The organism is Ruthenibacterium intestinale (assembly GCF_040096265.1).
Lineage (GTDB): Bacteria > Bacillota > Clostridia > Oscillospirales > Ruminococcaceae > Ruthenibacterium > Ruthenibacterium komagatae.
In genome coordinates this window covers 1-41176 of the sequence record NZ_JBBMFA010000047.1, presented here as the reverse complement: position 1 = coordinate 41176, position 41176 = coordinate 1, and the positions used below count along the sequence as shown (strand labels likewise).

Annotated in this window: 36 protein-coding genes and 2 pseudogenes; 31 read left to right on the top strand and 7 right to left on the bottom strand. The window is 47.6% G+C overall.

What is annotated here, in order from left to right; translation table 11 throughout:
* The first annotated feature begins 444 nt into the window (after positions 1 to 444).
* The 4 genes and pseudogenes from WMO24_RS02475 (at position 445) to WMO24_RS02460 (ending at position 5220) form a co-directional block, all read left to right on the top strand.
* Positions 445 to 4086 carry a helicase-related protein gene (locus WMO24_RS02475; protein WP_349214679.1) on the top strand — a complete coding sequence of 1214 codons (3642 nt, stop codon included), beginning with the start codon at positions 445 to 447 and terminating at the stop codon, positions 4084 to 4086.
* 4 nt (positions 4087 to 4090) lie between these two features.
* Positions 4091 to 4240: pseudogene (locus WMO24_RS02470) on the top strand (DUF4391 domain-containing protein); the annotation flags it as partial.
* Positions 4241 to 4341: 101 nt separating this feature from the next.
* Positions 4342 to 4692 (top strand): restriction endonuclease, encoded by a 351-nt coding sequence (locus WMO24_RS02465; protein ID WP_349214677.1) that lies wholly within the window; start codon positions 4342 to 4344, stop codon positions 4690 to 4692.
* 21 nt (positions 4693 to 4713) lie between these two features.
* A complete protein-coding gene (locus WMO24_RS02460; RefSeq protein ID WP_349214675.1) occupies positions 4714 to 5220 on the top strand; it encodes a hypothetical protein in 507 nt (168 codons plus the stop codon).
* Between the two features lie 268 nt (positions 5221 to 5488).
* Here the strand turns inward: WMO24_RS02460 and WMO24_RS15785 are convergent, their stop codons facing one another.
* Entirely contained in the window at positions 5489 to 5767 is a 279-nt protein-coding gene (locus WMO24_RS15785) for a helix-turn-helix domain-containing protein (protein ID WP_353963947.1), read from the bottom strand.
* A 264-nt stretch (positions 5768 to 6031) separates the two neighbouring features.
* On the opposite strand from WMO24_RS15785, the gene WMO24_RS02455 reads away from it, so the two are divergent.
* The 8 genes from WMO24_RS02455 to WMO24_RS02420 all read left to right on the top strand — a co-directional run bounded on the left by WMO24_RS02455 (position 6032) and on the right by WMO24_RS02420 (position 20728).
* On the top strand, positions 6032 to 9631 hold the full coding sequence (locus WMO24_RS02455; RefSeq protein ID WP_349214673.1) for a hypothetical protein: 3600 nt from the start codon (positions 6032 to 6034) through the stop codon (positions 9629 to 9631).
* The gene (locus WMO24_RS02450; protein WP_349214671.1) at positions 9622 to 14916 is read left to right on the top strand and encodes a DEAD/DEAH box helicase; all 5295 of its coding nucleotides are present in this window, start codon (positions 9622 to 9624) and stop codon (positions 14914 to 14916) included. Before WMO24_RS02455 ends, WMO24_RS02450 begins: the two co-directional genes overlap by 10 nt.
* The gene (locus WMO24_RS02445; protein ID WP_349214670.1) at positions 14916 to 16748 is read left to right on the top strand and encodes a nuclease-related domain-containing DEAD/DEAH box helicase; all 1833 of its coding nucleotides are present in this window, start codon (positions 14916 to 14918) and stop codon (positions 16746 to 16748) included. The genes WMO24_RS02450 and WMO24_RS02445 overlap by 1 nt, the downstream gene beginning before the upstream one ends.
* 264 nt (positions 16749 to 17012) lie before the next feature.
* The gene (locus WMO24_RS02440; RefSeq protein ID WP_349214668.1) at positions 17013 to 17615 is read left to right on the top strand and encodes a leucine-rich repeat domain-containing protein; all 603 of its coding nucleotides are present in this window, start codon (positions 17013 to 17015) and stop codon (positions 17613 to 17615) included.
* 14 nt (positions 17616 to 17629) lie between these two features.
* A complete protein-coding gene (locus WMO24_RS02435) occupies positions 17630 to 19507 on the top strand; it encodes a leucine-rich repeat domain-containing protein (RefSeq protein ID WP_349214666.1) in 1878 nt (625 codons plus the stop codon).
* Between the two features lie 272 nt (positions 19508 to 19779).
* Complete coding sequence (locus WMO24_RS02430) at positions 19780 to 20022, top strand: DUF3791 domain-containing protein (protein ID WP_349214664.1); 243 nt, start codon at positions 19780 to 19782, stop codon at positions 20020 to 20022.
* Positions 20019 to 20492 (top strand): DUF3990 domain-containing protein, encoded by a 474-nt coding sequence (locus tag WMO24_RS02425; protein WP_349214662.1) that lies wholly within the window; start codon positions 20019 to 20021, stop codon positions 20490 to 20492. Before WMO24_RS02430 ends, WMO24_RS02425 begins: the two co-directional genes overlap by 4 nt.
* Positions 20489 to 20728: a DUF3791 domain-containing protein gene (locus WMO24_RS02420; RefSeq protein WP_349214660.1), complete on the top strand. Its 240-nt coding sequence runs from the start codon at positions 20489 to 20491 to the stop codon at positions 20726 to 20728. Before WMO24_RS02425 ends, WMO24_RS02420 begins: the two co-directional genes overlap by 4 nt.
* A 1272-nt stretch (positions 20729 to 22000) precedes the next feature.
* On the opposite strand, the gene WMO24_RS02415 is transcribed toward WMO24_RS02420, so the two are convergent.
* Positions 22001 to 22744 (bottom strand): DnaJ domain-containing protein, encoded by a 744-nt coding sequence (locus WMO24_RS02415; protein WP_349214659.1) that lies wholly within the window; start codon positions 22742 to 22744, stop codon positions 22001 to 22003.
* A 16-nt stretch (positions 22745 to 22760) separates the two neighbouring features.
* The gene (locus WMO24_RS02410) at positions 22761 to 23135 is read right to left on the bottom strand and encodes a hypothetical protein (protein WP_349214658.1); all 375 of its coding nucleotides are present in this window, start codon (positions 23133 to 23135) and stop codon (positions 22761 to 22763) included.
* A 198-nt stretch (positions 23136 to 23333) separates the two neighbouring features.
* Here WMO24_RS02410 and WMO24_RS02405 point away from each other — a divergent pair.
* The 4 genes and pseudogenes from WMO24_RS02405 to WMO24_RS02390 all read left to right on the top strand — a co-directional run bounded on the left by WMO24_RS02405 (position 23334) and on the right by WMO24_RS02390 (position 26584).
* A pseudogene (locus WMO24_RS02405) lies at positions 23334 to 24007 on the top strand (response regulator transcription factor).
* Entirely contained in the window at positions 24004 to 25029 is a 1026-nt protein-coding gene (locus WMO24_RS02400; RefSeq protein ID WP_349214657.1) for a HAMP domain-containing sensor histidine kinase, read from the top strand. The pseudogene WMO24_RS02405 and the gene WMO24_RS02400 overlap by 4 nt, the downstream one beginning before the upstream one ends.
* Before the next feature lie 214 nt (positions 25030 to 25243).
* A complete protein-coding gene (locus WMO24_RS02395; protein WP_349214655.1) occupies positions 25244 to 25696 on the top strand; it encodes a hypothetical protein in 453 nt (150 codons plus the stop codon).
* Entirely contained in the window at positions 25697 to 26584 is an 888-nt protein-coding gene (locus WMO24_RS02390) for a DHHW family protein (protein ID WP_349214653.1), read from the top strand.
* A gap of 175 nt (positions 26585 to 26759) precedes the next feature.
* On the opposite strand, the gene WMO24_RS02385 is transcribed toward WMO24_RS02390, so the two are convergent.
* On the bottom strand, positions 26760 to 27365 hold the full coding sequence (locus tag WMO24_RS02385) for a hypothetical protein (protein ID WP_349214651.1): 606 nt from the start codon (positions 27363 to 27365) through the stop codon (positions 26760 to 26762).
* Positions 27366 to 27396: 31 nt separating this feature from the next.
* Between WMO24_RS02385 and WMO24_RS02380 the strand changes: the two genes are divergently transcribed.
* From WMO24_RS02380 to yaaA, 4 genes are all read left to right on the top strand, one after another.
* The gene (locus tag WMO24_RS02380; protein WP_435413778.1) at positions 27397 to 28890 is read left to right on the top strand and encodes a glycogen synthase; all 1494 of its coding nucleotides are present in this window, start codon (positions 27397 to 27399) and stop codon (positions 28888 to 28890) included.
* A gap of 169 nt (positions 28891 to 29059) precedes the next feature.
* The gene (bcp, locus tag WMO24_RS02375; protein ID WP_349214681.1) at positions 29060 to 29530 is read left to right on the top strand and encodes a thioredoxin-dependent thiol peroxidase; all 471 of its coding nucleotides are present in this window, start codon (positions 29060 to 29062) and stop codon (positions 29528 to 29530) included.
* The gene (locus WMO24_RS02370) at positions 29527 to 29886 is read left to right on the top strand and encodes a rhodanese-like domain-containing protein (RefSeq protein WP_349214649.1); all 360 of its coding nucleotides are present in this window, start codon (positions 29527 to 29529) and stop codon (positions 29884 to 29886) included. The genes bcp and WMO24_RS02370 overlap by 4 nt, the downstream gene beginning before the upstream one ends.
* Before the next feature lie 6 nt (positions 29887 to 29892).
* A complete protein-coding gene (yaaA, locus tag WMO24_RS02365) occupies positions 29893 to 30651 on the top strand; it encodes a peroxide stress protein YaaA (protein ID WP_349214647.1) in 759 nt (252 codons plus the stop codon).
* An 88-nt stretch (positions 30652 to 30739) separates the two neighbouring features.
* Here yaaA and WMO24_RS02360 read toward each other — a convergent pair whose 3' ends face one another.
* Positions 30740 to 31876, bottom strand: a complete 1137-nt coding sequence (locus WMO24_RS02360) for an anaerobic sulfatase maturase (protein ID WP_349214646.1) — start codon at positions 31874 to 31876, stop codon at positions 30740 to 30742.
* A gap of 75 nt (positions 31877 to 31951) precedes the next feature.
* Complete coding sequence (asnB, locus tag WMO24_RS02355) at positions 31952 to 33484, bottom strand: asparagine synthase B (RefSeq protein WP_349214644.1); 1533 nt, start codon at positions 33482 to 33484, stop codon at positions 31952 to 31954.
* Positions 33485 to 33569: 85 nt separating this feature from the next.
* On the opposite strand from asnB, the gene WMO24_RS02350 reads away from it, so the two are divergent.
* The 9 genes from WMO24_RS02350 to WMO24_RS02310 all read left to right on the top strand — a co-directional run bounded on the left by WMO24_RS02350 (position 33570) and on the right by WMO24_RS02310 (position 38410).
* Positions 33570 to 33806: a DUF4315 family protein gene (locus WMO24_RS02350; protein ID WP_435413775.1), complete on the top strand. Its 237-nt coding sequence runs from the start codon at positions 33570 to 33572 to the stop codon at positions 33804 to 33806.
* A 2-nt stretch (positions 33807 to 33808) separates the two neighbouring features.
* Positions 33809 to 34600, top strand: a complete 792-nt coding sequence (locus tag WMO24_RS02345; protein ID WP_132084176.1) for a DUF4366 domain-containing protein — start codon at positions 33809 to 33811, stop codon at positions 34598 to 34600.
* On the top strand, positions 34597 to 34773 hold the full coding sequence (locus tag WMO24_RS02340; protein WP_349214641.1) for a hypothetical protein: 177 nt from the start codon (positions 34597 to 34599) through the stop codon (positions 34771 to 34773). The genes WMO24_RS02345 and WMO24_RS02340 overlap by 4 nt, the downstream gene beginning before the upstream one ends.
* Positions 34774 to 34777: 4 nt before the next feature.
* Positions 34778 to 35146 carry a cysteine-rich VLP domain-containing protein gene (locus WMO24_RS02335; protein ID WP_087385717.1) on the top strand — a complete coding sequence of 123 codons (369 nt, stop codon included), beginning with the start codon at positions 34778 to 34780 and terminating at the stop codon, positions 35144 to 35146.
* 214 nt (positions 35147 to 35360) lie between these two features.
* The gene (locus WMO24_RS02330; RefSeq protein ID WP_349214685.1) at positions 35361 to 35483 is read left to right on the top strand and encodes a hypothetical protein; all 123 of its coding nucleotides are present in this window, start codon (positions 35361 to 35363) and stop codon (positions 35481 to 35483) included.
* Entirely contained in the window at positions 35480 to 35827 is a 348-nt protein-coding gene (locus WMO24_RS02325; protein WP_132084177.1) for a plasmid mobilization protein, read from the top strand. Before WMO24_RS02330 ends, WMO24_RS02325 begins: the two co-directional genes overlap by 4 nt.
* 161 nt (positions 35828 to 35988) lie before the next feature.
* Complete coding sequence (locus WMO24_RS02320) at positions 35989 to 36282, top strand: CD1845 family protein (RefSeq protein WP_132084178.1); 294 nt, start codon at positions 35989 to 35991, stop codon at positions 36280 to 36282.
* Positions 36283 to 36427: 145 nt separating this feature from the next.
* Positions 36428 to 36907 carry an MGMT family protein gene (locus tag WMO24_RS02315; protein ID WP_132084179.1) on the top strand — a complete coding sequence of 160 codons (480 nt, stop codon included), beginning with the start codon at positions 36428 to 36430 and terminating at the stop codon, positions 36905 to 36907.
* Positions 36908 to 37063: 156 nt separating this feature from the next.
* Positions 37064 to 38410, top strand: a complete 1347-nt coding sequence (locus tag WMO24_RS02310; RefSeq protein ID WP_349214639.1) for a relaxase/mobilization nuclease domain-containing protein — start codon at positions 37064 to 37066, stop codon at positions 38408 to 38410.
* A gap of 612 nt (positions 38411 to 39022) precedes the next feature.
* Here WMO24_RS02310 and WMO24_RS02305 read toward each other — a convergent pair.
* Entirely contained in the window at positions 39023 to 39382 is a 360-nt protein-coding gene (locus WMO24_RS02305) for a helix-turn-helix transcriptional regulator (protein ID WP_087347884.1), read from the bottom strand.
* Positions 39383 to 39567: 185 nt separating this feature from the next.
* On the opposite strand from WMO24_RS02305, the gene WMO24_RS02300 reads away from it, so the two are divergent.
* The gene (locus tag WMO24_RS02300; RefSeq protein ID WP_165873113.1) at positions 39568 to 40158 is read left to right on the top strand and encodes a TetR/AcrR family transcriptional regulator; all 591 of its coding nucleotides are present in this window, start codon (positions 39568 to 39570) and stop codon (positions 40156 to 40158) included.
* Between the two features lie 70 nt (positions 40159 to 40228).
* Positions 40229 to 40828: a nitroreductase family protein gene (locus WMO24_RS02295; RefSeq protein ID WP_349214636.1), complete on the top strand. Its 600-nt coding sequence runs from the start codon at positions 40229 to 40231 to the stop codon at positions 40826 to 40828.
* The last annotated feature ends 348 nt before the right edge of the window (positions 40829 to 41176 follow it).

Below are 41176 nucleotides of genomic sequence, written 5' to 3'. Positions count from 1 at the left end.
ATACCTTTTTTGAGCCATCTCTTTTTCACCACCACCATTCATTTTCGGGGTTGACTTTTAATAGTTAATCTTTCTGTCTTAAGTGTATACAAATTGATGGATGAAAAAGGGGCCATTTTATGCCCCGAGAAGAAAGGAAATAAAAAAGGCGACAGTTCGTATTTCTGCCCGTTGTATTTTTAGACTTTACCCATACGAGACAAGTAAATAAAATAAAAAAGAGTGCCAATAGACTCACTTTTCAGCATTGGGACGTCCCAATGTGGAAGCGGGAGCCTATTGGCACTCTTTTATAAATTATTTTTTAAAATATAAAGCTGTGTTGTACAGTCGAAAGGTGTGTTATACTAAAGAAAACCCAATAAAAATGGCGGCGGATAGGGATTTTCACAAGGGAAATGGCATTTGCTTTTGGACGAAGGCAGTGAGGAGTCGATACATAAGATGGAACTCATCAACAACACTACAAAAACTCTGCGGGATGACCTTACGATTGAAATCAAAAAAGGAAGCCGGTTGTCGATTGCTGCGGCCTGTTTCTCCATCTATGCGTTTCAAGAACTGAAAGCGGAACTGCAGAATATCGAAGAGCTTCGTTTCATTTTTACGTCGCCCACCTTTACAACCGAAAAGGCGAAAAAAGAAAAGAGGGAATTCTATATTCCTCGTCTTAACCGTGAGCGCAGTCTTTACGGCACGGAATTTGAAATCCGGCTGCGCAATGAATTGTCGCAGAAATCCATTGCAAAAGAGTGTGCGGATTGGATTCGTCAGAAAGTCACATTCAAATCCAATGTCACCAACGAGAATATGCCGGGTTTTATCAATCTGGACGATAAGAACTATATGCCGGTCAACGGATTTACGACAGTAGACCTTGGCTGCGAACGCGGCAATTACGCTTATAATATCGTGCAGAAAACAGAGGCTCCGTTTGCAAATCTCTATATGGAGCTGTTCGACAGCCTCTGGAATGATGAGAAGAAACTTCAGGATGTTACCGATGAAGTGATCGAGAACATTTCTGCAGCCTATGCAGAGAATGCTCCGGACTTCATCTACTTTGTGACGCTGTATAATATCTTTAATGAGTTTCTGGAGGACATTTCAGAAGATGTTCTCCCCAATGAGGCCACCGGCTTCAAGCAAAGTAAAATTTGGAGTATGCTCTATAACTTCCAGCGCGACGCTGTTCTGGCCATTATCAATAAGCTGGAAAAATATAATGGCTGTATCTTGGCCGACAGCGTAGGTTTGGGCAAAACTTTCACGGCTTTGGCCGTGATAAAATACTATGAGAACCGCAACAAATCGGTTTTGGTGCTCTGCCCTAAAAAACTAACCAACAACTGGAATACCTATAAGGACAATTATGTCAACAACCCCATTGCGTCAGACCGTCTGCGGTATGACGTGCTTTATCATACAGATTTGAACCGCGACTATGGCAAATCAAACGGCCTTGATTTGGACCGCCTAAACTGGGGCAACTATGACCTCGTTGTAATCGATGAGTCTCACAATTTCCGAAATGGTGGAAAGCTGTCCGGTGAAGAAGGCGAAAAAGAAAACCGCTATTTGCGTCTTTTGAATAAAGTGATCCGTACAGGCGTCAAGACGAAAGTCTTGATGCTGTCTGCCACGCCGGTCAATAACCGTTTCAACGATTTGAAAAATCAGTTAGCGCTTGCCTATGAAGGCAATACCGAACTGATTGATGAAAAGCTGAATACAACCCGCAGCATTGACGATATCTTCAAAAATGCACAGCAGGCTTTCAATACATGGAGCAAATGGCCGCCAGAAGAACGCACCACCGAAAACTTGCTCAAAATGCTGGACTTTGACTTCTTTGAGGTACTGGATGCCGTTACCATTGCACGTTCGCGAAAACATATCCAGAAATATTACGACACCAGCGCCATCGGTACATTCCCGACTCGCCTGAAGCCGGTTTCCTTGCGCCCCAAACTGACGAATCTGAAAGAAGCCATCAACTACAATCAGATTTTTGAGCAGTTGATGCAGTTGGATTTAACAATATATACTCCAACGCATTTTATACTGGGCAGCAAAATAGAAAAGTATGCGGAGCTCTATCAGGATAATAAAGTGAATGTCGGTTTCACACAGGCAAACCGTGAACAGGGCATCCGTCGCCTGACCGCTATTAACTTGATGAAGCGGATGGAAAGCTCTGTCTATTCGTTCAATTTGACCCTGAAGCGGATTCTTGCCCTGATTGACGATACGATTCAACGCATTGATGCCTATGATAAAAACGCAGGTGATACGTTGAGCCTGACCGACATCAGCAACATGGAAGACCAGTTTGATGCGGACGATCAGGGCGAAAGCGAACTGTTTACCTTTGGCCGGAAGGTCAAAATCGAAATTGGCGACATGGACTATGTGTCGTGGCGAAGAAGTCTGGTGAAAGACCGGGATGTTCTGGAATTGCTCACGTTGATGGTGGGTGATATTACGCCTCAGTATGATAGCAAGCTGCAAAAGCTGCTGCAGGTTCTGAAAAATAAAATAGAGAATCCGATCAATCCTGGCAACCGTAAGGTCATCATCTTCACTGCTTTTGCCGACACCGCTGAATACCTGTATGAGAATGTAAGCCCCTATATGCTGGAAACCTTTGGCCTACATACGGCCATGGTGTCCGGCAATGTAGAGGGCCGTACCACCGTGCCCAAATTGCGCAGTGATTTGAATACGGTTTTGACCTGTTTCTCGCCCATCTCAAAGGACAAGCATCTGCTGATGCCCGGCGATAGCCGCAGTATCGATATTCTGATTGCTACCGACTGTATTTCCGAGGGCCAAAACCTGCAGGACTGCGATTATCTGATCAATTACGACATCCACTGGAACCCCGTACGTATCATTCAGCGTTTTGGCCGGATTGACCGTATCGGCAGTAAAAACGCCTGCATTCAGCTTGTGAATTTCTGGCCGGATGTGACGCTGGACGAATACATCGACCTGAAAGCCAAAGTGGAAACCCGTATGAAAATTGTGGATATGACTGCTACAGGCGATGACAACATCCTGAGCGAGGAAGAAAAAACCGATTTGGAGTATCGCAAAGCGCAGCTGCGCAGGTTGCAGGAAGAAGTGGTGGACATTGAGGAAATGTCCAGTGGGATTTCCATCATGGACTTGGGTCTCAATGAGTTTCGACTGGATTTGCTGGACTACATGAAAGAGCATCCTGATATTGAGCACGCGCCCTTTGGACTTCATGCGGTAACTGCCGCAACACAGGATATGCCTGCTGGTGTGATTTTTGTTTTAAAGAATCGTTCCGGCACAGTCAACATCGACCATCAAAACCGATTGCATCCATTTTATATGGTTTATATCAGCAAAGCGGGAGAAATTGTCTGCGACCATCTTTCCCCGAAGCAGATGCTGGATAAGATGCGGTATCTCTGCAAGGGGAAAACGCAGCCCATTCCGGAGCTGTACCGCGTTTTCAACAAGGAAACGCATGACGGAAAAAACATGGAAGGCTTTTCCCGTTTGCTAGGGGATGCCATTGCTTCCATCATTGAAGTGAAAGCCGAAAGCGACATCAATAGCTTTTTGGGCGGCGAGCAAATCAGTTTTCTGGCCAATAAGATGAAAGGTCTGGATGATTTTGAATTGGTTTGTTTCTTGGTAGTCCGTGATGTTCCCGAAAAAAACAGCCGCAAGGATGCGTTCCGCCTTGTGATTGCCGGCAGCAGAGAGTTTGCGGATTATTCCGCGCTGACCAGTGCGGTGGACGCATATTTGCAGAAACTTGCGCCGAAAAAGTCCGTAGTGATTGTCAGCGGAACGGCCAGAGGCGCCGACCGTCTGGGGGAACAGTACGCCCGGAAAAAAGGATATCAATTGGAAGAGCACCCTGCAAATTGGCATTATTACGGAAAGGCGGCCGCTGTAAAACGCAATACGGAAATGGCACAGATTGCGGATGCTGCTATTGTATTTTGGGATGGAGCGTCCGCCGGAGCAAAGAACATGATCGAGTGTGCCGAAAAAGCGAACATTCCTTGTGAAGTAGTTCGCTTTGAATCGTTCGGGAGGTGAGCGGATGCTGGGATTGCCGAAGTCTACGGAATTGAATCAGCCGCTGCCTAAAACAGCCATTTATGCCAAGTTTCAAATGAATACGGCGGAAAAGGCGAAAATTGATGCGGACATTTCCCGCATCGTGATCGTCAATGAAGTGTCAGCTGCAAAGCTGAATCTTGCATCGGGTACGACAGCGCTATTTTCACTGCTGAAAAAAGTGCCCATGATTTTGATAAGGCGTTCCGCGCCACAAAAGCAATTCAGGATTATGTGTTTACGGATGGCATTGCGGAGCAGAGCATCGAACGCCGATTTGCGCAGGATTTGGATGCTGCTGAAGAGGTGTGCGTGTATGCCAAACTACCCAAGGGATTCCATATCCCGACGCCGGTGGGTAACTACTCTCCGGACTGGGCCATTGCTTTCTATGAGGGAACAGTGAAGCACATTTTCTTTGTGGCTGAAACGAAAGGAACCATGGAGACGCTGCAGTTAAAGCCGATTGAGCAGGCGAAAATCCGCTGTGCCCGTAAGTTATTCAATGAGCTATCTACCAGTAAAGTAAGGTATCATGATGTGGATAGCTATCAGCACCTGCTTGATGTGATGAAGACGATTTGAGAATCGGAGGAGGATAGGCGTATGTCAGAGTGCGCTCCATTTTATAGGAAATACATTCAAGGTGTTGTATCTCAGGCAAATTTGCAAAAGACTGCTTTGAACAGAAACTTTGTGTATGGACAACTGACAAAATGGCTGCGACAGCAAAACATCCGCCTTGAAAAAGAGATGTTCCGAGCCGTATTGTCTGTTTGCAACCAGCTGGCAGACGATTATCTGACATCCGGATCAGAAGATATTAAGGTGGTTAGTGAAAAAAGCCGATATTTTCACACTTTTACGGGTTTGGATGGACTTCATACCGATACCAAACAGGTGAAAAAGTATATAACGGATTTTTGGCCCATACTGAAGGAGTGTCTGGATACGGACAAGGTATTAGAAGATGCATCCTTACGAAGTAGGCGAGTGGATGTTGTCTGCGTAGGACGGTTGTTTGATTCTATTTTGGAATATGTGGCTGATGATCAAAAAGAGCAAGTTGTCACATTAATGGACGAATTTATGCGATGTGATTTGGAAAGTTAAATCTAGGAGTAGCCGAGTTTCGGAAAGGCTAATTAGCCTTTCCGAAACTCGGCTTTTTTCTTCACCAGCTTGCATTAAATTCTAGAGAAGATATGAAGAAATTTATGCTTGAAAAATGTGCGAAATCAAAAATTGAAGAAACTTTTATGTTGAACATAGTTGCCGTTATCATATTAGACAGGGCAGAAGGGACGACTCCATTTCATTTTGATAAAGATTACAGAATCAGTAATAAAAAGTATCAACATTTACTTGCAAAAAACAATGTTTATATTAAATGGTTAAAAATGATTAAATAGAAAACGACATCATCGTTTGTACTGACGATGATGTCGTTTATGGATACGCCTAGCAAAATGCTAAGTGCGTAGAAATTATCTATTGTAGGTAGAGTGCTGCCGGAAAACCATTTATACACAGATTGCGGATTGTTCAAGCGACAATAAATTTGTAAATCGCGAACTGTGTACCCAGCAGCAAGGCAAAGACAGCGTAGGCGCTGGCCAGTCGCAGTTGGAGAAATTTGCGGATAAGAGGGTAAATTCATAATTATTTCCTTCTTCCTCAAAATTAAATGCATTATTTGATGTTGATGCGATTTGTGTTTCAATACATGTAATTATATCAAATAACAAGGTTGATAATCAGGACTTTTCGTGTCTGAAGAAAAGTTTTTAGCCTGCAAGGCGATTGTTTTGAAATTTGTGATGTGATAAACTTGTTATAGTTATAAGTTCTTTTATTGCACGAATTATTTTGCATGTAAAATTATAAGGGTTGATATGATATGGCGAAAATAATTTATGACAATATGAACATTTCCGTGTTGGAATCTCACATCAGTAATCTGTTGCAAGGACTTGAATATTGGGGGGATTTAAATCTTTCTAACCACGAATACGAAACGCTGAAACGTCGACTGAGTGATGCAATCCAAAACAGCACTTCTCGATCCGATTTGGAGGTGTTGTGGCAATATCCTGTTTGTACGGTTACAGTTGCCGTTTTTTTAATGCGATATGAGTTTGACGCTAATTTTTGGGGTGCTTTCGAAGATGCATTAAATATTACTCTCTACCCGCAAACGCAAGGCGTAGTTGGAGATCTCTTTTTGCAGACCATTCGTCGATATCACTTTCAGTCGGCACCGCAGTCGGATAAACGAAAATATGTTGCTACTTTGCAATTTCAGCTTGCTGCCCCACCGGATTCTACGATATCAGATCTTTTTTTCGTCATGCAAAATGACGCAAGCCGTTTTTTCGATCCTTACATGTTGCTGGAATCTTTGACTACTTGGCGTGCTTACCTAATGCGAAAGCCGCTTCTTTCTTTCCTGGAACGCTTTCCTGAGACGCGTGCATTGGATCTTATCACGCGAGTCCATGAAACCATGCAAGCCGTAGACAGTGGTGCGAATCCGGACGATTCGTTGGCTGAGCTGTATATTGAATGGCTCAGTCAGGAAAAGCGCGTGCGGAGCAGTCAAAAATCCGGTGAAAAGGATTGGCAGCCTCATTTGATTTACGAGCCTGATGGACGCGGACTATGCATGGTTCTGCCAGCGGTTTCAATGAAGGAAAACTGGATCGAGGAAGTGCGTTGGGAAATTACAAACAACACTGGGGAAAATTGGAGATGCCTGAATAGGGTGTTTGCATCAAGAGGCACTCGTTATACGGCAGAGTGCAGTGTTGCAGTGCGGCCTTCTGAAAATTATACTGTGGAGCTGTTTCATGTCGAGGCAGAAGAGGAATGTCTCGGTTCGAAGACCGTTTCCGGTCTTAATCGGACGGCGGTTCTTCTCTTCGATACGAATGGACTGCCATTAATGCGCAGCAACTGGTTACCAGAACATGGTGTAATCTTATTGGCCGGTCCGGAAGCGCATTGGCAGGATCGTGATGGATTTTACAAGGAACAGCTTTATGCACCTATGCTTGGTGAGTTCACGGCCTGGCGGTTGACACCGATGTCAGGTCGTGCCAATTTGACTTGTGTCAGGGCAGGGACAACCGTTCCTGCAATTTTACAGATTCGTTCCCACGCTAAATTGAATTATGACGGTGAAACATTGTTTGGGCTTCCGCTTTCATTTTGGACGATCCCGGTCTTTATTGAGTTTCCTTGCATATCAATCCTCACAGAGGATGAACAGGATCGTGAGGACTTGACTCTGGTCTTAGCGGGGCAGAAGTATGTTCTTTCAGAGAAAGATGAGACAATCGCGCTGGCGAATTTTCTTTCTGCGGCGCCGGAATATGGAAAATATTCTTTGCGTCTGTATCAAGGACATCAACTGATTCAGTTCTCAGAGTTCTTTTATTTGCCGGAAATAGAAAGTGATTATTCACCGGATTATCCTTGGAATCGTATGAGTCCGCAGACGCAACGCTTTTTGCATTTTACATTACCGGAAAACATATCACTTGAATTCTCCAATGCCACTTGTACGGAGACGCCCAAAGGTCTGTTTGCGACGTTTTCACCAGAATGCGCTGAACTGGAGGGGTTCTTGCGCTTTCAACAGGCTGAACGATCTTTCTCTGTTCGTGTCGAGCTTCCTGTTCTTCCATGCAGTTGGAGAATACTGGATAGCACTGCTCCGGATGAAACGATTCCTTCTTCCATTCCGATATCTGATTTTGTGAAGAAGAACTTTTTGCTCAGAGTTCAGCTGTACGGAAGCTGTGTGAAAGATTTTTATCATATAATTCTTCGCAGCGTCAATGGAATTGAACAACAAATCCCCCTTTTGTTTCACAATCGGAATACTGCTAGCCTTTTGCTGAACGCTTTTGCAGATACAATTTCGCATATCCCGCTGCCGGCAGTTTTGCTGTTGTGCAATGAGTCTCACCCCAATGATTTGATTTCGCTATTGTTTATTACCGAAACTCCGGAATTTCTGAGTCGCCCAGTTGTCGGTAAAAACCGTAGAAACTTATATTTTGCACCAAATCAGATACTGCCTGAAACACTTGAACTGACAGCCTATGGGAAGAGTGGCCCTACAATCCGTTTGGACTGTAGCTCGGCTGAACTGATCACCGCAAAAGGCCAAAGTAGATTGACTATAGGATGCTCTCAACAGCTGATGGATGGTGTTTATATTGTAACTTCTTCCAGTCAACAGGAAATAGATTTTCTATGGAAAGGTACAGTTCCTTTGACAGTCCGAAAAAACATATTTACTGTGCCGAGCTGTGTCAAAGTCAGGCCGGAAAATATTCAAACCCCGAAGAGCTATATTCAGCAGGCGGTTTATGATATTTTGCGTTATTCATCGAGCCCAAAAGCCAATTTTGCCGATAGTTGCAGTATGCAGGTGAATCCAGCGTCTGACTGGAGAAACATTGCACTGGACGAGACGGACCTAATTGAATTAATGGCGATAGCGGAGTTTACTCTGTTGCCGCAGATTCCTCACCGTATGAAGCGGCAAATCTGCATTCTAATGCAGCGAATTTCTGAGACATTTTTGAATGGACGGGCACGATGGGAGTTGCTCTGCCACTTGGTACAGATACATTGCAGTCAGGAAGTTTTTGATATGTGCCGAAGCCAGTATAGTCTGATTCTTTTTGAAAGTTTTGGAAATCAGGAGTTTTGCTTGGAAATTGCTCGTGAATTGAAACGCTACAACAGCGAGCTGGCTTTACTTGTTTTGGAGCAAAGAGAATTATCTATTCGGGCTGTATTGCAGGACAATTTGAAAGTTTTGGGTCAGGAAGCTGTCTTTTCGATGTTGGGAGTGGCTGCGAATATTGACGTTGCGAGAGCACAGGAGATGCGGAAAAAATTTCTGTTAGAACAGCCCGGCAATGGGGTTGAGATTGTATTGAGCAAGGAACTTTCCGGGGATATGAAGTTGGTAAGTGAAACCATTCAAATCGACGGATTTCATGTCAGTTTGAACTATCAGCCTGAAAAAGTGGTCGATGCCTTGTTCTTTGATCAGAACCGATATGTGGATTTATATGCGAACTGGGCAATAAACACAGAATATCGCGCCGGTACAGAGGATTATTCTCGACAGAGAGAAATCATCGTATGTGCGGTCAAGGATGGACAAAGAATTTTGACAGAAGGTTTGCAGAGCCTTCGTTTGGGCGATGAGGGATGGTTGGTGAGGCCGTATGCGCGAGCATTGTCTGCGCGCCAAGCAGAGGGATGTATGCAGGTATCTCCAACAGTTTCATCCTATCCCAGATTTTTCTATCTGATGGGTATCGCTGCTTTGCTGTTCCGTCTCAACGGCTCATCTCAAATGCCGATTTCCCTTGCACAGGCGGCTGAGCTGTTTCTCGCGCGTGCAGGGCAAGTGGCGCCGCGAATGCTCCAAAGAGATTTAGTCATGGCATCTACTTATGTATATCTGAAGAAAAAGGAGCGGTCCTTATGGCAATGAATCCGAGAGAGACCACGGAGAAAATCCGCACAGATTATGAAAATTATCTGTGCTCTATTCTTACGGTTCGAGACGCTGAGATTACCAGAAAAGCACATGCCAGTGTGCATACAGACCGTTTCGTCAAGGGACCGTACTTGGAAACCACATTACCATTTGTCAACGGGAAAAGCTTGAAAGAACTGGTCGATGAAGGGCTGTTGTCACAGGAATTTGCCCATGTCGGCGGAGCACTTCATTATGATGATTGGAAATTGCGTTGCCATCAGGAAATCGCGTTGCGCAAGTGCGTACAGGAAGGACGTAATATCATTGTTTCTACTGGTACAGGATCCGGAAAAACAGAATGCTATCTGTATCCAATCCTTGATTCGCTTTTGAAAGAAAAGGAAAAGGGGACTCTTGGACCAGGAGTTCGTGCGTTGTTGCTGTTTCCCATGAATGCACTGGCAAATGATCAACAAAAAAAACTTCACAAATTGTTGCATGATTACCCAGATATTACGTTTGGACGCTATACCGGAGAAACACCGCACAAAGGTGAGAAGGAAACAAGCGCAGAAGCAGAAGCCCGGCTTCATAGTCAATATAACAACGAACATCTTCACGACGCAGACCCATTATTGCGCACTTCGATTCCAAATGAAGTGATGTGTCGTGAGACCATGATTGAGAATCCGCCGCACATTCTATTGACGAACTATGCCATGTTGGAGTATCTGTTATTGCAGCCAGATACTGCGCCTTTTTTTGATACGGAATTTGCTTTCAGATGGCAGTTCCTGGTATTAGACGAGGCTCATACATATAAGGGAGCAACAGGAACAGAAATCGCATTTCTGCTGCGACGATTGAAGGAACGAATCCGAGGATACATGCACAATAATTTTCGGTGTATTGCCACCAGTGCCACATTAGGCAGCAGCGATGCCCAAGAAGGACTGGCTCAGTTCGCGTCCAAACTGTTCGGTGAGCCGTTTTTTGCAGAAGATGTGGTGACTTCGAAACGCATTCATCCGGAAGCACCTGAAGATGCAAAACTGTATCGTCCGGAGTTCTATCATGAACTCAATGAAGAAACGCGCAGCCTTACAGAAAGTGAACGCAACTCCCGGTTATATGAGGTTTTAATACGTGATCGACGGCTGTATCGTTTGTACGCTGCACTGGAAGGAATCCCGCAAAGACTGGAAGATGTTGCTAATGTGATTTTCCCTGACGCGGGTAATAAAAAAGAGGCTGAGGCTGCTTTAATTGACATGGTGGAAATGGCGGCTGCCGCAAAGCCGACCCCGGAGAATGCAGCGTTGTTGCCTGCTCGTTATCACCTGTTTCTCAAAGCTTTGGAAGGCCTTTTTGTGCAGTTGTACCCTAATAAGCAGGTTTTCCTGGATCGTCATGAACAGTCTTCCGGGCAGGATGGACAACGATACCCGGTCTTTGAACTGGCCAACTGCCAGAATTGTGGTCAAGAATATCTGGTAGGACGTCAGAAGGATTCGCCGACTGGCGGCAAAGTTTTAGCGCACTCAAGCGACATGGAGCAGCCGGAATTCTATCTGATCAATCAGGACTTCGGAGAAGAGGAAGTTTTATTTGATAGTGACGATGAAACAGATGTGGCAGCACATTACAAGAACAAAAAAAACAAGATGGAGAAATATCATCTCTGTCTTGCATGCGGCAGTATCACTCCGTTTTCCAATGCCCGCTCTGGCGATTGTTGCACATCGGCTGATCCAATGAAAATTGTCACTGTAGTTCGAATCCCGTTCACGGGACGTGGTCAGGATGTGAACTGCTGCCCTTGCTGCGGTACTACGCGACATGGATTGATCAGGCGCTTTTTGACCGCGAACCAGCCAGCGACTTTTACCATTGCAAAAAGCTTATATGATGCAATTCCGCCGCGACCTCTGGAGCGTACGACGCCTACAATTCAGAACTCGGCAGACGCTTTATTTGCCAGCTGGGCAGCAATGTTTGATACGGAATCTGTTCCGGAAGAAACGCAGGATGAAACCGGACGAAAACTATTGATTTTTTCGGATAACCGACAGGAGGCTGCTTTTTTTGCCGGCTATTTTGAAAAAAAATATCGCCAAATCATGTGGCGGCGTCTGATTTTGAACGCTGTGCGCCGTGCTGGGGATCGAGGGATTGCCATCGACTCACTGATTCAGGAGGTGGAGCAAGAAGCACGTCGATGCAGTCTTTACCAGGCGGAAGCCGCTTCTGACGCCTACCAGCAGAGAAAGATTGCGGGCTCTTACGTCATGAGTGAGTTTATAGATATGGATGTAAGTACAGGGTTAGAAGGTTTGGGTTATCTGATGTTTTCTCCAAACGCGCCGGACGCTCAACCACAATCTTTGATACCCGGGCTGACCGGGCTGGAATCCTGGAATTTGCTGCGCTACCTGATGGATACGCTTCGTCAAAAAGGGGCGTGCAGTTTTCCTGACAAGGTATCTCCAGTGGATGATTTTTTTGCTCCACGCAACCGAATCTATTCGTTCCGTTCAGAGGGCTCCCAGTCTTCTTCCGCTGAAGTGGTTTTGGCATTTTGTCCTGCAGAGGGGCGTATCAACAAACGTGCTGCATTTTTGCAAAAACTGCTGCAAAAACTTGGACGTTCAGAAGTCGAGGCACAACAACAAACTACGCAATTTCTGTCCGATATCGCGGGTAAATTTGTTCCGCACATTACAAAGTTGTTTTCTGGAGTTTCAGATCGCCGTTTGGGATATCGCTATCAGTTGGATTACCATGCATGGAAAGTTACCTATCTTAAAGAAGAGGATCTTGTTTATCGATGCCAGAAATGCGGTAAAATTACTAGCTACAATATTCGCGGATGCTGCCCGGAAATGAAGTGTTCCGGTACGCTGGAGAAAATTACTGCCGGGCAGGCGCGTACGAACGTTTATTACCGCCACCTTCTGGAAAAAGGAAAAATTATTCCAATGGAGGCGAGAGAACATACAGCTCAGCTTTCAGCACAAACTGCTGCCCAATACCAGCGGGAGTTTGAAGAAGGAAAAATCAATGTACTGAGTTGTTCTACTACTTTTGAGATGGGTGTTGACGTTGGCGAACTGGAAGCCACATTCCTGCGTAATATCCCGCCTGAAACGGCCAACTATATTCAGCGCGCCGGACGCGCTGGACGCCGCACATCTTCAGCAGCTTTTTCTGTTACCTTTGCCAGGCGCGTGAGCCATGATATGACATTTTTTCAAACGCCAGAAAAAATTATCGCGGGCAATATCCGCGTGCCATCACTGGAGATTTCCAATGAAAAAATTGCTGAGAGACATCTGAATTCCATTGTTATTTCATGGTTTTTTAAAAAGCAGCGCCAATATTTTGACGGAAATGTGCGCGCAATTATTGCAGTCGGTGACGCCGATACGCCAAATATGGCCCAGGCCTTGCATGATCTTTTGCAAACGCATCCGAGGGATCTTCTGGAAGAAATTCACAGGGCTCTTTCTCCGGAAATTTGTGAGCAGCTGGGAGTAGATCACTGGAAGTTTATCGAGCAACTCACGGGAGCGGCCGGTTCACTGACAAAGGCTGTGCAGGAACGCGCTGGAGATATCCAAAGCTTGCAAAAATTTCAAATGCAGTTGGACACCAGTAAAAAAGCTGACCAGAGTCAGTATAACAATGCAGGCCGCTTAATTCGAACTCTGGAGAGGGAGCGTGCAATTAATTTTTTGTCGAGTCACGGAGTTCTGCCTAAGTACGGATTCCCGGTAGATTCTGTCAATCTGAATATTTTGTATCAGGATACAAAAATTGCTGGAAGTATCGATTTGACGCGCGATTTGAAAATTGCCATCAGTGAGTTTGCGCCGCCTGCATCTGTTGTTGCAAATGGAAGGGTGTGGACTAGCTATGCGATCAACACAGTTCCAAATCAAAGTTGGCCCACTTATGTGTATTATACTTGTCCTGAGTGCAAGCGGATTTTTCCGCCTGTCCGTGGAATGGTCAATGCGACATTCCGTGTGGAAGATGCAGAAGCTTGTGATTGCCCGTCCTGTGGAGTACGCATGAAGGCGCGCAAGTTTATTATTCCTCAATTTGGATTTTCTACCAAAATTGATGACCAACCTCGGTTAGTCGGTGATTCCCGTCCGAAAACCTACTATGCTACACAGACACAATTCTGGGGGTTAGAAGGCCGAACCGAACGCCAACTCGCTGAAGCACAGGAGAGAGATGTTTTACTTGCCGGCAAGAAAATCTCTCTGGTGTATTCTCCCGGTGGTCAGTTATTTGTGTTGAATCAAGGAAACAAGAATCGGGGGTTCTGTACATGTCCAGATTGCGGCTATACTATCGATCCGCAGGATCTGCGAAAAGGACCGCACAGAACTAAATTTAATCGTTCCTGCAGCACGCAGTTGGAGCATGTTTCTCTTGGACATCGTTTTTCTACCGATATTCTGAAAATTGCTTTACCGCTTCATTATGTTCGTAAGAGTGAGTACCAGGATAAGGATCAAGCTGCGTCTGTCTTATATGCGATTTTGGAAGGTGCCAGTGCCGCGCTGGACATCAGCCGTGAAGACATTAGCGGTTGTGTTAATTATACCACTGACGGCACACAAGAGTTGATTCTCTTTGACGATACCCCCGGTGGCGCGGGCTTTTCCAAGCAGATCTTTGAAAAATTTGAGCAAGTGATACGTGAGGCAATTAATCAGGTTAGTGGTGCTTGTGGATGTTCGCCGGAGACGTCTTGCTATGGTTGTCTGCGCAACTATGGCAATCAGATGGTACATGAGTTCCTTTCTCGAGGATTGGCATTGGACTACCTCAAATGGCTTGCAACGACGCTCCCTCAGCGTATGCCCGAAGATTCAGCAACCTTGCCGGAAGTTCATCAGAAGCCGGTAACAGATATTTTGGGTCGAAAAAAATCCGGTTACTGTATCGGTGTTGCAGATGTGCGTGAGGATTGTGTGGCAGCACTGCGAGAATGTCTGGAAGGTTGCAAGATTTCTGTTTGTCGGCAAGCATATGAAACACTTCTCACACTGTGTGAAGAAAAGCGTTTGCAAACTGCGTTGCTTGATAACAAGATTCCTTTGCCAGAAGGTAATGTATGGCCGGCTATTTTTTGGCCGGATAGTCAAGTAGCGCTATTTGAGACGGATGCTCAAAGTGTCACTCAGTGTGAAATATTATCTGAATATGACTGGCATTGCTTTGTGTTGAATGAACAATTCAAAGCAGAAACCGTCATAAAACTAATCCAGGAGGAGTCCTAATGGCTCATATGATTCCAGCACAGCCCAAAGACTTTGAACCTGCAAGCCATGAGGGCGTCGTGTTTGAAGCACTTTCTCGTTTGCCGGATACATTTTATGTGTTTCACTCTCTTACTACAGTATCACTTGGCCGCAACCGTCCCTATACTTTACACGAGAGTGACTTCGTTGTTATCAGCCCTCAGCATGGCATTTTAACTATTGAGGCCAAAGCAGGAAACAATATTACTTATCAGAACGGTAACTGGTATTATTCCAATGGGATTGTCATGCCACATCACGGCCCCTATCACCAGGCTCGTGTTGCTATGCACAACTTGATGAATTGTATTGACCAAGCTGCTCCGACTATTAAACGAAAATGCAAATTCCTTTCTGCAGTATGGTTCATGGACCTCCCATTAGATGTGCTGCATACAATCAGCTTACCGCCCGAAGCGCCGCTTTCCTTAACCCTGACACAGGATGACCTGCAAGATCCGACCGCCAAGATCTTGTCTATCTTTTCCACACCAGTATATGGATTTTGTCCGGAGGGACCGCTTACAAAGCAGGAATTTAACCATTTGATGGATCATGTTTTGTGCCCAGTATTCCGCTTGATTGCGACACCGGATTCCCAAAACAAGGCAATGGAGCTACATTTCAATGCGCTGCTTCGGGAACAGTACCGTTTGTTGGATTTCCTGGAGGAACAGCCTGTAGCTGTGATTAATGGAGCGGCTGGCACGGGGAAAACCATGCTGGCAGTAGAAAAAGCCCGCCGACATAGTGTGGCGGGAGATACGGTTCTCTTCTTATGTTACAATCGGCTTTTGTGTGATATGCTCAACAACCAATACAAAAACCATCCCCAGGCAGAATATCGAAAACAGTTTGAACGCGTTTCTTTTATGACATTGAGTAAGCTGGCCTATGAATTGGTTGGGGATTTTCAAGACATATCAGGCCTTGCTGATTGTCTGGCAGATTGTGCGGATTACCCGGGGAAATTACCTTACATGCACATTATTGTGGATGAGGGACAGGATTTCGGTATGGTGGACGAAAATCGAAGACTTTTCACGGATGGAGAGATCAACTGTTCTGTAATCGATTTTCTGCGGGAAGCAGCCTTGGCTAATGGGGGAACCTTTTATTTGTTTTACGATAAACACCAGATGATTCAAGGAGGTTCTCAGGCAAAATATCCTTTGCCAGAGTGTATTGAGGATAGTGATTGCCGCTTGACTTTGCATATCAACTGCCGTAATACCAGAGAAATTGCGGCTACTTCGGTTACGCCGCTGCGAGATAAAAAGAATCGCAAGGTTCCAGTGAAAACCGCCGGTTACTGGGGGGAACCAATTCCACCGACTCTACATGTGCTGTCCAATCAGGAGCAGCAGCGCCCAGCATTACACCGTACCTTAGATACTCTAATTGCGCAAAGAATTGAGAATATAACCATCCTGACGGTACAGACATTTGATTATACGGCTCTGAAGGGGTTTCTGGAGGAAGACCCAAACAATGCCTCACTACGTTTTTACTCTTATCGTGGCCGTAAATATCCTGTTACCACATGCATTCGCTTTAAAGGGATGGAGTCGGACGCCATCATTCTTATGGATTTGCGTGAAGACTCATTTGAAGGAAGAAGTGGATTAGCGTTTTACGTCGGAGCTTCCCGTGCTAAATATCGCTTAGATTTATTACTTACATTGCCGGAGGAAAAGTATTATTCTTTGGCGCAAAAACTGGATCCCAATGTTCCGACTCGAAGCCGTACGCCGGAACGAATCCGTCGGCAGTTGGGAAATCTTTTTTCGGCCACAGTAGTTACAGATTAAAAATCTTACAGGTTTTTCAGTACGAAATTGGCGATATTAGCAATTCAGGAAAAGCACATCCAGCGCAAAAAAACTTCAAGACGAAAAGTTACATCTACTGCAGAGTCTAGGGATACGTCTGGTTGTTGTTTTATGAATGAAAAATTGTCTCGATTATGGTACAGTCGTTTTGGTATAATTTGCTTATAAGCAAGATGCGAAGTGCGTAGTAACGTGGTTGAAGATGCAGACAAATTTATATCGTTAGAAGGGGCGAATACAACTATGAATGAAGCAGAAGAACGGTATCTGATTTTTCATTTGGAGGAAAAGGCACTTTTCGACGGAACTTTTTTCTACTGGTTGAATGAAAACGGCGAGGCAACTATCTATGGAGCGAAAGAGTGGCCGGAGGTACTGGTTATTCCCGCCGAGATTGACGGGCATCCGGTAGTTGAAATTGGCGCCTGCGCCTTTGATACCGATGTGGTAATGGATCGAGTGGGACTTGCTTGGGGTGAGCCTGTTCCTGCAGAACAGTTCGCCGCAAAGTGGACGGATATTATGATTCAGGAGGAGGCACGCCATCGTATCAAGGAGGTGCAGCTTCCGGATACGATTCGGAAAATCGGTTTCTGCGCATTTTATTACAACAACTCCCTTGCAAAAATCAACTTCCCGCGCAGTCTGAGGGAAATCGGAAGCTGCGCCTTTGCCAATGCGGACTTCAATAAGGTGCTGCTTCCGAGAGAGTGCGAAATCTATCATGAAGAAGGAGATGAGGTTTGGCAGGAGCAAGGCGCGTTCGAGGGATGCGGTGGATACGATGACGGGTGGATCCCGCCGGATCCGGAATATGGCATCGAGATTACATATTATGATGACTGAAAGGAAGTGCGAATATGCCTAAGACAGAAGAGGGGTTGTCCTACCTGTATGAAAAAGGTGTTTTGACATTCCGGAGTTGTCCGGTTCCGGTTCGCTCTCTGAATGTCGCACGGATTGATGCGGGAGGACCGATTCATGAGATTCGGGTCGCGTTCGATGCATATGGTGCGCCGGGTAGCCGATTCTACGCAGTCCAAGAGATCATACTTCCGGACACGCTGCGAGTGTTTCCGAAATTCGAGGCCGCATTTACGAAAATCAGTCAGCTGCAGCTACCGGCATCTTGTAAAAAATTTCCTGCGAAAGCGTTTCAGGGGTGGAAAAAACTGAAGGAAATCTCCATTCCGGAAGGCGTCTCGAAACTTCCTGATGGCATTTTTTCAGGATGCAGCAATTTACAGTGCGCGCATCTGCCGGATTCTGTTACGTCTTTAGGAAAGGAGGCTTTCCGGAATTGCAGTAAGCTTTCCGGTAAGTTGGTTTTGCCCAAAAAACTGACTGCGATCGGGGATCAGGCGTTTTCCGGTTGCAAAAATATCGAAGAGGTCATCTTCCCAGATACCCTCACCTCGATCGGAACGAAGGCGTTTAAAGGATGCGTTAAACTGCTGCAAGCTGACTTGCCTGCAGAGATTCAGATACAGAAGGACAGTTTTCCGGAGGAGTCGCGGTTGCTGATTGGCGGTGCGGAGTATGTGCCCGAACCGGAAAGGGTAGAGGCAAAATTATCGCCCATTTATCTGTATGATGTTGATGTGAATCGGATACGAAGCGATCTGCAGGACGGACAATGTGTCGAGATCCATGCGATGATTCACCACTTTGTAACACGCCTGGAGGTTTTGACGCCGGAGGGAAAGCATATAGGGTTTCTTGCGGACTCTTCTGTTAAAACGGTAACCCGGCTGAAACGGATTCAGCTCGGACAGGCTTTTGATGCAAGCGTTTCAAAGCAGGATAGCGGAGATATAGCCATTGTCTTTCTTGATAATGCGCCGTTCCGTCCGACGTCTTTCCCGGAACGGACACATTGTCTTGACTGGAGTCGTCCCGAGGTCGACAGCAGCCGGTTGCCACTGGAAAATGTGCAATTTCAATTCCGGTTGAAGGCGGAACCTTATAGGCTCTTAAGTGAACGGGACAGCTTGATTCAACGTGATGAGTACGCGAGAGCTTTTTCCGAGGAGGCAGCGCAGCTGATCTATCGCGAGGAATCTATGTCTAAATATTTGTACGCGCGCAGCGAAGAAGAAATCAGCAGGTTTTGGACGCAGTATATCAGCATGACGTTGCTGGAGCATATTCCTCTCGGAACAGAGTTTGAGGCGAAAATCGATTCAGTCCGCATTCAGGTCAGTGATGATTCCTGGGGTGCAATGCATTCCGGCGGGATGGCCGACTATGCGTATTCGGTTCCTGCAATCGTGTTTTTCTGGAGAGGAATTCGCGTTGCCTATGCACCTTTGATTGGACGCTCTGATAGCGATTGGAACAGAGCTCTTCTGGTTTTTTGGAAATGGAGCCGGCACACCGAATGGAAATCGAAAGCCTGGCTGGTACAGGTTACAGACGCCCCGGAATGTGTGTTTCAGGTAGCATTTTTCCCTGGAACGGAGAAAATTACAGGAAGTATTGATTTGAGCGAAGCGATAGAGTATGAAGGGGGAGGACAAAGCGAAGCCTTACCACTGGAAACGCTCTTTTCCTGTTTTGCAAAGGCTGAAAGAATCCGTCTTTGTGCGGACGAAGCAGGACGCGACGGGATCATGATACAGCAAGGAGAATCGTTCTATCAGCTTCCGGTCGGAATGCATGAATTGTGTGAACTTTCAAGGGACGAGCTGCCCGAGTGCGGATGGCACACGATGGATGAGCTCGAGGAATTGGCCTGATCTGGAGAGAAATCGTGAAAAGTGCAATGCTAATGATTGACATTGTACAGGATATAAAAGACGGCTGCCAGAGAAATTGGCAGCCGTCTTTTGATTAAAGTGCGGAAGAGGGGACGGTATATATTTAACGATTGGTTTTATGCCGTTCAATCCAATTTAATATTGATGGCACAAATGAAGGGGAGTGACTAGTGTTGTATCGCGGCGCTTTGTGAAGTATAATATTTTATAGTGTATTACGGAGCAAGACGTTTGCTGAGGGAGGGTCTCATTTGGACACAGAGAGAAAAAGAATCAGCGACTCCCGGGAATTGGAATTTGCTGTTTTCTGTATTGAAAATATTGCTGCGCACCTCGGCGTTGATGCGCAACGGGTCTATTCTGCATTGACGGAAAAAAGCGATATCCTAAACAGTTATATTGTGCCGGAATATGAGATTTTGCACACGCAAAGTAAAGAATATATCGTGCGTGATATTCTGGATGTTATGAAAGAACGGGGTGTGGAAATATGATCCTTTATCACGGCTCTTTTCTGGAGGTTGCAAAACCGGATTTACTGCACTCACGCCCTAATGTGGATTTTGGCCTTGGCTTTTATACGACGCCGCTTTATGAGCAGGCTGAGAAATGGTGCGGAAAATTCAAGCGGAGGGGAAAGGCGGGAATTGTTTCTCGTTACATCTTGGACGAGGAAGCATTTCATCAATTGAAAGTGCTGAACTTTGATTCATACAGCGAGGCATGGCTGGATTTTATCTTGGTCTGCCGAAGCGGAAAGGATAAATCGGACTATGATATTGTCATGGGCGGTGTGGCAAATGACAGGGTGTTCAATACGGTAGAACTGTATTTTGACGGTTTGATCGATAAGGCAGAAGCTATTGAGCGGTTGCGTTATGAAAAGCCGAACATGCAAGTGTGTTTGCGAACCGAACGTGCACTGAACGGTTATTTGCATTTCGAGGGGAGCGAGTTGGTATGAATGCAAATCCTATTTTGCTGCAGAAAAAATATGCGCGCGTAGTCGAGCGTTTTGCCGGAGAACAGAATCTATCTTTGGATGCGGCGCTGCAATTCTTTTATCGTTCGGAAGTTTATCACCTGATGCGGCAAGGAGTGTCCGATATGCATTGTATGAGTGATGCGTATTTGGCGCAAGAATTATGCCTGGAATTGGCCGAAAAAGAAAGAACGTCTGAACAACGAAACACCATATGACTTAATCGGATTTGAAGCAGAATAGCGGCATATTTAAGGCGAAAAAAGGGACTCTATTGGGAAAAAGGTTGACCACGATTTTGACCATTTTCAGAACGGATTGAGCTATACACCACTGTCCCAAAAGTGCTGTTTGGGACGTCCCAAAATTGAAAATGAACTCTATTGGGACAAAAAATTCTCTGTAACCGCATTGCCCGAATCATGGGGTTCAAGAGGCCGTGAGTTCGACTCTCGCCACTCGGACCATGCGGAGTATCATTAAAGGATCTGAAAAGGTCTGCTGATGATACTCCGCATTTTTTATTTCCAAATCTATATAGCGATCTGTGTGGGGGCGTAGCTTAATGCTACGCCTTTTCTCGTTTCCAAAAGAATGTCCCTCTCGGGGATCTTCCGGCGATCCGGCACCTCAAAGGCCCCGATGCAGTTATAGTGAATCGTCACCCGCTGATTGGTACTGGATTTACACAGATCCTTTAATGACACTCCGACCAAATACCGCAGAGAATGAATTCTCTGCGGTATTTTTTATTGCGTCATTATCTTTCAAAGAGGCCTACCCGGTGAGCTTTTCTGCCGCAGGAGGGATAACCACCGCATCCACCATTCCAGATGTCTCCGCCTTAACTGAGGTGGGCTGACTCCGCACTTGTTATGACCAAGAGCAAGTTAATACAGGGTTTCTCTTTTCTTTTACTCTTCTCTTTTAAAGATAAGCCTGTTATATTAAAATATGTAAAAGAGGTGAACCAGTATGCGAAGAAGGGATCGTTTTGTAGAATCTATTGACGAAAAAGAAGAAGCCTTACTGACAGAAAGAATTAGAGCTATCAGAAAACAAATCAAAATACTTTATCAAAATTTACACAAGACGTGTGCAATTATTGAGCCATGTGAATTCATGTTGATATGGGGCACACTACAAAGGTGCCTCGTCTGCATTGAAAGTTGTGTTTCTCTTGTTGCGGATGGTTATATTGGCTCGGCTAATGCTCTACTTAGACAAATTTATGAGTTTTTGGTTTGGGCCAAAGCGGGAATTGATTCTGATACTGCTACACTTGAAAAATTAAATGCAGCATTTTATAAAGACGATTTATCCCACAGAATTTCTGCTACAAACATACTTAAAGCAGTAAAAATCGAAGTTTCCGGTTTATACAGCGAGGCGGAGCTAAAAGAAAAGGGCAAAAAAATGTACCACGGATATTCGCTTTTCACCCATGCCAGCAATATTTCCCAACAAGCTCCATATAAGCAGGATGATTTTTATATCCGTTTGAATGCTTGTCTCAGTGAAATATCTCTATTACTCGATGTATTTTTGATCGTCTTCTCGCAATACTTAGAAATTTTAAATGCGCCATTTATTGATGAAGATGATCTTTCTGAAAAAGAACAAGGATAGCCAGAGAATGTAGAGTCCGACTCGTACGAATCTTTATCGGGGCCCTGTTGTTCTGAATCCTCATTATCCGGAGTGGCTTCTTCGTACCCCGGAGGATATGTACCGGGGGAGCCCGGAATCTGATTGTAATATTGCTCAAACTGCTCTATCTGGGTTTGGAACTGTTCCTGCTGCTGAGACCGCGCAGAACGGGTCAAAAGGGTCGATGCCAGATTGAGGACGATAAAAGCAGCAATGATATAGACAAAAAACGATCTGCGGTAAGTGGTGCTTCCGGTTCTGCGGCCCGCCCATCCAAACGGGTCAAAGGGATCAAAATCTTCTCCGTAAGATTGCTCGGAACTGACGTAGTCACCGCCTCCTGATGTACCATAAGCAGAACTGCCGGCGCTGTGCTGATCGCCGTATCCATAGGCAGAGTTTGTCTGACTGGGATTTTTGATTTGTTCATAGGCAGCATTGATCTCGTTCATTTTTCGGGCTGCTTCCGGATCACCTGGATTCAGATCTGGATGATATTTTTTAGCCAGTTGCCTGTACGCACGCTTGATTTCGTCCTCGGATGCATTTCTCGAAACCCCCAGTACGCTGTAAGGATCATTCATCCAAGTTCACCTCTCATTATGTCCTTTTCTCAAAATGCTCTCCGCAATTCGGGCATGTGATACAGATTTTGCCTTTCCCTTTCGGTACGCACAGCTTTTGTTTGCATTTGCGGCAGCGATAAAATTTATGGGTCTTACGCTGGCGGAAGCGCAGTTTTAGAAAATTGCGCCACGCGAGATATTTTGCGTTTTGCCTTTGACACTTTTCGAGATTGCGTGAAAAAGCCCGGATATATGCATAGAGCAGCAAAATCAAAGCTGCATTGTATAGGAAAGTAATCCCGAACAGTGTGCCGAGTATCATAATGGCAAGGGCGACCCACAGAAGCGTTCTGCCCAGCTCGTCAATCCCGTTACGGTTGGAGAAAAATGCATGAAGTTTATATTTCATGATGAAATGCACTCCTATTCATAAGTAATGGATTTGACAATGATTATAGAGAAGAAAGATTAAGTTTACGTTTAGCAAGATCAACTTTCGGTCAACTTTTGCATGAATTTGCACAAATTTACAAATTGTTTATCTTTGCCTTGTAAATAGATGATACCCTTTACTTGTCAGATCATAAAAAGACAGGTGAGTATTACAATGTTTCGAATCTTGGTTGCGGAAGATGATAAAGGAATACGCGCACTGATGGAAGATGCGCTGACGGATGCAGGATATGAGCCGATCCTTGCGTGCAATGGGCTGGAGGCTTTGGATGTCCTGGAAAAAAGCATATTGATTTGACCATCCTCGACATCATGATGCCGAAGCTGGATGGATATGAACTGTTGAAGCAAATCCGCGAAAGCGGTATGGATATGCCGGTTTTGATGGTGACAGCTAAGTAGACTCTTTCAGACAAAAAGAAAGGCTTCCTGTTAGGTGCCGATGACTATATGGTGAAGCCTTTTGAAGAGGAAGAAATGCTTCTGCGGGTTGCCGCGCTGCTGCGGCGAGCCAAGATTTTGACAGAGAGAAAACTGACTGTGGGAAACACAGAACTTATTTATGACTCTCTGACAGTGGTTTCGGGCGGCACAGCACAGGTGCTGCCGAAGAAAGAATTCCTTCTGCTTTATAAACTTCTCTCCTTTAATAATAAAACGTTTACCCGGCGGCAGCTGATGGATGAAATATGGGATCTGGATACCGAGAGCGATGAGCATACCGTGAACGTTCACATCAACAAGCTGCGGGACAGATTCCGGGATAACCATGATTTTGAGATTATAACGGTTCGCGGTCTTGGCTATAAGGCGGTGAAATTATCATGAAGCGAATGCTCCATTCCTCGCGCGGGATTTTTGTCACCTGTGTTGTGATTACAAATCTTTTGTCCAGTTTTATCACGGCATTCATCTGGCTGAATGTATCTGCCCATGTGCCGATGAATCATCAGCCGCAATCACCGTTGCTGCCGATGCTGATTTCCACGTTGGTGGCGATTCCGATTTCATCCATCGTCAGCAAGCATTCCGCGAAGCCTTTGCAGGATATGGTGAAAGCTACCAAGTCCATTTCCAAAGGAGATTATTCTGTGCGGGTCGAGGAATCCGGCGCAGGGGATGTTTATGAACTCCTGCACAGTTTTAATCAGATGACCGCTGAATTGGGCAGCACGGAGATGATGCGCAATGATTTTATCAACACATTTTCCCATGAATTTAAAACGCCGATCGTATCAATCCGCGGTTTTGCCAAGCGGCTCAAAAACGAAAATCTATCTCCGGAAAAGCGAAAAGAGTATCTGGAATACATAGCGGAAGAATCGGAACAGTTGTCCAATCTGGCCAGCAGTGTCCTTTTGATTGCACGGTATGATAATCAAAAGCTTGTGGCAGAACAGTCGGAATACGATTTGGATGAGCAGATCCGCAACTGTGTGCTGCGGATGGAGACCGTATGGAGCGCAAAAAATATCACCTTTGAAGTGGATTTGCCGAAACTTACCTATGTCAACAATGTGGAAATGATGGAACATGTTTGGATGAATCTCATCAGCAACGCCATCAAATTCAGCCATGACGGCGGGCACATTTTTATTTCTTCCAGCCAAACTGAGAACAACATTTCGGTGACCATTCGAGACGAAGGCATCGGTATCAGTCCATCTGAAATAGGGCATATCTTTGACAAGTTTTATCAGGCGGATACAGCGCATTCGTCTGTCGGAAATGGACTCGGTCTGTCACTGGTATATCGCATTATCCAATTGAGCGGAGGCTCAATCAGTGCGAAGAGTGAAATCGACAGGGGAACGGAATTCACGGTCACATTGCCCTTATTGCGTGCATAAAAATGTTGAAAGCTCCAATGATTGAAATATGTGAAACACAGTGCTCACCCGCTGCTTTCGCTTTACGCACAGTTCCAAAGCGGGTAGAATCGGATAACATTTTTTTGTTTCGTTGCAATATTTCCGTATACAGCTGAGTATTATCCATATCAATTACTTTTTTAAAAGGAGCTTCTTACCGATGAAAAAATTTTGTTTGTTTCTCGCTGCCGTTATGCTTGTCAGTTTGCTGGCTGCCTGTGGGGGAACCTCAGCTGCATCCTCTTCTGAAATTGCCCATGTGGACGGTACACTTGAAGAATTGATGGAGAAGGTCTACGAAGGAATTGGGGAAGATGAGATGCCGATGGTGGCCAACACCGAACTGACTGCGGACAATTCCGTGTATTATACGGGCGTGGAAAGCAGCGAATACAAAGAAGGCATCGCATCGGAAGCAATGATCAGTGCAGTCGCACATTCCGTTGTACTTCTGCGTGCAGAGGACGAAGCTGCTGCCGAAACGCTGAAAGAGGAAGTTAAGACAAATGTTGATCCCCGCAAGTGGGTCTGCGTAGAAGCGGAAGAGGTCATCACCGATCATATTGGTGATCTTGTAATCCTCATTATGTCGAGTAAAGATCTCGCGCCGAAGCTGCACGAGAACTTTCTCGCACTGGCGCAATAAATGCGCGCAAGGTTGTGTGCCGCGGCGATGTGCGCCGCGCTTCTGCTGAGTTCCTGCAGTGCTGCGGTCTCGGAAAACGGAGTTTATTCTCTGGATGGAGATCTCGTCAAGGATATTACACCGCTGGACGAGCGCTCGGTGGAACGGTTTGCGGAAAAGCTGGTATCTGTCCGCGAGACATATCTGACAGATGCCAATCAGGTGTTTTATGCAATCATTCCGGACAAAGCGCAGTATGCCGACGAAGCGGTGCCCAGAATTGAGCTTGATTCCGTGTGCGATTTGCTCGACAGTGCACTGCCGGACTGGACGCGTATCGATTTGTCCGATGCACTCACAGCAGACAGTTACTATCGCACGGACGGCCACTGGCGACAGGAAAAGCTTCAGGGCGTTGTAGATGCATTGGGGAATTCTATGGGCTTTTCTGTTGATCTTTCTGCGTTTGAACAAAATCAGTTCGATGATTTTTTTGGCACTTACGCGAAGGACGTCCGACAGGCCCGGCCAGAGAAACTGATCTGGCTGACAAACAACGATACACAGGCCGCGGTTACCGATAATTATCAGGCGCCGGATGTGACGACTGTATATGACACAGGTAAGCTGGCGTCGGAGATTCCCTACGATGTATTTCTGTCGGGCGCAACACCCGTGGTCACCATTACAAATCCAACGGCTGCGACCGATCGCGAATTGGTTGTTTTTCGCGACTCTTTTTCATCGAGCCTTGCGCCCCTTTTGTGTGGAGCGTATGCCAGAATCACTTTGCTGGATCTTCGCTATATGGCCTCGGGCCTGATTCCTCAATTCGTTACGTTCGATGACCAGGATGTGCTGTTTTTGTACAGTTTGGAAATCGTCAACAACAGTGCCATGCTGCGTTGAGAGGATTTATAAAACGGTACAGTGGCGTGCGGAATACGGATAATATTTTTGGGTGCGTTGCCGGTTTCGAGTTACTGTACAACCACAGTCACGCAAGGAGATTTTGTTATGGTGGCCTTGCTCAGCGGACATTATGAAAACAGGAAAGAGTGCAGCGCGCTCTTTCCTGTTTTGTTTATGCGCAGAGAGAAGATGCAGGCTTCGCTGAGAAGCCTGAAAAGACGGTGAAAGGCAGGAAACGACAAGATTCAAGTTTTGCATATAATTGCAATTTGCCGGCGGATGTGCTACCATTTTCTTGACAGTACAAATAACCCGGCAGAATACCGGACGGAGAGCGCTTCCAGAACGGGGGCGGCATCTCCCTGAAAATACAAGCGAAAGGAAGGTTCGTTATGGCACGGAAAAAGGCAGAGCCCAAAAAGATGCAAACGGCTGCAGAGGAGGTTGTGACTCCGGCTGTAAAGGAAACATCCGCCCCCAAGAAAGCGGCGCCCGCCATGAAAAAGAACACTCCCGACGAGAAAAAAGAGAATGTGGCTGAAAAAACGGCTGCGTCTTCTGAAAACAAGGTGAAAGCGGCTGCTCCCAAGAAGAAGTCCCAGACGCCCAAGCCCGCAGATGACACGCCGAAGACTGTGCCGACGGAAAAGAAAGAGAGCAGTGCTCCCGAGACAGCTCCTGTTGAGAAAAAGAAACCTGCGGCCAAAAAGAGTGCCGGAACGAAAAAGACTGCAGCAAAGAAAAGTTCTGCGCCGAAAAAGGCGGCCTCTGCCGACAAGAAAGATGTTTCTGAAAAAGAGGTGCCTGTTGTGGAAAAACCGGTGCCGGCAGAGACAGTGCCGGAGTCTCCCCGGCGGAGCGTAGCGTTTATTGGTTCGGAATGCTATCCGTTTGTGAAGACAGGCGGATTGGGCGATGTGATGTATGCACTTCCGCGGGAACTGGTAAAGCAGAATTGTGATGTGCGCGTGATTCTTCCGCGTTACGCCTGCATTCGGCAGCAGTACCAGGACAAAATGGTGTACCGCGGAGAATTTTACATGGACCTGGGACGAACCGGCCGCAATTACTATGTGGGCATCATGGAGTATGTCTGTGATGGCGTGGTGTACGATTTTATTGATAATCAGGAATTCTTCTCTGCCGGGAACCCGTACATCAGCCTGGTGGATGATATTCCCAAATATTGCTTCTTCAGCAAGGCTGCGCTGGCCGCGCTGAATTTTATGAACTGGATTCCGGATATTATTCACTGCCATGACTGGCAGGCGGCGCTGGTGCCGGTCTATCTGCGCACGTTGTTCCATGATTCTCCGGTGGGCCGTGCCAAAACGGTGCTCACCATTCACAATCTTCGTTTCCAGGGAATTTATAACATCCCGACGATTCAGTACTGGTCCGGTCTGCCGGATGAAGTGTTCAATATGGGGGCGCTGAAACAGGGATACGAGGATGCCAACATGCTGAAAGGCGGTCTTGCTTATGCAGATCGTATTACCACAGTCAGCGGTACGTATGCTCAGGAGATTCAGACGGGTGAGTATGGCGAACAGTTGGAAGAGCATCTGCGCTATCACAGCTACAAACTTCGGGGAATTGTAAACGGAATCGACTATGAGATGTGGAACCCGAAAACGGACGCTGCGCTGGCGGTGAATTATGACGCGGATGACGTTTTGAAACGCAAGAAGGAAAACAAACTGGCGCTTCAGAAAGAACTTGGATTGGAGCAGGACGAGGAGAAATTGGTGCTGGGGTTGATTTCCCGCCTTACCAACCAGAAGGGCCTGGACCTGTTCAATGCGATTATCCCGCAGGTGATGGATGGCAATACGCAGATTGTGGTGCTGGGAACCGGCGACAAGCAGTATGAGGATACGTTCCGCTATTATGAGAACACCTATCACGGCATGTTCAGTGCCTGTATCCAATACGATGAAGCACGGGCTCACCGCATTTATGCAGGCGCGGATGCACTGCTGGTTCCGTCCCGTTTTGAGCCGTGCGGTTTGACGCAGCTGAATGCCATGCATTACGGAACGCTTCCCATTGTTCGTGAAACAGGCGGTTTGAAGGACACGGTAGAGCCGTATAACGTTTATACGGGCAGCGGAAACGGTTTCACGTTTGACCGTTATGACGCAGGGCTTTTGCTGGATGCGATCAATCGCGCCAAGACGACATATTTTACCGAGCGTGCCAATTGGGACCAGGTGGTCCAGCGCGATATGGCAAAAGATGTTTCCTGGGAGAACTCGGCGAAGCAGTATAAGAACTTGTATCTGGAATTGACCCAGTGGTAAGTTGATGAAAGCGCGGAAAACGGTTTGTTTTCCGCGCTTTTTGTATGGGGCAGCGGCCGGAAATTCTGCGCTGGGTGTAGCGTCCGTTGTACAGGTATGATACAATGAGCAAAACCGGATGGAAAGAAAATCTCCGCCATTGCAGGAGAACAGAGAAGGAGCGAACAGCATGCTGGAAAAAGGAACACAGGCACCGGATTTTATTCTGCAGGATAAAGAGGGCAGAGACGTAAAGCTGTCAGATTTTTTGGGGCACCGCATTGTCCTTTATTTTTATCCCAAAGACAATACGCCCGGATGCACACGGCAGGCCTGCGCCTTTGCGCAGAATTTTGACGCGTTTCAGCGCCGCGATGTGGTCGTGATCGGAATCAGCAAAGATTCCGTAGCGTCCCATCAGAAATTTGCTGAAAAATATGAATTGCCGTTTCTTTTGCTTTCAGACCCCGAATTGAAAGCCATACAGGCATACGATGTGTGGAAAGAAAAGAAACTTTATGGCAAGGTGAGTATGGGGGTGGTGCGCACCACGTATGTGATTGATGCGGATGGGACCATTGAGATGGCAATGCCCAAGGTGAAGCCTGATACCAATGCGGCAGAGATTTTGGCATACCTTGACGGAGAGAACGAACAATGAAGCAGGGCTGGCTTTCACGATTTTGGGGGCATGTGTCAGAGAAGGCATCCTCCTATCGTTCAATCTCACAGGAACAGGCAAGGCAGATGATGGAGCAGCCGGGTGTTTTCGTTCTGGATGTCCGGGAACAGGATGAGTATGACAGCGGCCATATTCCCGGAGCGGTGCTTTTTCCGTTGGGAACGATCAACCGGGAAAGTGCAGAACGGAAGATCCCGGACAAGAATACGGCGGTGCTGGTATACTGCCGCAGCGGCAATCGCAGTAGAAGTGCGGCGCACCGTTTAGCACAATTCGGGTATGAACGGGTTTATGAGTTCGGCGGAATCAATACATGGCCTTACGAGGTGGAATAACGGCTTATGAAAATGATTATTTCCCCGGCGAAAAAGATGAATTTTGATACGGACAGTCTGCCTTGGGAAGAGCTGCCCCTGTTTTTGGACAGGACACAATTGCTGTGCGAAAAATTGTGCAGTATGTCCTACGCAGAATTGAAAAAACTGTGGAAATGCAATGACAAAATTGCGGAACTCAACACAGAACGGCTGAAAAATATGGATTTGCGCAGCAATCTGACGCCGGCCGTCCTCAGCTATGAAGGAATTCAGTATCAATACATGGCGCCGGGGGTTTTCAGCAGGGAAGAGCTGGATTATGTGAAAGAGCATCTGCGAATTTTATCCGGATTTTACGGACTGCTGCGCCCTTTCGACGGGGTGCGTCCCTATCGGCTGGAGATGCAGGCGAAACTTGCCATGGGCCAGGCAAAAGATTTGTACGCTTTTTGGGGCGATTCGCTTGCAGCGGCTTTGTTCTCGGAGACAGATTGTGTGATCAATCTGGCGTCAAAAGAATACAGCTTGTGCATTACCCGCTTCGTCCCCGCCGGGGCGCGTCTGATCACTTGCGTGTTCGGAGAACAGCAGGCCGGAAAAATTGTTGAGAAGGGGACCATGTGCAAGATGGCCCGCGGTGAAATGGTGCGTTATATGGCGGAGAATCAGATTGAAAATCCGGCGGAGCTTCGTCAATTCGACCGCTTGAATTACCGCTACAGCGCAGAGTGCTCAGACGAGAAAACATTTGTTTTTCTCCGGGAGTGTTCCGGCAATCAGTAAATGCTGCTGCATATCCAATAAAAAAGCCCCTTTGCTGACGTGTTGCAGCAAGGGGGCTTTTTCGTACAAATGAGCGTGAACAACGCGCTTAACAGGATGAACCGAACACACCGGCTTCCACGGCACGTGCTACCTGTGCAAGGCGCGGGTAAGCATATTCGAAGAACTGGGAATATGCCTCGCAGAAATAGTTTTTCTGAAGTTTTCCGTCCACCATGGGTTCCCGGTCCCGGCGGCATCCGCCGCGGCACAGAGGAAACCATTTGCATTTCTGGCAGGTTTGGTTCACATCGATGGACATTTGAATGAAACCCAGCGCATCGCGCCGGCGGTCAACGTCTTCCACCGTGTCAGTGAGAAAATTTCCCAGCTTCCACTCATCCAGCATATAGAAATCGCAGGGATAGACGCTGCCGTCCGCTTCCACCACGTACTGACGGCCGCATTGCCCCAGCATGCCGCAGGCTTCGGGTTGCTGACGGGTGAGGATCAGCAGAAGATTGGTGAAATAGCGGTTATAGGTCAGCCGGCCCTTCCGGGCATCTTCGTACCAGCAGTCAAACAGGTCTTTCAAATATTGGCCGAAGGCTTCGCAGGTCAACGAGTAATCGTGCCCGCCTCGCTCTTCTCCCAACGGGTCCAGGCAGGGGATGTACTGCTGATAATCCAGCCCGTTCCGCTGAAAAAAAGAATAGGTTTTGCGAATGCTGCGGCAGGTGGCCGAAGTGACCACCGTGAGAATGTTGAATTCCGCGCCGTGCTTTTTCAATGTGGCTATGGCGCGCATGACGCGGTTGTATGTTCCGTTGCCCTTGGCGTCCAGACGGTTCAGATCATGAATTTCCCGGGGTCCATCCAGAGAAACTCCCACCAGAAAATGATTGTCCGCCAGAAATTGCGCCCACTCGTCGTCGATCACATAACCGTTGGTCTGAATGGCGTTGTGAATGGCAACCTTCTTATGGTTCAGCTCCTGCTCCAGCTCTACCACGCGCCGGAAAAACGGAAGTCCCGCACAGGTGGGCTCACCGCCCTGGAATGCAATGGTACACTCGCCGTCTGCGTATTCCAGCACACGGGTGAGGACTGCACGCAGCACTTCTTCACTCATCAGCCCATAACTGGGCACAGAGCGATTTTTCTGTTCGTCCGCATAAAAACAGTAACGGCAACGCATATTGCACAGCCCCGAAGCGGGTTTCAGCATGACAGTGATGGCAGGCATAACCAGTTCCTTTCCGGCGGGAGACCGCTGATTTTTTCCTCATTATACCACAATCGCTGAAAAAGAAAAGAAAGGCTATTTTCCGCTGTCGCCGTAGTTTGCGAGTACACGGGCGCTGGGGTCATCCACATTGCAGCCGGGCCAGGTGCGGTTGGGCATCCAAAAGTCGGGGATCATCCGCGCCTGACCGGGATAGAACTGCTCAAACAGCTCTCTGTAAAGAAGACTTTCCTTGGTGAAGGGCTGGGCATGGGAATAGCGCGTGCGCAGTCGCTGAAATTCTGCATCGGAATAGCAGGACTCGGCATATTCTTTCAAATCGTCCACCATGCTGTGCCCCACTGCGTCACTGAAGGCGGCTTTTTCGCGCCAGAGAATGGCATCCGGAAGGATGCCGTCCGTTTCAAAGGCTTTGCGCAAAAGGTATTTGCCCTTGCCGTAGACGTTTTGCTTTCTGGCCGGGTCAATGGACATGACGTAGCGCACAAATTCCAAATCGCCAAAGGGAACCCGTGCTTCCAGCGCATGCGCCGCCAGGCACCGGTCGGCGCGCAAAACGTCGTAGTAAAACAGCTCCCGCAGACGCTTGGACGCCTCCTTTTGAAATTCTGCGGCGCTGGGAGCAAAATCCGTGTATTTGTACCCAAACAGTTCGTCAGAGATCTCACCGGTGAGAAGCACTTTCAGATCGGTGGTCTCGTGAATGGCTTTGCAGACCAGATACATACCAATGCTGGCCCGGATGGTGGTGATGTCGTATGTACCCAGTGAGCGCACTACATCGGGCAGTGCCTGCAGCACCTGCTGACGGGTCATAATGACTTCCGTGTGCCGGGCCCCGATGAAATCGGCAGCCTGCCGCGCGTATTTTAAATCAATGGCATCTGTGTCCATACCGATGGCGAATGTGCGGATGGGTTTGGGGGAAAGAGAGGCTGCAATGGCGCACACCAGGCTGGAGTCCAGCCCGCCTGAGAGCAGAAACCCCAGCGGAGCATCTGCATCCAGGCGTTTGCGCACTGCTTCGATCAGACGGTCATGAATGCCGGCCGTCAGTTCTTCTATATCGGCATGGAGGTAATGCGTCACCTGATCGATGCGGTGATAGGGGACAAACTGACCGTCGCAGTAGTAATATCCCGGCGGGAAGGGACGAATTTCATCCACCCACCCCTCCAGGTTGATGGCCTCGCTTGCAAAAGCGATGGCACCGCTGCGGGAATAACCGTAGAAAAGAGGCCGGATGCCGATGGGGTCCCGGGCGGCGATGAGATGTCCGTTTTTTCCATCGTACAGCACGCAGGCATATTCCGCATCCAGGTGGGCAAACATCTCGCAGCCGTATTCCTCGTACAGAGGAAGAAGAACTTCGCAGTCCGATCCGCTGTAGAAGGCATGGCCCCGCTGCTCCAGTTCTGCGCGAAGACGGCGGAATCCGTAAATTTCGCCATTGCAGACGGCCCAGCTGCCGTTGTGTTCAAAGGGCTGCATCCCCTCGGGGCTGAGCCCCATAATGGCAAGCCGCGCAAATCCCAAATAGCCGAAGGGCGTGGGCAGAATGCGGGTGTCATCCGGACCGCGCATCGCGTTGCGCCGCAGATATCCCATGAGCGTTTTCGGCCCAATGTCTTTGCCGGAATAGCTTACGGGCGTTTACCATGATTGGAGGTTATCTATGGCAACGGCAAAAAGCATGAAAATCCAGGCTGAGATTGATAAGGTCAAGGCCAAAATCAGCGAACAGCAGGCCCGGCTGAAAGAACTGGAGCAGAAAAAGCTGGAGGCGGAAAACAGCGAGATCGTGGACATCGTGCGGGGCATGAGCATCCCCCTTGCGGAGCTCCCTCTGCTGTTTGAAAAGCTGAAGGGCGATGGGGCTTTGGGACAAAGTGTCCCGAAGTCTGAACCCGGCGGGAAGGAGGAAAATTGAATATGAAACGATGGAAGTCTCTGACGGCGGCGCTCTGTGCCGCCGTTCTTTTATGCGGCTTTTCGGCTGTCCCGGCCTTTGCCTATGCAGACGGCGGTGAGGGCGAAAACTATGGCGATCCCACCATGACCGAGGAAACCACGGCCCCGGAGCCGGAGCCCACCATTGAACCGGGCGAGGGCTTCTCGGAGGAGGGCAACCTTGTTACCCGTGATCTGCTCTATGACGAGCACACCAACAAGCAGTTTATCACGGTACAGACGGCGGGCGGGAACACCTTTTACATTGTCATTGACTATGACAAGCCTGTGGACGAGGAGGGCGAGCAGTATGAAACCTACTTTTTGAGCATGACAGACGAGGCCGATCTGCTGGCTGCGGCGGAGGCTGCCGGGGTGGAACAGGCCGCCTGCTCCTGCTCTGAAAAATGCGCGGCGGGGGCTGTCAATACGGATTGCCCGGTCTGCGCTGTCAATATGACCGAGTGCGCGGGCGTGGAGCTGGAACCCGTGGAAACGGAGGAAACCGGGGAACCCGCCCCGGAGGAGGCCGAGCCGGAAACGGGCGGCAATATGGGGATGCTTCTGCTGGTGCTGGCCGTGGCGGTGATCGGCGGCGGGGCTGGCTGGTACTTTAAGATTTACCGCCCGAAACATGAGAAAGCCGCTGAACCCGAGGAGGACTACGGCGGGGAGCTGGATGGCTATGACGGCGGGGAACCCTACGGGGACGAGGACGATGACGGCCCGCCTTGGGACGAGGAGGACGATGACGGAGAGGAGGCTGGCAAATGAGATTTACCAACAGCCCCTTTGAAAAAATGATGAAGCAGAAGCCCCGCCCCCAGGCTCCGGCCACGCCGAAGCCGCCCAAGGGCTCCCGTTGCTCCGGGTGTCCCTACTGGCGGGGCATCGGCTGTGTGTCCTGCTACCGGGAACTTTTGAAACCCCCGGCTGGCGGGAGGTGAGGCCATGTCCCGCGAACTTACCCGGGAGGAGAAAGCGGCCATCCGCTCCCTTGTGGTAAAGTGGTGCGCCAACTATGACCGGGAGTGCGGGTGCCTGCCGCTGGACTGTGAGTGCTATATGCTGGGGAAATGCTGGACGGGCGCTTACTGCCGTTATTTCCGGGAGGCCGTCCTGCCCCTTGATCCGGCGCTGGAGGCGGCCCTCTTGACCGAGGGGCCCAGGCCGGATTTTAAGGTCTGCCCGGTCTGCGGCGGGCCCGTTCCCCCGGATCGTCGGCAGGCATACTGCTCGGCGGCCTGTGCAAAGAAAGCCCACCGCCGCCAGCAGAGGGAATATATGCGGAAAAAGCGGGGCTGGGGTGTTGACAATTAGGCCCAACAAAACCCGCTTGTATCAAGGCTTTCCGGGGCCTGTTTTGGGGCGGGCCGTATCAGAGTATGGCCTGCCCCGTTTCGGCCCGGATGCTGTCAACATTTACGCTGTGGGACTTTGGGACAATTTGTCCCGAAGTGCCCGCTTTTTAAGGAGGTGCCGAGCATGGAAAAAACACGCAAACAGGAACTTACCGACCAGGAGGCAGGAGGCCATGCGGCTTTACCGGGAATTTCATGCCCCGATCCCCGCAAGCCCCCGGGAGCGGGAAAAGCCGTTAGACAAGGTAAAAGAGCCGCCCCGGGCCAGCCGCAGTCTGGAACGGGAGGAACGATGACAAAGAAACGCCGCCGCCCGATCCATCTCCATGTGATGGTGTCGGAGGAGGAGCAGGCGCTGATCCGGGAACGGATGGCCGAAGCGGGCATCCGAAACATGGGGGCCTATATGCGGAAAATGGCACTCAACGGGTATGTGCTCCATGTTGACCTTTCGCCCGTCCGGGAGCTGGTGTCGCTCCAGCGGCGGTGCTCAAACAATCTCAATCAAGTGGCAATCCAGGCCAACACCTACGGCGGGATCTATCCCGAGGAAATGAAATCTCTGCAACGGGACTATGAAAAGCTGTGGGGGCCATTGTCCGATCTTTTGAAAAAGCTGTCTGCTATTGTAGAGCGTTAGTCCTGCCGGGGAGCGGTTTTGCCGTTCCCCGGCTTTCACTACTTCGGGACACTTTGTCCCGAGGTGCTGAAAGCCGGAGGCATCCTTGTTGTCCCTCCGGGACAGAGGTATAATGATTATATAGGGGTAAACCGTCAACAAAAATAAGGAGGTATCAAGCTATGCGGATCATTCTGAAAATCATCGCGGCTCCTGCTGTGCTGGCTCTTACGCTGATTGTCGCAGTCCTCAATTTCAGCGTTTCCCTCGCGTCCTGGGTGCTTGGCATCCTGTCCCTTGTCCTTGCGGTGTGCGGCCTGTTCGAGCTGTTCATTCAGAGCAATCCACAATGGGGGATCACCGGGCTGGTGCTTGCTTTTCTGCTTTCCCCTTTCGGGCTGCCCGCCGCAGCCGAATGGCTGGTCTGCAAGCTGGATGACCTCACCTACTCGTTAAAGACCTTTATTGCGGGATAACGCTTTGGGACAATTTGTCCCAAAGTAAAAATAATTTAGCCAATGGCATACAGGCAAATTTGAAATTTTCAAAACAATTTTTTCAAACCGTCTCATTGCATGGAATATTCTACTTCACTATAATTGAGACAGGAGGTGTTGAGAGATGGCAAATGAAGATAAAAAGAATTTTAATGCCATGCTACACGATAGCAAGGATATGCCTAAATTTCAGACCATTACCGACCAGAAAAGCATTGAGAAATATGGCGGAAGCAGAATGTACTTTGCCCCACCAATCGACTATGACAAGGTGATGAAACTAATTCCTTATGGCAAAGTAATCACTGTCGGAAAAATCCGTGAATATTTTGCTGAACTGAATGGGGCGGATTTCACAGAGCCTATCACAGCCGGAATTTTTGTATCTATTGCAGCATGGGCGAGTTACCAGCGTTCCGAAGATGAAACCCCATATTGGCGAACCTTAAAGGCAAATGGAGAATTGAACGCAAAATATCCCGGCGGTGTAGAAGCACAAAAGGAAAAGCTGGAAGCAGAAGGGCATACGATTATTCAAAAAGGGCGCAAGAATATAAAATACTATGTAAAGGACTATGAAAGTGTGCTTTTTGATTTGATGTAGTTAGACATAACTTTGAACACTTTATTCAAATGCGTGGGGCGGCGGGGGGAACAAACCGCCGCCCCAACCTTTTTCGTTGGGAATGGAGGTGCGGCTATCGCTACAACTTTTATCCGGCCCTACAAGGTAGCGGCAGGAAAAACGGCTGTCCAGACGATGGAGGATCGGTTTGCCTACGGGCTCAATCCGAAAAAGATAGGAGCTGTGTCTGCTTACCTCTGCGATCCGGCGGCGGCCCCCGCTGAGTTTCTTCTGACGAAAAGCCAGTACCAGGCGGAAACGGGCCGGGCCGTGGAGCGCGGGGCCCTGTTCTTTCAGATCCGGCAGGCGTTTCCTCCCGGCGAGGTCACGCCGGAGGAGGCAAACAAAATCGGCTATGAAACGGCCATGCGCTGGACAAAGGGCAAGTACCAGTTTTTCGTCTGTACCCATATTGACAAGGGGCATCCGCATAACCATATTTATTTCAATTCCACGGCCCAGGACTGCTCCCGGAAGTTTCATAACTTCATCGGTTCGTCCTTTGCCCTGCGACGGCTCTCTGATCGGGTGTGCATTGAGCATGAGCTGTCTGTTATCCAAAATCCGAAACAGCACAGCAAGGGCCGCTTTCTCCATTATGGTCAGTGGATCGGGGAAAAGCCACCCACCGCACAACAGCGGGTGCGGCTGGCCATCGTGGAGGCTCTGGGAAAAAAGCCTGCCGACTTTGCAGCCTTTCTGCGGCTCATGGATGAGTCCGGCTTTCGGGTAAAGCATGGGCGGGGAGGCGTGATCTCGTTCCTGGCTCCTGGGCAGGATAAGTACACCCGCCTGCGGGCTTCTGTCCTGGGCCCAGGCTTTGATCCCGATGATATTCGGGCGGTGATTGCCGGGGAGCGTCCCATCCCGGAGCTCCCGAAGGACAGCCCGGCTCCGCCCCGGCGCGTCAATCTGATTATCGACATTAGGGAGCGCATGGCCCAGGGCAAAGGCCCGGCCTATGCGCGGTGGGCGAAGGTCTACAACTTGAAACAGATGGCCGCCGCGCTCCAATATCTCCAGGAGCACAAGCTCACAGACTATGAGGAGCTGGCGGCCAGCACTGAGGCGGCGGTGGATCGCTTTCACGCCCTGGCCGGGGAGCTCCGGGAAACCGAGGCGGCCCTCTCCCATACCGTACAGCTCATGGGCGCTACGGTGGAATTTGCAAAAACCCGGCCCGTGTTTGATGGCTATAAGGCGGCCCGGTACAGCAAAAAATATTTGGCCCAGCATGAAGCAGAACTGACCGCATACCGGGCGGCGAAGGCTGCCATGAATGATCTTTTAGGCGGGGCGAAGCTCCCGAAAATGGACGCGCTGAAAAAGGAGCGCCGGGAGCTCTCCGAAAAGAAAAAAGCCCTCTATGCCGAGTACCGCAAAGCCCAGGCGGATATGCGGCAGGCCGTGGCGGTCAAGGCTAACATTGATTATCTGCTCGGCCATACGGACGGGCGGGAAAATAAGGCCCAGGAGCGTTAGCCCGGGCCGCATCCAACAGGCGCTTGCGCCGGGACTTTGGGACAATTTGTCCCGAAGTCCAGCGGGTTTGGGGAGCTCCCCAACAAGCATTTTCACGGGCCTGCGGCCTGTGAAAATTTCGGAGTGTGGCTACACCCGAATTGCTTGCCCGGATTATCCCGAATTCGGGATAACGATAGTTATACCGAAAGTTGGATTATCCCGAATATATTAAGCAGAGCCCCAAACTACACGATTTCTGTGAAAAAATTCGGGATAATATTTTGATGTAATTGCGTCGCCAAATCCCAAAATTGGATTGCTATCATACGTAATTCGGGATAACTTTGAATCACAATTTATCATAACTGTTGTAGTTTTAGAAGTAATCAACACTACATAGACACTATATCTTGATTATATGTGGCGAAAAGATTATACCGAAACTTATAGCTGGGAAACGATTTTTGTAAAAGCGATGCTCACATTTAAACAAAAAATTATACCGAATTATTTTTCGAAAATCCTTTGTCTAAAGCCCTTATATGAAATTTTCGGGATAATCTAAGATTCGGTATAACCGTTTTGTGCAAGCCCCGAAAATGGCGCAAAAAACGGAGGTACACGCTTTTCTTACGCATCCTCCGTTTCTTTAGCCGCTTTCATCGCTTGGATCGTGGCTTCTACAATTTTTAATTCTTTTTCGTCCAGGGCGTTAAGCATAGCGTCAATGCGCTTTCTGCACTCGCTCCCCTTATTCTTGGACGGATAGAAGTATTGATCTACCGATATATCGAACATTGTCACCATCTGATAAAAGGTGTTGAGGCTGGGGTGCTGGCCGTCATTCTCGTTATACATGATGGTGCGCGGAGCCCGGTCAACAATATAGGCCAGTTGCTCCTGCGTCATTCCGCTGGCCTCCCTTGCCCGTTTGATGGCAAGCCCTATATCGTGAAAATCAAATCGTCGTTCATCTCTCTCAATCTTCATAATATCACCTAATGTAATTTTACATTTCAGGTGTTATTATTTGAACGATTGTAAGTTTCATACTACTGACTATTTAATTTCACTGTAAAATCACATGAATGATACCCGGAAGGCTATTATTGACAAAATGACACAAGTGTCATAAAATATAAATGACACTTGTGTCATTTTGCGGAGGTGTGTCTATGTCGGAAAGATCAAAAGAAAAAAGAAATTTAATATTAAAATGTGCAGAACAAGTTTTTAGAACTAAGGGTTTTTCAAATGTTACTATGAAAGATATAATTGATGAATGCAATATTAGTCGCGGAGGTATCTATCTATACTTTAGCTCCGTAGATGAGATATTTATAGAAGTTATCAAGCAATATCATAAATCACACGCAGAGAAAGTGACTTATGATTTGAATAGCACGAAAGACTTTATAAAAGCCATTGATCAATACTTTGAGGATTTGAAATATAATCTTTTAAATATTGATGATAGCCTAAAATTAGCAATGATTGAATTTTTTGCCGCTCATAAAAATGATCAGGACAAAGAGTTTTTCGAAATTGCAGTTAATGGCTTAAAGCAACCCATTATGGAAATTATTATTTTTGGAAAAGGACATGGTATTTTACCTTATGAGCTGACTAATGATTTAGTAGAGTTAGTAGTATTTTGGTTTATAGGACTTGAAGAGATAATGCTTTCCGCTCATCTGTCAAATACAATTTTGGAAAAACAAATTCAAATAATGAAAAATTTGATCCTGACGGGTAAAATTTTATAGCGGTGGGAAAAGTAGTACGAAAGAAAGTAGATTTACATTAAAATTTATGCTGGCAATCAAAGGCAGTAGAATGGAGAATAAAATGAAAGAAATAGAAAACAGAAGAAGTATACGAAAATTTTGTTCCCAAAAAGTAGAAAGGGAACTCATAGATAATATTCTTAAAGCTGGTATTGATGCGCCATCAGCAAAGAATAGACAACCTTGGAAATTTGTCGTTTTAGAAGATAATGCTAAAAAGCAATTCTCCGAAATAATGAGACAAGGTATACAGGAAGAAAGTAGTAGGAAATTACTCCCCAATAGTTCAAAATACCTTGCAGCGGCAAATCATACGGCCCAAATAATAGATCAAGCACCTGTGTTACTGTTAATTTATAATCCGCAAGGCAAATCTTTATATGAGGATTTGAGTATTGAAAATAAGATATATGAACGCGCTGACATCCAGTCCGTCGGGGCCGCCATACAAAACATAATATTAGAGGCTACTTCTCTTGGTATAGGCTCTTTGTGGATATGTGATATATATTTTGCTTATGATAGATTGTCCAAATACCATAAAGAATATGGTGAATTGTTGGCCGCAGTAGCGTTGGGGTATCCTGATGAAAATCCTACAAAAAGACCGAGGAATGCATTTAAAGATGTAGTGTCCTATCTTAAATAATACATAGGAATTTAAGAACTCAGTGCTACCGAAACAAAAAAAACCGTTGTTTCGGCGGCTGGTTCATCACGCGCCAAAACAAAATACAGTAGCCTTACGGCGGTTTTGAAATAACAAATTTCAAGCCGCCGTTTTCTTTTCAAAAAATGAGATTGCGGGGGGTGTGTTAAAGTCGCCCTTTTTTAAGGATACGGCGGTGTCCAGGAGGTATCGCCGTGTCCTTTTTCCTTTTCCATCCCCCTAACCTGTCAAAAAAAGCCCACCCGCCCAGCAGGATCAGTCCGGCGGTGGATGCGAAATTTGGCAGTACATAAATGAATTTGTCATTTCATGCGCTTGCGTGGCCTT

Coding starts and splice junctions, on each gene's coding strand:
- WMO24_RS02475 (WP_349214679.1), top strand. CDS start 445: ATGGAACTCATCAACAACACTACAAAAACTCTGCGGGATGACCTTACG.
- WMO24_RS02460 (WP_349214675.1), top strand. CDS start 4,714: ATGTCAGAGTGCGCTCCATTTTATAGGAAATACATTCAAGGTGTTGTA.
- WMO24_RS15785 (WP_353963947.1), bottom strand. CDS start 5,767: ATGAATTTACCCTCTTATCCGCAAATTTCTCCAACTGCGACTGGCCAG.
- WMO24_RS02455 (WP_349214673.1), top strand. CDS start 6,032: ATGAACATTTCCGTGTTGGAATCTCACATCAGTAATCTGTTGCAAGGA.
- WMO24_RS02450 (WP_349214671.1), top strand. CDS start 9,622: ATGGCAATGAATCCGAGAGAGACCACGGAGAAAATCCGCACAGATTAT.
- WMO24_RS02445 (WP_349214670.1), top strand. CDS start 14,916: ATGGCTCATATGATTCCAGCACAGCCCAAAGACTTTGAACCTGCAAGC.
- WMO24_RS02440 (WP_349214668.1), top strand. CDS start 17,013: ATGAATGAAGCAGAAGAACGGTATCTGATTTTTCATTTGGAGGAAAAG.
- WMO24_RS02435 (WP_349214666.1), top strand. CDS start 17,630: ATGCCTAAGACAGAAGAGGGGTTGTCCTACCTGTATGAAAAAGGTGTT.
- WMO24_RS02425 (WP_349214662.1), top strand. CDS start 20,019: ATGATCCTTTATCACGGCTCTTTTCTGGAGGTTGCAAAACCGGATTTA.
- WMO24_RS02420 (WP_349214660.1), top strand. CDS start 20,489: ATGAATGCAAATCCTATTTTGCTGCAGAAAAAATATGCGCGCGTAGTC.
- WMO24_RS02415 (WP_349214659.1), bottom strand. CDS start 22,744: ATGAATGATCCTTACAGCGTACTGGGGGTTTCGAGAAATGCATCCGAG.
- WMO24_RS02410 (WP_349214658.1), bottom strand. CDS start 23,135: ATGAAATATAAACTTCATGCATTTTTCTCCAACCGTAACGGGATTGAC.
- WMO24_RS02400 (WP_349214657.1), top strand. CDS start 24,004: ATGAAGCGAATGCTCCATTCCTCGCGCGGGATTTTTGTCACCTGTGTT.
- WMO24_RS02395 (WP_349214655.1), top strand. CDS start 25,244: ATGCTTGTCAGTTTGCTGGCTGCCTGTGGGGGAACCTCAGCTGCATCC.
- WMO24_RS02390 (WP_349214653.1), top strand. CDS start 25,697: ATGCGCGCAAGGTTGTGTGCCGCGGCGATGTGCGCCGCGCTTCTGCTG.
- bcp (WP_349214681.1), top strand. CDS start 29,060: ATGCTGGAAAAAGGAACACAGGCACCGGATTTTATTCTGCAGGATAAA.
- WMO24_RS02370 (WP_349214649.1), top strand. CDS start 29,527: ATGAAGCAGGGCTGGCTTTCACGATTTTGGGGGCATGTGTCAGAGAAG.
- yaaA (WP_349214647.1), top strand. CDS start 29,893: ATGAAAATGATTATTTCCCCGGCGAAAAAGATGAATTTTGATACGGAC.
- WMO24_RS02360 (WP_349214646.1), bottom strand. CDS start 31,876: ATGCCTGCCATCACTGTCATGCTGAAACCCGCTTCGGGGCTGTGCAAT.
- asnB (WP_349214644.1), bottom strand. CDS start 33,484: ATGGGATATCTGCGGCGCAACGCGATGCGCGGTCCGGATGACACCCGC.
- WMO24_RS02350 (WP_435413775.1), top strand. CDS start 33,570: ATGAAAATCCAGGCTGAGATTGATAAGGTCAAGGCCAAAATCAGCGAA.
- WMO24_RS02345 (WP_132084176.1), top strand. CDS start 33,809: ATGAAACGATGGAAGTCTCTGACGGCGGCGCTCTGTGCCGCCGTTCTT.
- WMO24_RS02340 (WP_349214641.1), top strand. CDS start 34,597: ATGAGATTTACCAACAGCCCCTTTGAAAAAATGATGAAGCAGAAGCCC.
- WMO24_RS02335 (WP_087385717.1), top strand. CDS start 34,778: ATGTCCCGCGAACTTACCCGGGAGGAGAAAGCGGCCATCCGCTCCCTT.
- WMO24_RS02330 (WP_349214685.1), top strand. CDS start 35,361: ATGCGGCTTTACCGGGAATTTCATGCCCCGATCCCCGCAAGCCCCCGG.
- WMO24_RS02325 (WP_132084177.1), top strand. CDS start 35,480: ATGACAAAGAAACGCCGCCGCCCGATCCATCTCCATGTGATGGTGTCG.
- WMO24_RS02320 (WP_132084178.1), top strand. CDS start 35,989: ATGCGGATCATTCTGAAAATCATCGCGGCTCCTGCTGTGCTGGCTCTT.
- WMO24_RS02315 (WP_132084179.1), top strand. CDS start 36,428: ATGGCAAATGAAGATAAAAAGAATTTTAATGCCATGCTACACGATAGC.
- WMO24_RS02310 (WP_349214639.1), top strand. CDS start 37,064: ATGGAGGATCGGTTTGCCTACGGGCTCAATCCGAAAAAGATAGGAGCT.
- WMO24_RS02305 (WP_087347884.1), bottom strand. CDS start 39,382: ATGAAGATTGAGAGAGATGAACGACGATTTGATTTTCACGATATAGGG.
- WMO24_RS02300 (WP_165873113.1), top strand. CDS start 39,568: ATGTCGGAAAGATCAAAAGAAAAAAGAAATTTAATATTAAAATGTGCA.
- WMO24_RS02295 (WP_349214636.1), top strand. CDS start 40,229: ATGGAGAATAAAATGAAAGAAATAGAAAACAGAAGAAGTATACGAAAA.